This is a genomic window from Bradyrhizobium sp. UFLA05-125, from assembly GCF_059803515.1.
Window position 1 is genome coordinate 1 of sequence record NZ_JBANBJ010000048.1, and the last position, 57,671, is coordinate 57,671.

At 63.8% G+C, this 57,671-nt stretch carries 49 protein-coding genes and 2 pseudogenes; 13 read left to right on the plus strand and 38 right to left on the minus strand.

Features of this window, described 5'->3' with window-relative positions; genetic code table 11:
* Positions 1–405 precede the first annotated feature (405 nt).
* The 8 genes and pseudogenes from SO156_RS31265 to SO156_RS31300 all read right to left on the minus strand — a co-directional run.
* Entirely contained in the window at positions 406–1,485 is a 1,080-nt protein-coding gene (locus SO156_RS31265; protein ID WP_498537454.1) for an isocitrate/isopropylmalate dehydrogenase family protein, read from the minus strand.
* A gap of 131 nt (positions 1,486–1,616) precedes the next feature.
* Positions 1,617–2,684: an alcohol dehydrogenase gene (locus tag SO156_RS31270; protein WP_498537455.1), complete on the minus strand. Its 1,068-nt coding sequence runs from the start codon at positions 2,682–2,684 to the stop codon at positions 1,617–1,619.
* 81 nt (positions 2,685–2,765) lie between these two features.
* Positions 2,766–3,746: an ABC transporter ATP-binding protein gene (locus tag SO156_RS31275; protein WP_458144441.1), complete on the minus strand. Its 981-nt coding sequence runs from the start codon at positions 3,744–3,746 to the stop codon at positions 2,766–2,768.
* Positions 3,743–4,735 carry an ABC transporter ATP-binding protein gene (locus SO156_RS31280; RefSeq protein WP_498537456.1) on the minus strand — a complete coding sequence of 331 codons (993 nt, stop codon included), beginning with the start codon at positions 4,733–4,735 and terminating at the stop codon, positions 3,743–3,745. Before SO156_RS31280 ends, SO156_RS31275 begins: the two co-directional genes overlap by 4 nt.
* A complete protein-coding gene (locus SO156_RS31285) occupies positions 4,732–5,604 on the minus strand; it encodes an ABC transporter permease (RefSeq protein WP_498537457.1) in 873 nt (290 codons plus the stop codon). The genes SO156_RS31280 and SO156_RS31285 overlap by 4 nt, the downstream gene beginning before the upstream one ends.
* Positions 5,591–6,541 (minus strand): ABC transporter permease, encoded by a 951-nt coding sequence (locus tag SO156_RS31290; RefSeq protein WP_458144444.1) that lies wholly within the window; start codon positions 6,539–6,541, stop codon positions 5,591–5,593. Before SO156_RS31290 ends, SO156_RS31285 begins: the two co-directional genes overlap by 14 nt.
* Before the next feature lie 6 nt (positions 6,542–6,547).
* The gene (locus SO156_RS31295; RefSeq protein ID WP_498537458.1) at positions 6,548–8,092 is read right to left on the minus strand and encodes an ABC transporter substrate-binding protein; all 1,545 of its coding nucleotides are present in this window, start codon (positions 8,090–8,092) and stop codon (positions 6,548–6,550) included.
* A gap of 379 nt (positions 8,093–8,471) precedes the next feature.
* Positions 8,472–8,655, minus strand: a pseudogene (locus tag SO156_RS31300) (CoA transferase); the annotation flags it as partial.
* A 183-nt stretch (positions 8,656–8,838) separates the two neighbouring features.
* Here SO156_RS31300 and glgA point away from each other — a divergent pair.
* On the plus strand, positions 8,839–10,254 hold the full coding sequence (gene glgA / locus SO156_RS31305; RefSeq protein WP_458144446.1) for a glycogen synthase GlgA: 1,416 nt from the start codon (positions 8,839–8,841) through the stop codon (positions 10,252–10,254).
* A gap of 24 nt (positions 10,255–10,278) precedes the next feature.
* Here the strand turns inward: glgA and SO156_RS31310 are convergent, their stop codons facing one another.
* On the minus strand, positions 10,279–11,217 hold the full coding sequence (locus SO156_RS31310; protein ID WP_458144447.1) for an oxygenase MpaB family protein: 939 nt from the start codon (positions 11,215–11,217) through the stop codon (positions 10,279–10,281).
* Between the two features lie 65 nt (positions 11,218–11,282).
* Positions 11,283–12,425, minus strand: a complete 1,143-nt coding sequence (locus SO156_RS31315; RefSeq protein WP_498537459.1) for a patatin-like phospholipase family protein — start codon at positions 12,423–12,425, stop codon at positions 11,283–11,285.
* Between the two features lie 202 nt (positions 12,426–12,627).
* Between SO156_RS31315 and SO156_RS31320 the strand changes: the two genes are divergently transcribed.
* The gene (locus tag SO156_RS31320; RefSeq protein ID WP_498537460.1) at positions 12,628–13,515 is read left to right on the plus strand and encodes a LysR family transcriptional regulator; all 888 of its coding nucleotides are present in this window, start codon (positions 12,628–12,630) and stop codon (positions 13,513–13,515) included.
* 149 nt (positions 13,516–13,664) lie between these two features.
* Here SO156_RS31320 and SO156_RS31325 read toward each other — a convergent pair whose 3' ends face one another.
* Positions 13,665–13,850: a hypothetical protein gene (locus tag SO156_RS31325; RefSeq protein ID WP_458144450.1), complete on the minus strand. Its 186-nt coding sequence runs from the start codon at positions 13,848–13,850 to the stop codon at positions 13,665–13,667.
* Between the two features lie 247 nt (positions 13,851–14,097).
* Positions 14,098–14,814, minus strand: a complete 717-nt coding sequence (locus tag SO156_RS31330) for a peroxiredoxin-like family protein (RefSeq protein WP_498537461.1) — start codon at positions 14,812–14,814, stop codon at positions 14,098–14,100.
* A gap of 271 nt (positions 14,815–15,085) precedes the next feature.
* Between SO156_RS31330 and SO156_RS31335 the strand changes: the two genes are divergently transcribed.
* Both SO156_RS31335 and SO156_RS31340 read left to right on the plus strand, forming a co-directional pair.
* The gene (locus SO156_RS31335) at positions 15,086–15,562 is read left to right on the plus strand and encodes a cupin domain-containing protein (protein ID WP_498537462.1); all 477 of its coding nucleotides are present in this window, start codon (positions 15,086–15,088) and stop codon (positions 15,560–15,562) included.
* Positions 15,563–15,716: 154 nt separating this feature from the next.
* The gene (locus SO156_RS31340; RefSeq protein WP_498537463.1) at positions 15,717–16,925 is read left to right on the plus strand and encodes an MFS transporter; all 1,209 of its coding nucleotides are present in this window, start codon (positions 15,717–15,719) and stop codon (positions 16,923–16,925) included.
* On the opposite strand, the gene ccoS is transcribed toward SO156_RS31340, so the two are convergent.
* From ccoS to SO156_RS31390, 10 genes are all read right to left on the minus strand, one after another.
* Positions 16,922–17,104: a cbb3-type cytochrome oxidase assembly protein CcoS gene (gene ccoS / locus SO156_RS31345; protein WP_498537464.1), complete on the minus strand. Its 183-nt coding sequence runs from the start codon at positions 17,102–17,104 to the stop codon at positions 16,922–16,924. The genes SO156_RS31340 and ccoS overlap by 4 nt on opposite strands.
* Complete coding sequence (locus SO156_RS31350; RefSeq protein ID WP_498537465.1) at positions 17,092–19,296, minus strand: cation-translocating P-type ATPase; 2,205 nt, start codon at positions 19,294–19,296, stop codon at positions 17,092–17,094. Before SO156_RS31350 ends, ccoS begins: the two co-directional genes overlap by 13 nt.
* Before the next feature lie 11 nt (positions 19,297–19,307).
* Complete coding sequence (locus SO156_RS31355; RefSeq protein WP_458144456.1) at positions 19,308–19,802, minus strand: FixH family protein; 495 nt, start codon at positions 19,800–19,802, stop codon at positions 19,308–19,310.
* 21 nt (positions 19,803–19,823) lie between these two features.
* The gene (gene ccoG / locus SO156_RS31360) at positions 19,824–21,290 is read right to left on the minus strand and encodes a cytochrome c oxidase accessory protein CcoG (RefSeq protein ID WP_498537466.1); all 1,467 of its coding nucleotides are present in this window, start codon (positions 21,288–21,290) and stop codon (positions 19,824–19,826) included.
* Positions 21,291–21,403: 113 nt separating this feature from the next.
* Positions 21,404–22,276 (minus strand): cytochrome-c oxidase, cbb3-type subunit III, encoded by an 873-nt coding sequence (ccoP, locus tag SO156_RS31365; RefSeq protein WP_498537467.1) that lies wholly within the window; start codon positions 22,274–22,276, stop codon positions 21,404–21,406.
* A gap of 6 nt (positions 22,277–22,282) precedes the next feature.
* Positions 22,283–22,447 carry a cbb3-type cytochrome oxidase subunit 3 gene (locus SO156_RS31370; protein ID WP_283036562.1) on the minus strand — a complete coding sequence of 55 codons (165 nt, stop codon included), beginning with the start codon at positions 22,445–22,447 and terminating at the stop codon, positions 22,283–22,285.
* Between the two features lie 13 nt (positions 22,448–22,460).
* Complete coding sequence (gene ccoO, locus SO156_RS31375; RefSeq protein WP_458144459.1) at positions 22,461–23,195, minus strand: cytochrome-c oxidase, cbb3-type subunit II; 735 nt, start codon at positions 23,193–23,195, stop codon at positions 22,461–22,463.
* Positions 23,196–23,206: 11 nt separating this feature from the next.
* Entirely contained in the window at positions 23,207–24,856 is a 1,650-nt protein-coding gene (ccoN, locus tag SO156_RS31380) for a cytochrome-c oxidase, cbb3-type subunit I (RefSeq protein WP_458144460.1), read from the minus strand.
* Between the two features lie 214 nt (positions 24,857–25,070).
* Positions 25,071–25,496: a CBS domain-containing protein gene (locus SO156_RS31385; protein WP_498537468.1), complete on the minus strand. Its 426-nt coding sequence runs from the start codon at positions 25,494–25,496 to the stop codon at positions 25,071–25,073.
* Positions 25,497–25,531: 35 nt separating this feature from the next.
* Positions 25,532–26,365 carry a universal stress protein gene (locus tag SO156_RS31390; protein ID WP_498537469.1) on the minus strand — a complete coding sequence of 278 codons (834 nt, stop codon included), beginning with the start codon at positions 26,363–26,365 and terminating at the stop codon, positions 25,532–25,534.
* A gap of 217 nt (positions 26,366–26,582) precedes the next feature.
* On the opposite strand from SO156_RS31390, the gene fixL reads away from it, so the two are divergent.
* From fixL to SO156_RS31410, 4 genes are all read left to right on the plus strand, one after another.
* The gene (fixL, locus tag SO156_RS31395) at positions 26,583–28,097 is read left to right on the plus strand and encodes a sensor protein FixL (protein ID WP_498537470.1); all 1,515 of its coding nucleotides are present in this window, start codon (positions 26,583–26,585) and stop codon (positions 28,095–28,097) included.
* 3 nt (positions 28,098–28,100) lie between these two features.
* Entirely contained in the window at positions 28,101–28,718 is a 618-nt protein-coding gene (fixJ, locus tag SO156_RS31400) for a response regulator FixJ (protein ID WP_458144464.1), read from the plus strand.
* A gap of 59 nt (positions 28,719–28,777) precedes the next feature.
* Positions 28,778–29,200, plus strand: coding sequence for a response regulator (locus tag SO156_RS31405; RefSeq protein WP_458144465.1), 423 nt, complete (start codon positions 28,778–28,780; stop codon positions 29,198–29,200).
* Between the two features lie 114 nt (positions 29,201–29,314).
* Positions 29,315–30,004: a helix-turn-helix domain-containing protein gene (locus SO156_RS31410; protein ID WP_498537487.1), complete on the plus strand. Its 690-nt coding sequence runs from the start codon at positions 29,315–29,317 to the stop codon at positions 30,002–30,004.
* A gap of 68 nt (positions 30,005–30,072) precedes the next feature.
* Here SO156_RS31410 and SO156_RS31415 read toward each other — a convergent pair whose 3' ends face one another.
* The 4 genes from SO156_RS31415 to SO156_RS31430 all read right to left on the minus strand — a co-directional run bounded on the left by SO156_RS31415 (position 30,073) and on the right by SO156_RS31430 (position 35,959).
* Positions 30,073–31,362 (minus strand): MFS transporter, encoded by a 1,290-nt coding sequence (locus SO156_RS31415; RefSeq protein WP_458144466.1) that lies wholly within the window; start codon positions 31,360–31,362, stop codon positions 30,073–30,075.
* Positions 31,363–31,385: 23 nt separating this feature from the next.
* Positions 31,386–31,898 carry a PRC-barrel domain-containing protein gene (locus SO156_RS31420; RefSeq protein ID WP_498537471.1) on the minus strand — a complete coding sequence of 171 codons (513 nt, stop codon included), beginning with the start codon at positions 31,896–31,898 and terminating at the stop codon, positions 31,386–31,388.
* Between the two features lie 23 nt (positions 31,899–31,921).
* Positions 31,922–34,126, minus strand: coding sequence for an amylo-alpha-1,6-glucosidase (locus SO156_RS31425; protein ID WP_458144468.1), 2,205 nt, complete (start codon positions 34,124–34,126; stop codon positions 31,922–31,924).
* A gap of 69 nt (positions 34,127–34,195) precedes the next feature.
* Entirely contained in the window at positions 34,196–35,959 is a 1,764-nt protein-coding gene (locus tag SO156_RS31430; protein ID WP_458144469.1) for an ABC transporter ATP-binding protein, read from the minus strand.
* A gap of 306 nt (positions 35,960–36,265) precedes the next feature.
* On the opposite strand from SO156_RS31430, the gene SO156_RS31435 reads away from it, so the two are divergent.
* Positions 36,266–37,336, plus strand: coding sequence for a glycosyltransferase family 4 protein (locus SO156_RS31435; protein ID WP_498537472.1), 1,071 nt, complete (start codon positions 36,266–36,268; stop codon positions 37,334–37,336).
* A 114-nt stretch (positions 37,337–37,450) separates the two neighbouring features.
* On the opposite strand, the gene SO156_RS31440 is transcribed toward SO156_RS31435, so the two are convergent.
* The 5 genes and pseudogenes from SO156_RS31440 to SO156_RS31460 all read right to left on the minus strand — a co-directional run bounded on the left by SO156_RS31440 (position 37,451) and on the right by SO156_RS31460 (position 43,594).
* Positions 37,451–39,382: an alkyl/aryl-sulfatase gene (locus SO156_RS31440; protein ID WP_498537473.1), complete on the minus strand. Its 1,932-nt coding sequence runs from the start codon at positions 39,380–39,382 to the stop codon at positions 37,451–37,453.
* A gap of 110 nt (positions 39,383–39,492) precedes the next feature.
* Positions 39,493–40,776 (minus strand): TRAP transporter large permease, encoded by a 1,284-nt coding sequence (locus SO156_RS31445; protein WP_458144476.1) that lies wholly within the window; start codon positions 40,774–40,776, stop codon positions 39,493–39,495.
* A 237-nt stretch (positions 40,777–41,013) separates the two neighbouring features.
* Positions 41,014–41,367, minus strand: a pseudogene (locus SO156_RS31450) (TRAP transporter small permease); the annotation flags it as partial.
* Positions 41,368–41,624: 257 nt separating this feature from the next.
* Positions 41,625–42,626: a DctP family TRAP transporter solute-binding subunit gene (locus SO156_RS31455; RefSeq protein WP_498537474.1), complete on the minus strand. Its 1,002-nt coding sequence runs from the start codon at positions 42,624–42,626 to the stop codon at positions 41,625–41,627.
* A gap of 197 nt (positions 42,627–42,823) precedes the next feature.
* On the minus strand, positions 42,824–43,594 hold the full coding sequence (locus tag SO156_RS31460) for a methyltransferase domain-containing protein (protein ID WP_498537475.1): 771 nt from the start codon (positions 43,592–43,594) through the stop codon (positions 42,824–42,826).
* 139 nt (positions 43,595–43,733) lie between these two features.
* On the opposite strand from SO156_RS31460, the gene SO156_RS31465 reads away from it, so the two are divergent.
* On the plus strand, positions 43,734–44,477 hold the full coding sequence (locus tag SO156_RS31465; protein ID WP_458151668.1) for an SDR family NAD(P)-dependent oxidoreductase: 744 nt from the start codon (positions 43,734–43,736) through the stop codon (positions 44,475–44,477).
* Positions 44,478–44,688: 211 nt separating this feature from the next.
* Here the strand turns inward: SO156_RS31465 and SO156_RS31470 are convergent, their stop codons facing one another.
* The 3 genes from SO156_RS31470 to SO156_RS31480 all read right to left on the minus strand — a co-directional run bounded on the left by SO156_RS31470 (position 44,689) and on the right by SO156_RS31480 (position 49,779).
* Positions 44,689–46,653: a sigma-54-dependent Fis family transcriptional regulator gene (locus tag SO156_RS31470; protein WP_498537476.1), complete on the minus strand. Its 1,965-nt coding sequence runs from the start codon at positions 46,651–46,653 to the stop codon at positions 44,689–44,691.
* A gap of 216 nt (positions 46,654–46,869) precedes the next feature.
* Positions 46,870–48,063 carry a methyl acetate hydrolase AcmB gene (gene acmB / locus SO156_RS31475; RefSeq protein ID WP_498537477.1) on the minus strand — a complete coding sequence of 398 codons (1,194 nt, stop codon included), beginning with the start codon at positions 48,061–48,063 and terminating at the stop codon, positions 46,870–46,872.
* An 81-nt stretch (positions 48,064–48,144) separates the two neighbouring features.
* Entirely contained in the window at positions 48,145–49,779 is a 1,635-nt protein-coding gene (locus SO156_RS31480) for a flavin-containing monooxygenase (protein WP_498537478.1), read from the minus strand.
* Positions 49,780–50,244: 465 nt separating this feature from the next.
* Between SO156_RS31480 and dapD the strand changes: the two genes are divergently transcribed.
* Positions 50,245–51,216, plus strand: a complete 972-nt coding sequence (gene dapD, locus SO156_RS31485; protein ID WP_498537479.1) for a 2,3,4,5-tetrahydropyridine-2,6-dicarboxylate N-succinyltransferase — start codon at positions 50,245–50,247, stop codon at positions 51,214–51,216.
* A 23-nt stretch (positions 51,217–51,239) separates the two neighbouring features.
* Here the strand turns inward: dapD and SO156_RS31490 are convergent, their stop codons facing one another.
* From SO156_RS31490 to SO156_RS31500, 3 genes are all read right to left on the minus strand, one after another.
* Positions 51,240–52,025 carry an alpha/beta fold hydrolase gene (locus SO156_RS31490; RefSeq protein ID WP_498537480.1) on the minus strand — a complete coding sequence of 262 codons (786 nt, stop codon included), beginning with the start codon at positions 52,023–52,025 and terminating at the stop codon, positions 51,240–51,242.
* A 225-nt stretch (positions 52,026–52,250) separates the two neighbouring features.
* Positions 52,251–52,499 carry a hypothetical protein gene (locus tag SO156_RS31495; RefSeq protein WP_498537481.1) on the minus strand — a complete coding sequence of 83 codons (249 nt, stop codon included), beginning with the start codon at positions 52,497–52,499 and terminating at the stop codon, positions 52,251–52,253.
* Between the two features lie 159 nt (positions 52,500–52,658).
* Positions 52,659–53,720: an isocitrate/isopropylmalate dehydrogenase family protein gene (locus SO156_RS31500; RefSeq protein ID WP_498537482.1), complete on the minus strand. Its 1,062-nt coding sequence runs from the start codon at positions 53,718–53,720 to the stop codon at positions 52,659–52,661.
* A gap of 169 nt (positions 53,721–53,889) precedes the next feature.
* Between SO156_RS31500 and SO156_RS31505 the strand changes: the two genes are divergently transcribed.
* On the plus strand, positions 53,890–55,278 hold the full coding sequence (locus tag SO156_RS31505; protein ID WP_458143579.1) for an MFS transporter: 1,389 nt from the start codon (positions 53,890–53,892) through the stop codon (positions 55,276–55,278).
* Here SO156_RS31505 and SO156_RS31510 read toward each other — a convergent pair.
* Positions 55,259–56,884 (minus strand): B12-binding domain-containing radical SAM protein, encoded by a 1,626-nt coding sequence (locus SO156_RS31510; protein ID WP_458143580.1) that lies wholly within the window; start codon positions 56,882–56,884, stop codon positions 55,259–55,261. The two genes, SO156_RS31505 and SO156_RS31510, sit on opposite strands and share 20 nt — an antisense overlap.
* 289 nt (positions 56,885–57,173) lie before the next feature.
* On the opposite strand from SO156_RS31510, the gene SO156_RS31515 reads away from it, so the two are divergent.
* Positions 57,174–57,563, plus strand: coding sequence for an SPW repeat protein (locus tag SO156_RS31515; protein ID WP_458143581.1), 390 nt, complete (start codon positions 57,174–57,176; stop codon positions 57,561–57,563).
* Positions 57,564–57,671 lie beyond the last annotated feature (108 nt).

Below are 57,671 nucleotides of genomic sequence, written 5' to 3' on the forward strand. Positions count from 1 at the left end.
GATAACGATATCGTGGAACAATATTATAATCCCACGGAGTCGGCCTGAGCACGGGCGCCGTGACAACAAGCCTCTGCTGTGGCTCACGAACGACCTGGGTCTTTCGCGTCCGGGCGTCAGCGCTGGACGTCCCAAGGTTACACAGCATCAGGGCTGTTCCGAGAGCACACGCGACAGTCATTTTCTTCATGCGTCAGCCTCCTTCCCAGAGAGTGCTAAAGGACTTAAAGCAAAGCCATTGCGTCGCAGTCGGCGAACAAGCGGACGCCACGGAACGCAACTATACATTTTATGGGTACATTGCCTAGAGCGCGATGAGATTGGGCTAAATCGCCATCGCGCTTTAGGTTATTTTTTGAGCATGATCTTTTCGGAAAACCGCTCCGCACTTTTCCGGATCATGCTCTAGAGTGCCGCGAGCACCGCTTTCGCGATGTCCGCGGTGCCGTTGCGGCCGCCGAACTCCATCGGCTTGATACCACCGGCATAGACCTGATCCACGGCGCGCTCAATTTGCTCGCCGGCCTCCGCTGCGCTTTCCACACCGTGCTTGTCGGCAAGCCAGTCGAGCATCATCGCGGCCGAAAGGATCATGCCGGTGGGATTGGCCTTGCCCTGCCCCATGATGTCAGGCGCTGTGCCGTGGCACGGCTGGAACACGGCGTAGCGATCGCCAATGTCGGCCGACGGCGCCATTCCCATGCCGCCGATCAGGCCAGCGGTAAGGTCGGAGAGGATGTCGCCGAACATGTTCTCCATCACCATGACGTCGAAATCCCAGGGTCGCTTCACGAGCATCGCCGAGCAGGCATCGACATAGAGGCGATCCGCCTTCACTGTGGGGTGGTGCTTCGCCGCCTCGTCGAACATGTCGCGGAAGAAGGCAAAGGCCTTGAACACATTCGCCTTGTCGACGCAGGTGAGCGCGCCCGGCTTACCCCGCGACTTGCGCCGCTCGGCCAGACGGAAGGAGAATTCGAACAGACGCTCTGACGTCTTGCGCGTAATGACCAGCGTCTCGCGTGCATCCTCATGCGTGACGATGCCCTTTCCCATCGACGCAAACAGGCCCTCGGTGGACTCGCGGATCACGACGAGATCGATGCCGCGCGCATCGGCACCGACGATCGGGCTCGGCACGCCCGGGATGAGGCGCGCCGGGCGTACGCCGGCATAGAGGTCGAAGTGAAAGCGCAGCTCGACCTGAGGCATGATCTCGGTATTGTCGGGATAGCGCACCGACGGCAGCCCACACGCGCCGAGCAGGATCGCGTCGGCCTCCTCGCACAGCTTGATCGTGGTATCAGGCATCGACTTGCCGGTGGCGAGATAGTTGTTGGCACCCGCCGGCGCCTCGGTGAAGCGGAAGCTCAGGCCCGACTTCTCGCCGACCTTGCGCAGCACCTCCAGCGCCGGCGCCATGACTTCGGGACCGATGCCGTCACCGGCGAGCACGGCAATGTGGAACGCGTTATTTGCAGACATGGGATTCCTCAGCGAAAAGAAGAGAGACTCGTCATTGCGAGGAGCGGAGCGACGAAGCAATCCAGGCTGTCTCCGCGGATGGATTTCTGGATTGCTTCGCTTCGCTCGCAATGACGAAGGATGAGCATTCGCTACGGTGTCAACACCGTGCGTCCAACCACCGAACCCTGCTGCAATTGCACGAGCGCGTCGTTGGCCTTGTTGAGCGGCAGTGGCGTCACGGGGATCGGCGGCACTTGCTTTGATCGAACGAGGTCGAGCAATTCCTGCGTCTCGCGCAAATTGCCGACATAGCTGCCCTGGATCGTCACTGCCTTGATCGGGATCAGCGGCAGCGCCCAGGTGGCGCCGCCACCGAACAGGCCGACGATGACGAGCTTACCGCCCTTGGTCAGGCAGTCGAAGCCGAGCTGCGTGGTCGCGGCGTTGCCGACGAGATCGATCACCGCGCGGATCGGACCGCCCGCCTTCCTGGCAAGCTGTTCCAGCGCATCCGGCGCCTTGGGATCGACGGTGGCGAGCGCGCCGGCCTTTTCGGCCGCCTCGCGCTTCTTCGCATCGATATCGACCATGATCGCGCCCTTGCCGCCCATGGCCTTGAGCAGCGACAGCGCCATCAGGCCGAGGCCGCCGGCACCGAACATCACGATCGGCGTGTCGAAATGCTGCTCGACCTTTTTCAGCGCGCTGTAGGTGGTGACGCCCGAGCACGCGTAGGGCGCGGTGGTCGCGGGATCGAGCCCCCTGAGATTGAGAAGGTAGCGCGGATGCGGCACCAGCATGTGATCGGCATAACCGCCGTCGCAATAGACGCCGAGCGAGCGCGGCGTCAGGCACATGTTCTCGTCGCCGGAATGGCACGTCGCGCATTTTCCACAGCCGATCCAGGGATAGACGAGACCAACATCGCCCTTGTTCAGGCCACCCTGATCGGACGGTTTCACGTCGGGACCAAAGGCCAGGATCTCTCCGACCGTCTCATGTCCCATCGTCAAGGGCAGCGCGATGCCACGGTCCTTCAACGAGAGCGGCTTGCGGCCATGGCCGAGATCATAGCCGCCTTCCCAGATGTGCAGGTCGCTATGGCAGACGCCGGCCGCCTTCACCTTGATCAGCACCTGCGTGCCCGAGGGCTGCGGCGTCGGCTCGTCGAACTCCTTCAGCGGCGCTTTGAAATCGGCGACCTTGAAGCTCTTCATGGCGTCTCTCCCGCTCAATTCTCGTTTTCAAGCGCAACCTTGCCACGTCCGGCGGAGCAAAACAAACGACGCTGTCTTAGGTCACGTCAGCGGATGATGGCAAGCCGCGAGCTGGCCCGGCGCGACCTCGCGCAGCTCAGGCATCTCCGCTGCGCATCGCTGATCCGCGCGCGGACAGCGGGTGCGGAAGCGGCAGCCCGACGGCGGCGCGATCGGCGATGGCGGCTCACCCGTGGCGACACTTTCCGCTGGCCGCACGTCGGGATCGGGGACCGGAATCGCCTCGAGCAGCAGTGCCGTGTAGGGATGCGCGGGCTTTGCGAACAATTGCTCTGATGGTCCGACCTCGCAGAGGCGTCCGAGATACATCACGGCGACCCGGTCGCTGACGGCTTTGACCACCGCCAGATCGTGCGCGATGAACAGCAGCGTGAGGCCGAATCGCGCCTTCATCTCCTCCAGCAGATTGAGGATCTGCGCGCGGATCGAGACGTCGAGCGCCGAGACCGGTTCGTCGCAGACGATGAATTCGGGATTGAGCACCAGCGAGCGCGCAATCGAGATGCGCTGGCACTGGCCGCCGGAGAATTCATGCGGCAGGCGGCCGACCACCAGATCGGGATCGAGGCCGACCGCGCCCAGGACCTCGTGGACGAGCTGCCTGCGCCGCTTCGCATCCTTGATGCCGGCGATGATCAGGGGCTCTGCGACGATGTCGCCAATGCGCCGGCGCGGATTGAGTGAGGCGATCGGATCCTGGAAGATGAGCTGGACGCGGCGCCGCATCCTGCGCAGCGGCTCGCCCTGCATGGCCGTCAGGTCCTCGCCGTCGAACAGCACGCGACCGGACTCGGCGCGGCGCAGTTGCAGCACCGCGCGCCCCAGCGTCGACTTGCCGCAGCCGGACTCGCCGACCAGCCCCAGCGTCTCGCCGCGCGCGACCTCGAGGCTGACGCCGGAGACCGCGTGCACGATCTTGTTGCCGAGGCCATATTCGACGACCAGATTGTCCACTCTCAGCAGCGGCTCGTCGGACTGCGCGCGGGCGGCGATCTGCATCATGCGTCGAGACCTTCGGCCATCTGGAGCGGATGGAAGCAGGCGTAGAGATGTTCGGGCATTTCGGCGCCTGTCAGTTCCGGCTTCGCCTGATGGCAGCGGCCGGCGGCATAGCGGCAGCGCGGCGCGAAGGAGCAGCCTTGCAAGGGCCGGGTCGGATCTGGCGGACGGCCGGAGATCGCCGGCAGCGGTGTGTGCGGCGCGGTGTCGAGCTTCGGGATCGCGGCCAGCAGCGCCTCGGTGTAGGGCATGTGCATCCGCTTGAAGAGCGCAGGCGTCGGTGCGCGTTCGACCACCCTGCCGGCATACATCACCGCAACCTCGTCAGCACGGCCGGCGACCACGCCCAGATCATGGGTGATCAGGATCATCGCCATGTGGCGGCGGTGCTGCTCGCGCGCCAGGAGATCGAGGATCTGCGCCTGGATGGTCACGTCCAGCGCCGTTGTCGGCTCGTCCGCGATCAGGAGTTTTGGCTCGCAGGACAGCGCGATGGCAATCGCGATGCGCTGGCGCATGCCACCGGAGCATTGATGCGGATATTGCGCGAGCCGCTGTTCCGGCGCCGGGATGCCGACGGCCGCAAGCAGCTCGATGCTGCGCCTTCGCGCAGCCGGCGTGTCGAGCTCGAGGTGCTCCTGGATCGTCTCCATCAGTTGCGTGCCGATAGTCAGCACGGGATTGAGCGAGGTCATCGGATCCTGAAACACGACCGCAAGATCGCGCCCGCGCAGCCGCCGCAAGCTCTCCTTATCGAGCCGCACCAGATCCTGGCCGTCGAACATCACGCGTCCGGTGAGCTTCGCCTTCTTCGGCAGGAGCTGAAGGATAGCGCGCGACAGCATGGTCTTGCCGCAGCCGGACTCGCCGACGATGCCGAGCGTGCGGCCCGCCTCCAGCGCAAGATCCACATGATCCACCGCACGCAGATTGCCGCGTGGCGTCGGCAGCTCGACCGCGACGTCCTCGATCGACAATAGCGGCACGCTCACAGCGCCCCCTGACGCGGGTCGGTGAGTGCCCGCAAGGTGTCGCCAACCAGATTGAAGGCCAGCACGGTGAGGAACAGCGCGGTCGCCGGCAGGAAGGCGAGCCGTGGCGCGATGTCGAGGCTCTCGCGCCCCTCCCCGATCATGCTGCCCCAGCTCGCCATCGGCGGCGGCACGCCTAATCCCAGGAACGACAACGCACCCTCGACCACGATGGTCACGGCGACTGCGAGCAGGAAGAACGCGAGCAGCGGCAGGATGACGTTAGGCAACAGCTCCCGCAGCAGGATGCGCGCATGCGTGGCGCCGAGCGCCTCGGCCGCGATCACGAATTCGCGTCGCGCCAGCGTCAGCGTGGACGCACGCGCCACCCGCATGAAGGCGGGGATTCCGAGCACACCCAGGATGAAGGTGAGATTGGGAATCGACTGGCCGAGATAGGCAGTCACTGCGAGCGCGAAGACCAGCGGCGGAAAGGCGAGCAGGACGTCCATGCTGCCGACCACCAGCGTCTCGAAGCGGCCGCGGAAGTAACCGGCAAGCAGGCCGAGCGCGCCGCCGACGCTCAGGCCGATCATCGGCGCAAACAACCCGACCGTCAGCGAGACGCGCGCGCCGAAGACCAGACGCGCAAGCTCATCACGGCCCAGGCCATCGGTGCCGAACCAGTGCTCGGCCGAGAACGCGGCTCTGCGCTCCAGCATGTCCATATCGGTCGGGCTCTGCAGCGGCAGCAGCGGGGCCAGGATCGCAAGCGCAAAGACCAGGGCAAGCCAGGCGATCGCCAGCCAGAACAACAGGCCGAGCCGCCGCCGGCGCCGCTTGGGCTCCGACCCCGCCTCCTCCCGAAGCGAGAGCTCAAGCGTGGCCATGGCGGATCCTGGGATCGAGGACGGCATAGAGCATGTCGACGATGAAGTTTACGATGACGAAGCCGGATGCGACGAGCAGCACCACACCCTGGAGTATGATGAGGTCCCGAGTGTAGATCGCGCCGACCAACAGCCGGCCGAGGCCCGGCAGCGCAAAGATCGATTCCACGATCAGCGTGCCGCCGATCAGCCGCCCGATATTGATGCCGGTCACGGTCACCAGCGTCAGCGACGAGGGCTTTAGCGCATGCACGAAAAGGATGCGCGACGGCGTCAGGCCCTTGGCCTTGGCTAGCGCGATGTAGTCCTCCTGCAAGGTGGCGATCATGTCCGAGCGCAGCACGCGCATGATGCCCGGCCATTCCGCGAGCGCCAGCGTCAGCGCCGGCAGGACGAAGAAGCGCAGATTGGCGACCGGATCCTCAGTGAACGGCACGTAACCGGTCGCCGGCAGCCAGTGCAGCTCCACCGCGAACAGGTAGATCAGGAGGATCGCCGACAGGAACGACGGCAACGACAGCATCGCGAATGCGCCGCCGGTCATGAAGCGATCGAACGGGCCGCCGGCGCGCGCCGCGCAGACAATGGCAAGCGGTACACCGATCAACAGTCCCAGAAATTCGGCGAGCAGCATCAACTCGATCGAGACCGGCACCCGTTCGGCGACCGCCTGGAGCACCGTCTGCCCGGTGCGGAAGGAGCGGCCAAGATCGCCCTGGAGCACGTGGCCGAGCCAGCTCAGGTATCGCCACCATAGCGGCTGATCGAGCCCCATGTCGTGGCGAAGTGCTGCGACCTTCTCCGGCGTCGCCTGGTCACCAAGGATGACGTAGGCGAGATCGCCGGGCAGAAGCGACGCGATCAGGAAGGTGAGCAGCGAGACGGCAGCCAGCACCGGCAGGATATGAATGAGCCGCCGAATGACGAAGGCGAGCATCTGCGCTCAGTCCAGCCAGGTGTCGGAAACGTCGACCACGCCATTATAGATTTTCGGAAAGCCTTTCAGCTTTGCGCTCGAGAGCGCGTAGTAGGTGTTCTGGAAGGTCCAGAACCAGATCGCCTCCTTGTTGATCAGGCGGCTGATCGCGCAATAGTCCTCGATGCGCTTGTCGGTATCGGCGGTGACACGCGCATGGTCGAGCAGCCGGTCGAGCTCCGGATCGGCAAAGCTGGCGAGCGCGAGCGGGCTGCCGCTGCGGAAGTTCGCGTACATCTGCGGATCGGGATCGGCGAGATCGACGATGCGCCAGGGTGTCACCTGGAACTGACGCATGAAGGCGCGCGGCGGGATCGTGGCCTGGTCGACCTGCTCGATCTCCATGTTGGCGCCGATCCGCTTCCAGAACTGCTGGAGCACCTGGCCGATCACGCGGCCGCGCGGCGTCGCCGTGACCAGCACCTTGAAGTCGACGGGCTTGCCGTAGTCCTTGAGCAGCGCCTTGGCCTTTTCGACGTCGAACGGCAGCGCACCGTCGTCCTTGCACTTGACCCAGGAGCCGTCGCCATAGGGGTTGGTCGCGGGCCGGCTCAGGCCATTGCTGATCGCCTGCGACATCTTCGGCCGGTCGATCGCCATCACCAGCGCCTGCCGCACGCGGACATCGTCGAAGGGAGCGACCTTGGTGTTGAAGGCGTAGACCTGCGCGCCCGAGCCCTTGTAGGTGTGCACGGTCAACTTGGGGTCCTTCTGCGCCTTCATGATGTTGTCGGCGTCGTTCTCGTCATCCCAGATGATGTCGGCTTCGCCCGATTGCAGCGAGGCGAACCGCGACTGCGCATCCGGCAGCGGCTTCAGGATGATGCGATCGAGATAGGGATGGCCCTTGTTCCAATAGTCGGGGTTCTTCTCCAGCACCATGCGGTCGCCCGCGGTCCATGATTTCAGGATGTAGGGACCGGTGCCGACCGGATTGCGGTTGTAGTCGTCGCCCTTGGCCTTCCAGGCGGTCGGCGAATGCACGACGTTGTTCTGGCTCTGGATGGTGATCGTCGCCGGCAGATTCACCGAAGGATCGGTCAGATTGTAGACGATGGTGTATTCGTCGGGCGCCAGCACCTCCTTGACGTTGGTGATGTAGAAGGCGCAGCGGCACTTGTTGGCGGGATCCTTCTGCCGGTCGAAGTTTTCCTTGAAGGCCTGCGCATTGAACGGCGTGCCGTCGTGGAATTTCACGCCTTGGCGCAGTTTGAAGGTCCAGCTCTTGTAGTCGTCGGAATGGGTCCAGGACACTGCCAGCTTGGGCGCGGCCTCGCCCTTGTCGTCGAGCGTGGTCAGCGTGTCGAAGATCGCCGCCGCAGCCGTGAAGGTCGAGCTGTCGTAGACACCGACCTTGAGCGGGTCGAAGCCGGGAATGTCGAGCTCCTGGCCGACCGTGATGCTGCCGCCGGATTTTTGCGCGTGCGCTGGCCGCAGCAGCGGAACAATGGCGAATGCCGTGACAAGAAAAATCGGCGCGAGCCTGCGCACCGCGGCAACTGCGTTCGTCATTGTTCCCTCCCGAGGACTGCGTCCGATGTTTCGGATCGCTCGTGACGTCAGGCGAGATTGGCGAGAATCGCTGCGCTCGGCAAGAGGAACGCGCGCAGGATGCCACGACGCAGATCTCACTTGACCGAAGCGCACGAGCGCGGCCTTCGCTCAGGTTTTGCCTGACGGAATTAACTCTTCGCGCGAGAGACCCCCTCGAGCCAAGCGTCCGTGTGCTCGCCCAGCGCAGCCATCGTCATGCCAGGCGTCGTGTCGGCCTGCGACATGCGGTTGGAACGAGCCACCCTCGTCGTTCATGTCCGACAGCGCCTGACGATGCGCGAGTTGCGGATCGCGCAACGCCTCGGCGACGGTGCGATAGGCCGACGCTGGCACGCCCTCGTACCGGCGGGCGCGTCCGCATCGTCTCCCCGCCCTCGGTCTCGATCTTGATGACCTCGGCGCCCATGTCGACGAGCATCCGCGCGCAACGGGGACCGGCATTGGTGGTCGAAAAATCCAGCACCCCGCAGGCCGGCAAAAGCCTTTGTCGTCGTCCCCTCACGCTTGTCTGCTACTTGCATCCCCGGAGTGCTCTGAGGAACCCCGCGCGTTCTTGCTTGTTGAAGCGCCGACCCTAGATGGCGGCGGCCGATAGGAAAGTCTTTACCCGAACGGCAGCTTCCAGGGACGGGCTTGGAATTCCCGAGGGCAACTGGACCCGATCTTGCATAGCAGCAAACGGGCTCGGAAGAGGGCGGCTGTTCTTGAGGGTCTTATTCGTCACGACAGAGATGGACGATTTTGTCCGCGTCGGCGGACTCGGCGCCGTTTCTGCTGCCCTCCCGCGAGCGCTCCGCCCCTTCGCCGATATTCGGATCATGCTGCCCGGCTATCGCGACATCATCGAACAACTCACGCATATTCAGATCGTTGGCCGCTGTCCGGCGCTCGCGGAGATGCCGGCCTGCACACTCGGCAGGGCCGCGACGCGCGACGGCCTGCCGGTCTATGTGCTGCTCTGCTCGCAGCTCTACGACCGCCCCGGCAATCCCTATGGCGACGAAAGTGGGCGCGACTGGCCTGACAACGACATCCGTTTTGCGCGCTTGGCGTCGGCAGCCGCTGAGCTCGCGACGGGCAACCTGGACAAGAATTGGGCAGCAGACCTGATCCATGCCAATGATTGGCAGGCCTCGCTCGTGCCGGCCTACCTCGCCTGGCGCGGCTCGAAGCTACCGTCGATCCTGACCATCCACAACCTCGCCTATCAGGGCCTCTTCCCCAAAGACGCGCTGCGGCGGATCGGCGCACCCGAGAGCTCCTTCCACATCGACGGTGTCGAGTTCTACGATCAATTGTCCTTCCTGAAGGCCGGCCTCGTCTACGCCTCGCACCTGACCACCGTCAGCGCGACCTATGCGCGCGAGATCACCACGCCGGAATTCGGCTGCGGCCTCGAGGGCCTGTTGCGCGCCCGCGCCGAGGCAGCCGAGCTCACCGGCATCCTGAACGGGATCGACGAGAGCTGGGACCCCCGCTATTGCGCGCAGCTCGCCCAGCAATTCGGCGCCGGCGACTGGGCTGGCAAGCGGGCCAACGCGGACTATGTGCGCAAGCAGTTCGGGCTCGCGGTGTCGCGCGGACCGATGTTCGGCATCGTCGCCCGGCTGGTGCATCAAAAGGGCATCGACCTCGTGCTGTCGGCGGCCGACGAGATCATCGATGCCGGCGGGCAGATCGTCGTCACCGGCTCCGGCGAGCCGGCGCTCGAGCAGGCGCTGATCAACGCCCATCGCAGGCGGCCAGATGCGATCGGCGTCGCCATCGGCTTCAACGACGCGCAGGCGCGGCGCATCTTCGCCGGCAGCGATTTCACCCTGATGCCGTCGCGCTTCGAGCCCTGCGGGCTCAGCCAGATGTATGCCCAGCGCTTCGGCTCGCTGCCGATCGGCCACCAGACCGGCGGCCTTGCGGAAACCATCACCGACGGCGAGACTGGCTTCCTGTTCGCGCAGCCATCCTATGAATCCTTCCTCGGCGGCGTTCGCCGGGCCTTCACGACCTTCATGGCCCAGGAGCGCCTCGACTCCATGCGCCGCACCGCCATGTCGCGGTCGTTCAGCTGGAATATTTCCGCCGCCTGTTACAGCGCGCTGTATCGCAAGATCGCGTCGGCGTGAGGCGGCTTCGCCTGTCACGACGGGTCATCCGATCGAAGATCGTCCGATCCAGGCCCTGTTGAGACATCGCGTCATCCAGCCGGGCTGAGGCATGCCGCGCAGTCGTGCTCGCGCTTCCTGATACGGACCGACATAGCGCAGGCGGGCGGGCAGCCGGGGGTAGATGCGTCGTATCCACTTGAGCGCGCGGTCCGCCGCCCTGTCGTCGGCTTCGTCACAAGCCAACCCAAAACCCGCGCCCAGTCGCTCGGGCAGCATCCGGGCCGTCAGCGCCTGGTACCATTTGGGCGGCCGCAACCACTGTCGTCCGACGCCCCCGAGAATTTGTCCGGCCACCTCGCGCGCCGCGGTGCCAACGGTCAAAACCTCCGAGTGGGTCATGGCTTCAGTGTAGGCGAGAAAGGATTGCCAATCCGCCGGCAGGTCACCCGGGGTCAGTCCGAACATCGCTGCGAAAAGCCGGCATTCGGCCCAGTATCGCTCGCGCTCGTCGGCCGAGAACGGCGGCAAGACGAGATCGTGCGCCATGACCGCGCTCTCGACGAGCGTGGCGTGAACCCAACGCAGCGCCGCGACTTCATTGGCGCAGTAGTGCGAATTCGCTTCAAACGACCCGATGGCATCCGGCAAGCGGCCGACGATCGCGGCGTGGCGCCGATGCAGCTTGCGGGAAGCCGTCAGCGCCTGATCGAGCGAGCCGAATACCATCGTAAACATGACGTCGAAGGTTCGATGGAAGCGACCGATCGGGTCAGCGAGCGTTTTGGAGTGCTCGGCGATGGCGGCAGCGACCCACGGGTGCGCCAGTTGAAGCAGCAGCGCACGGCCGGCGCCGAGAAAAATCACGGCCTCCCGGTCAATTCGCCAGGTCAGTGAGGCCGGCCCAAAAATGCCCGCCGTCGATCCAGCCGCCTTGCTCCTGATATGATCGAGCGAAGACTCCAGGTCCTTCTCGGAAATCACTTTGCAACATCCGCTTGGGGCCAATTGCGAAGATCACGCGGATGAGCCGAAGAGACTCCGCCGCGCTACTCCGCCGCGACAGGCAGGATATCAGGATTATCGTGCAACACCACGCCCGAGAGCGGATCGAACTCGCCGATCCACGGCGCGCGCGCCAGCACCGATCGCGTATGGAGATAACCTGCGTCCCAGCGCCGCATGATGCCGGACGGGCTGAAGTCGATGTCCTTGGTGTGGGTCTCGCGGTCGAGCTGCGGCGCGAGCAGCCGCACCACATGCATCCGCGTCGGACAGCCATAGCTCGTCAGCGCGCGCACCGTAGGATCGCTGCGCTCGCTCTCAGGCAACCGCGCGGCGAGCTGGTTGATGACGTGGCGCAACCGGTGCGCCTGCTGCTGCCGCGCGATGTGGCTTGCGATCCGGCTGGAATATTGCACGTCCTTGTGACGGTTCAGCACCTCCGCCATCGTGGTCGGCTCGCCACCGACCGGATTCCACAGATGCACGGCGAAGATCAGCGAGTCCTTGCGCGGATTGTCGTCGAATACGGCTTCCGTCGGCGTATTCGAGAGGATGCCGCCATCCCAATAGAGCTCGCCATCGATGCGCACGGCCGGAAAGGCCGGCGGCAGCGCGCCCGAGGCCATGACGTGCCTCACCGTCAGGTCGCCGTCGCGGCTGTCGAAATAGCGCATCCGGCTGGTGCGGACGTGTGCGGCGCCGACCGTGAGACGCGGCGTGCAGCGGTTGATCAGGCTAAAATCGACGAGCTCGGAAAGCGTTTTCTCCAGCGGCGCGGTCGAGTAGAAGCCGGCATGATCGGCGCCCAGCGGAAAGGAGTCGCCGGCATGCGCCAGCGGATTGGGTCGGAAGAAGCCGGGTATGCCGTTGGTGATAGTCGACCAATAGGCGAGCTTCTCGTTGAAGCCGGGAAATGCGGTGCGCAGATTCCAGACCGGATTTTGCTCCATCCGCATCCAGAACTCCTTCAGCCGCGACAACCGATGTTGCGGCGCATTACCAGCAATGAGGCTGGCGTTGATTGCACCGATCGAGGTGCCGATGATCCAGTCCGGCTCGATGCCGGCCTCGTGCAGCGCCTGGTAGACGCCGGCCTGGTAGGAGCCAAGCGCGCCGCCGCCCTGGAGTACGAGCACGACCTGACCCGGCAGGTCTCTCGACTTGATGTGCTGCGTCATATCTTGCATGTGTCCGTCTCCCATCGCGCGGCACCGCTCGAATATTCGCAAGCTCAGCGCGATTGTTACGCCATGCTCTTTTGACCAATTGCCGAACACAACGGAAATGCCGGTTGGCTTCCGAAACCATACGTGCGCGCTATCGTGGGCGGGATGTCATTCCCCACCCTGATCGGCTAGATTCGCCTCGATCTTGCCGGGGAGCCGATCCATGGAGATGCACCAGGTCCGCTATTTTCTCGCGGTGGCCCAGCTTTTGAATTTCACGCGCGCGGCCGAGGAGTGCAACGTGACGCAGCCATCGCTGACCCGCGCGATCAAGCAGCTCGAAGCCGAGCTCGGCGGTGACCTGTTTCGGCGCGAACGGCCGGCGGCACAATTGACCGAGCTCGGCCAGCGCATGCATCCGCTGCTCAAGCAGTGCTACGAGGCCGCGGCCGGCGCGCGCTCGCTCGCCTCATCCTTCAGGAGCGGCGAGATCGGCGCGCTACGCATCGCGCTGACGCATTCGATCGATCTCGCCCTGCTCATCCCGCATCTCAACCAGATCAAGCGGCAGTTCAATCGGCTCGAATTCCGCTTCCTGCGCGGCTCGAGCCGCGAGGTCGGCGAGTTCCTCAAGAAGGGCGAGGCCGAGCTCGGCATCGCCGCCGAGATCGACGAAGCCTGGGGGCGGCTCGACGTCTGGCCGCTGTTCACCGAGAATTTCGAGCTCGTCATCGGCAAGGGCCATCCGCTCGCCGAGCTCAGCACGATCGAATTCGACGATCTGCGCTCCGAGCAGCTGCTCAGCCGAAGCTACTGCGAGCACGCAACGCGTATCTCGGCAAGCCTGCGCGAGCACGGCATCGACGTCGATCACAGCCACGAGGTTTCGAGCGAGCGCGACCTGATCGAGCTGGTCGAGGCCGATATCGGCGTCGCCATGGTGCCGCACACCTCGCCGCTGCCGGAGAGCCTCAGGCGCACGTCGGTAGCAGGGCTTGATGCCCGCCGCACCGTCAACCTCTACGGCGTCGCCGGCCGCCAGCGCACCGCCGTCGCCTCCGCCGTCATGCGCATGCTGCGCGGCGCGGACTGGCGGGAGATTGCGGGGTAGAGAATGAATCTCGCGCTCTTACGCTCTTGGCTCGCTGCGCAGCGGCGAGACGGGTAAGTTCTCTCTCCGCGCGTGATCATCTTGCATCTGAACTCGCTCACGCAGCGGGCCGCAAGTTTTTTGCGGCCCTGTGCTTTCCCACCAGTCGGTTACGCAGGCGCCTGCTGCTCGCCCTCGGCCGGTGGCGGCTCGGCTACGGGCTCGCCCGGGGCCTCGAGCGGTTCCGAAGAGACGGCGGTCTTCTGCTCGGGCGTAGCCTCGACGGCCGGGCTGGGCGTCGGCTCTGCGGTTGGCTCCGCGCTCGGGGTGGCCTGATCAGGTTCGTCTGGTGCCATGGGTATTTACCTCCCTTGGTAGGTGAGCTTTGTTGGACAGTGTTGTGGATTTGGACTTCTCGATTAGTGACGCGCCACCCAACGGGTGGCGCCGGAGTGGTCGCGTGCCCACGGGAGCAGGCAAGTCCTCGCGTATCAGTTGAAGCACAATGCGACCCTGCCCGCATTATCGTACGTTTAGCCGCGCTGCGATTTTCGGGGCTCAACGTGAATGCGCCTGTCCCACGTGCATCGAACTCGTCGAAATCTACTTCTCCCTGCTCGCGCTTTCCAACGCCTCAAGCAGATCGTCGATCTCCATGCGCTTGCGGAAGTCGGGATCGACGAAGCGCGCCTTGACGATGCCGTCGCGACCGACGACGAAGACCGCGGGGATCGGCAGGATCCAGCCGTCGTTGCCGTGGAACTTGGCCATGTCCTGATAGGAAAGGAGCCGCTGAATCTCGACCCCGAGCCAGATCGCCAGGTTGAGCGAGAGCGCGTAGCCATTGTCGAGGTCGGTGAGCACCGGGAACGGCGCGCCGGACTCGGCCTTGAACTTCTCCGAATATTCCTGCGTCTCCGGCATGATTGCGACGATCTGGGCGCCCATCGTCTTGATACGATCATGCGCCTCGGTCACCGCGCGCACATTCAGCCGGCAGTAGGGACACCAATGGCCGCGGAAGAACATGACGGCCGCTGGGCCACGCGCCAGCAGCGAAGGCAGCGCGATCAGCTCGCCGTTCTCGTCGGGCAGCATGAACGGCGGCATTGCGTCGCCCGGGCGCGGTGCGTTTTCGCCGCCGCCGTTTTCGGCGAGCCGCGCGACCAGGCGATCGACCGCCGTGCCATAGGCCGGAAAGATCTCGCGACCGGCATCGGCATAGGCCCGTAGCTGCTCGTTGAGCGTGCCATCCATGTCGCGGCAACGCTGGAAGGCGAGCCTGAGCTGTTCGGCATCGGCTGGTGAGAGGGACATCATTTTCCGCTCCGGCGTCATGGGTCGAATACTAGGTTCGTCGCGGCGCCGCCCGCAAGGGCCGGTCACGCGAACGCGGGTCAGTGCACATCGAACGCCGGACCGCGCGAAGGCGGAAATGCCGATGCCCAATCGGTTCGATAGCCGCCGCCTATCGATAGCGCGGGGCTATCGCGTCGAGAGCGAGATGGCATTTCATCGGAGACCTCCCTTCGACCAGGCTGACCCCACAGCCGGCCATCAACGAGGCCGCGGCCAACAGAGGAGAAGTTCCATGTTCAAGCATCCAATCCTGTCGCGCGCAGTGTGGGCGGGCCTTGCTCTCATCGGCGCTGTCGCGGCACAACCGGCGTTCGCCGGCGAATGTCCGGCCGACAAGATCAAGCCGAATGCACGCCAGATGGTCGACTACAAGCCGGTCGGCGTCACCGACGTCACGCTTGGCTCCATCGACCTCGAAAAGCAGCCCGCCAACATCAGGGAGCGCGAGCTGCGCTTCCGAAAGTTGACGATCGAGCCCGGCGGCATCGTGCCGTGGCACAGCCATGACGACCGCCCCGCCCTGATCTTCGTGCAGCAGGGCGAGATCGTCGAATACGCCTCCAACTGTATCGATCCGATCGTGCACAAGGCAGGCGATCTCCGCCCGGAGGTCTACGGCACCTCGCATTGGTGGAAGAACCTCGGCAAGGAGACCGTCATTCTCTACGTCGGCGACGTCCGCAAGGATCCGCGCGACCACAATATGTAAAGCAGCCTTGTTGCAGCCATCGCCTCGTCATTCCGGGGGCGGCTCGAAGAGCCGAACCCGGAATCTCGAGAATCCCCGAAGCGCAATTGCGCTCGGAGGTCCGGTCCTTACGCACCATCCCGGAATGACACCGACCGTTTTAGGGCATCGCATCATGACCGCTCTGTCCGCACGCATGAAGCCGCTTGCAATGGAGATGAGCCGGCATTCGCCGGGCACGCTCCTCCGCTCCATCATCATCGGTCTGACCGCTTTCCTCACCGTGGTCGACCTGTTTGCCACCCAGGCGATCCTTCCTTCATTGACACGGCATTACGGCGTGACACCGGCAGCCATGGGTTTTGCCGTCAATGCGAGTACCTTCGGCATGGCAATCGCCAGCCTCGTTGTCGGCTTCTTCAGCCCGCACATCGATCGACGGCTTGGCATTCTGCTGAGCCTGACCTTGCTCGCCTTCCCCACCAGTCTGCTCGCGTGGGCGCCCAACCTCGCGATCTTCACCGGCTTGCGCGTCATCCAGGGCCTCTGCATGGCCTCCGCATTCGCGCTGACGCTCGCCTATCTCGGCGAGCAGTGCAGCGCGATGGATGCGGGCGGTGCGTTCGCCGCGTACATCACGGTCAATGTCGCCAGCAATCTGATCGGCCGACTTATCGCGGCCGCAATTGCCGACAGTCTCGGTCTGGCCTGGAACTTCTACTTCTTTGCTGCACTTAATCTCGCGGGCGCCGTGCTCGTCTATTTCACCATCCAGCGCGCCCGGCCGATGCAAACGATGACGCCGGCGGCGTCTCCATTCGACGCGATGTCGGCACATTGGCGCAGTCCGCGGCTGCGCGCCGCCTTCGGTCTCGGCTTCTGCATCCTGTTCGCCTTCATCGGCACCTTCACCTTCGTCAACTTCGTGCTGGTGCTGCCCCCGCTATCGCTCGGAATGATGGAACTCGGCCTCGTCTACCTGGTCTTCCTGCCCTCGGTCTTCACCACCCTTCTCGCCGGACGCGCCGTAGCACGCATCGGAACGCGACCGACGATCTGGGCGGCGCTCGGCGTTGCCGCGCTCGGTCTGCCCCTGACACTGACTGCAAATCTGGTCAACGTGCTCGCCGGCATGGTGCTGGTTGGCGTCGGCACCTTCTTCGCGCAGGCCGCCGCGACCGGCTACGTCGGACAGGCGGCCACCGAGAACCGCGGCGTCGCCAGTGGAACGTATCTGGCCTGCTATTTCAGTGGCGGTCTCATCGGCACCGCGCTGCTTGGTCGGCTGTTCGATGCCTATGGGTGGATGGCCTGCGTCACCGGCGTCGGAACGGCCCTGGCTGCTGCGGCACTGCTGACGTTTGCGCTCCGAAGCGACGCCTAGCGCTTCACCTGCGCCAAATCAGGCCGCGGCTCCTGCGGCGGATCGTCATCGGCGATGGCGCGCCAGGCCGCCCCGTCGAGATCGTCATACTGCCCGCTCTTCAGCGACCACAGGAAGGCGACGAGGCCGGCAAGCCCGAGCCCCAGCGCCAGAGGAACGAGGATGATCAGGACTTCCATGATATGTTCCCCCGCGAGGCGCTGCGCGCGCGCAGCGCGTTCAGCATGACCAGGATCGACGATCCGCTCATTGCGGCCGCCGCGATCAACGGCGTCACGACGCCGCTGATGGCAATCGGCACCGCCAGGATGTTGTAGCCGATCGCAAGCCAGAGATTTTGCCGCATCAGGTGCAACGCCTTGCGGGCATCATCGACGGCCGTCACGACCGGCGTCAGCGGCTTGCCGAGGAAAACGAGGTCCGCGGTCGCCTGGCTGAGATGCGCGGCCGAGATCGGCGACATCGAGACGTGGGCCGCAGCAAGCGATGGCGCATCGTTCATGCCGTCGCCGACCATCAGCACGCGTGTGCCGCGCCGCTTCAGCTCCTCGATCCGCGCGATCTTGTCGGCCGGTGTGACACCAGCCCGCCACTCGGGAATGCCAAGCGCATCTGCCGCTGCCCTTACCGCTGGCTCGCGGTCGCCGGAGAGGATCTCGATGCCGACATTGCGCGCCTTCAGCGCCGAGATCACCGTGACCGCATCCGGGCGCAGGGCCTGCCGCACCGTGAAGATGAACTTCTCCGCCCCCCTGTTGAAGGCGACGATGGACGCTTCCGGGTCGAGATCGGCGCTGCTCTTCATGAGTTCTTCGGCACCGCAGAAGGACGGCCGGCCAAGGCGGATCTCGATGCCGTCGACGCTCGCGCGCACGCCCTGCCCGGCCTCCTCGACCGCGCCTACGATCGGAGATTTTGCACCGGCAGCCTGCGCCACCGCGGTCGCGACGGGATGATGGCTCGACAGCGCGAGCTGCCCGGCAAGCGCCAGGATATCGGCAGGGATCGCCGCCGCATTGACCACGTCGAGATCCGGCAGCGTCAGCGTGCCGGTCTTGTCGAAGATAATGTGATCGGCCTCCGCCAACCGCTCGATCGCGTCACCGGCGTTGAGCAGCACGCCGGATTTGAACATCGCGCCCGAGGCCACCGTCTGCACCGTCGGGATCGCAAGTCCGAGCGCGCAAGGACAGGTGATGATCAGCACGGCGACGCCGGTGACGATCGCATCATGCCAGCCTGCCCCAGCCAACACCCAGCCGAGGATGGTGAGGAGCGCGGTGGCATGCACCACCGGCGCGTAGAGACGCGAAGCCCGATCGGCGAGCCGCCGATAGCGCGAGCGCGCTTGAAGCGCGTTGTCGAGCAGGCGGGTGATCTCCGCAAGCAACGTCGCCTCCGACGCCGCCGAGACGCGAACCCGCAACGTGCCGGAGATGTTCATCGAGCCGGCGTAGACCGGCGTGCCCTTGTCAGCCGTGACATAGAGCGTCTCGCCGGTGATCAGACTCTGATCGATCTCCGAGCGGCCCTCGATCACGGTGCCGTCGACGGCGCAGCGTTCGCCGGGCCGCAGCAGCACGATGTCGCCCGGATCGATTGCGGCGACCGGCACCTGCGAGATCTCGTCGGGGCCGACGAACTTTGCCACGGTCTCGGCCTTCAGCGCCGCCAGATTTCCGGCGACCGCACGCGTCCGCCGTCGCATGTTCTGGTCGAGGACGCGCCCGACCAGGAGGAACGTCAGCAGCATGATCGCGGCATCGAAATAGGCGTGCTCGGCGTGGTGGATGGTCTCGACCACGGACATGCCGAGCGCGAGGGTCACCCCGATCGAGATCGGAACGTCCATGTTGGTGGTCTTCGCCGACAGCGCGCGCCAGGCCGAGCGGAAGAACGGCTGGCCGGCATAGGCCGCGGCCGGGAGCGCAATCAGCGCCGACAGCCAGTGGAAGAAATCGCGCTGCTCGGGCAGCATGTCGCTGACATTGCCGGACCACACCGGGATCGACAGCATCATCACGTTCATGGTGGCGAAGGCTGCAACGCCGAGGCAGCGCAGCAGGAAGCGCGACTCGGCGACCTCGATCGCCTCCGCGCTTGCCGTCTCGTAAGGATAGGCCTTGTAGCCGAGCTCCTCGAGCCGATCGATGAAGCGCGCGGGATCGAGCGTGCCCTCCTTCCATTCCAGCGCGACGCGGCGGTCGGTGAGATTTACCCGCGCCAGCGTCACGTCGGGAATGGCGGAGAGACCGCGCTCGATCTTCGCCATGCAGCCGGCGCAGTGCACGCCCTCGACGGCGAGATCCATGTGCCGGAGCCCGTCACCCGCGGCACGAACATAATGGGAGAAGTCGCGCGAGACCTGCATGAGGACTTCCTTCAGTTCAGGATCACGCGATTGCGCGACATGAACATGCGCTCACCGCGCGCATCGCCCTCGAGTACGAGATCCCACTGCCCCGGTGCGACGGCTTTCGCGTTGCCGCCATAGACTCCGATGCCGATCTCGGCGAGCTCGACGGAAAGATCGGCGCGCTTGTCGATCGGCCGCTCCAGTCGCCCTGAGAATTTCAGGCCGGTGACCGGGCGGCCGGTGGCGTCACGGGCCTCGATCCGCACCGTCGCGCCGCCATCGGCGCTGCGCTCGATCTTCGCGTCGACCTCCCACTTCCGCTCCGCCTGCCCCCGCGCAGCCGCGATCTCCTTCTCGTAGGTGAGACCGGCGGCATAGGGACTGTCGACGTCGGTACCGGGAAGCGTCGCGATCGCAAGCTTCATCATGGTGACGTTGACGCCGATCACGACGCCGAAAAACGCAACCAGAATGATGAGGACCGTGGTGCCGGTCAGAGGCTTCGGTGCGGCGGATGCCATGGCGAACTCCAAACGATGCTCTCAGGGCGCGACGAAATTGTCGGTGGCGGTGGCGACCTCGCCGAGCCCGATATCGGTGACGTGGAAATGGACCGGGATCGATTTCTCCGGATTGCTCTCGGCCGGCGCCGTCACCAGCAGCCGCAATTCCGCGGTCTGGTCACGACCGATCACGACCATCGGCCGGTCCGGCGTGACGGAATCGACGCCGACGACATGGACCTTGGCATTCACGGGCCCGTCGACGTCGAACGCGATGACGCGGTCGAAGCCGCGCTTGTTGAGCAGCCGGACCGTGTAGGCATTGCGGATCGAGCCGTCGCTCAGCTTGACGGCAATCGGGTTGCGGTCGTGCAGCACGTTGACGTCGAGCAGGCTGCGGGTCAGCAGCGCATAGAGCATGATGCCACCGATGATCACGATGATCGCGCTGTAGACGATGGTGCGAGGCCGCACGATGCGATAGATCGGTGACTTGCCTTGCTGGCGGCGCTGGATGTTGATGTCGTTGTCATAGGCGATCAGACGGGTTGGCCGACCGATCTTGGTCATCACGGTATCGCAGGCATCGATGCACAGGCCGCACTGGATGCATTCCATCTGCGGCCCATTGCGGATGTCGATGCCGGTCGGACAGACCGCGACGCACTGATAGCAGTCGACGCAGTCGCCGACCTGCTCGCCGAGCGCGCGCAGCTCGGCGGCCTTCTTGACCGACGTGCGCTTCTCGCCGCGATCGTAGCGGTAGGTGACGTTGAGCGCCCATTCGTCGGTGAGCGCGGCCTGGATGCGCGGCCACGGGCACATGTAAGTGCAGACCTGCTCGCGCATGTAGCCGGCGAGCAGATAGGTCGTCGCGGTGAGAATGCAGATCCAGACATAGGCGATCATCGGCGCCTGGAAGGTGACGAGCTCCTTCACCAGTGTCGGCGCATCATTGAAGTAGAGCACCCAGGCGCCGCCAGTCCACCAGGCGATCAGGAGCCAGATCGAATGCTTGAGCACGATCTCGGAGATGCGCTCGAGCTTCATCGGGTCGGACGCGGCGTCCTTTTTCATGCGCTCGCGCCGATCGCCCTCGATCAGGCGCTCGACGGCGTAGAACAGGTCGGTCCAGACCGTCTGCGGACAGAGATATCCGCACCAGATCCGACCGCCGATCGAGTTCATCAGGAACAGCGCCACCGCAGCTACGATCAACAGGCCGGTGAAGTAATAGACCTCCTGCGGCCACAGCTCGATGAAGAAGAAATAGAAGCGGCTGTTGGGCAGATCGATCAGCACCGCCTGGCTGGGGGCGCCAAGGCCGCGGTTCCAACGCACGAACGGCAGGAAATAGTAGACGCCGAGGCAGAATGCCATCAGCCCCCATTTGGTCCGGCGGAACGTGCCCGAGACGCTTTGGGGGTAGACTTTCTTGCGGGACGCGTAGAGCGGCCCGTAGTCGTCTTCCTGTGTGAGCTCGTTCGGGTTCGCGGCCGTGTTCATCGCTCGATCCGTTTGCGGGTACGATTGAAGCTAGATCGAATTCCGACCGTACAGTTGATCCAGCTCAACGGGGGCGGGTTTCCCCGCCCCTCGATTGCCTAAGCAGCCTTCGCTTACTTGCCGCCGCCGAGCGAGTGAACGTAGACCACCATCGCCTTGAGGGTGGCGGGATCAAGCCGTCCCTCCCACGCCGGCATGACACCGGCGCGGCCCTGGCTGATGGTCTCGATCAGGGTCGCCTCGTCCGAGCCATACAGCCAGATCTTGTCGGTCAGGTTGGGCGCGCCCATCTCCTGGTTGCCCTTGCCACCGTCGCCATGGCAGGCGACGCAATTCTCAGTGAAGATCTTTTCGCCCTTGGCAGCGTCATAGCCCTGCCGGGTCGGCAGGCCCGAGAGCGAGCGCACGTAGTTGGCGACCGTGACGATCTCGTCGGGCTTCAGCACGCCGTCCTTGCCGAAAGCGAGCATCTGGCCCTCATGGGTCTTGGCGTGACCGGACCGCGCGCCAAACTGGATGGTCTGCATGATCTGTTCGAGCGTGCCGCCCCATAGCCAGTCGTCGTCATTTAGGTTCGGGAAGCCCTTGGCGCCGGCGGCGCCGCTGCCGTGGCACGGCGCGCAATTGTCGCCGAACACGACCCTGCCCTTGGCACGTGCGAGCGCCAGCAGCGCCGGATCCTTCTCGATGTCGGCGAGCGGAGCCGCCGCCAGCGCCGCCATCTTCTCGCCGCGGGCGGCCTCGAGGTTGGCGAGCTCCACTGCGAGGCTGGCGCGCGTCGAATAGCCCAGCAGACCGGTGGTATTGCTCGAGATCAATGGCCAGGCCGGATAGACGATCCAGTAGCCGATCGCCCAGACGATGGTGAGATAGAACGTCACCAGCCACCAGCGCGGCAGCGGCGTGTTCAGCTCCTTGATGCCATCCCATTCGTGTCCGGTCGTGGTCTTGCCGGAGACACTGTCGAGTTCACCGTGATCGGTCATGATCCCTTACTCCTCGCGCAACGGCAATCGCGCCGCTTCGTCGAAAGCGGCCTTGTTGCGCGGCCAGAATGCATAGGCGACGATCGCGAGGAAAATCGCGACGAAGGCCGGGGTCCAGATCGTCGTCACGAGATCGGACGCAAGGTTGTGGACTGTCAGAATTGCTTTCATCGTTGATGCCTTCTCAGCGGAGATTGGCTTTCTCGTTGTAGAGCTTGAAGTCGACGAGCGTGCCGAGCATCTGGAGGTAGGCGATCAGCGCGTCCATCTCGCTCGGGGCGCCCGGCTTGCCGTCGAAATTGCGCACCGCCGCCTTGGCGTAGCGCTTGGTGAAGGCATCGCTGCCGGCATTGTCCGGATCGGCCTGCGCCTTCAGGTCATTGGCCGCATTGGCGATCTGGTCATCGCTGTAGGGGACGCCGACGGCCTTGAGCGTCCGCATGTGATCGGCAATCGTGGTGGGATCGACTTCATTCTCGGCCAGGAAGGGATAGCCCGGCATCACCGACTGCGGCACGATGGCGCGCGGGTTGGTCAAATGGGTCACGTGCCAGTCGTCCGAATATTTGGCGCCGACGCGGGCAAGATCGGGACCGGTACGCTTGGAGCCCCACTGGAACGGGTGGTCGTACATGCTCTCGGCGGCGAGCGAGAAGTGACCGTAGCGCTCGACCTCATCGCGCAGCGGACGGATCATCTGCGAGTGGCAGAGATAGCAGCCCTCGCGGACGTAGATGTTGCGGCCGGCGAGCTCAAGCGGCGTATAAGGCCGCACGCCGTCGACCACCTCGATCGTGCTCTTGAGGTAGAACAGCGGCGCGATCTCGACGAGACCACCGATCGAGATCACCAGCAGGATGCCGACGACCAGGACGATCGAGTTCTTTTCGAAGATTTGGTGGCGTGACCAGAACGACATTGCTGAGCTCCTCATTCCGCCGGCTGAAGAGCGACGGGCAACTGCACTTCCGCCTCGCCGACGCGCACGGTCATCCAGAGGTTGTAGGCCATGATCAGCGAGCCGATCAGGAACAACCCTCCGCCGGCCGCACGGATGACGTAGAAGGGATGCATCGCTTCCACGGTTTCGATGAAGGAATATTCGAGAAAGCCGAGCGAGGTGTAGGCGCGCCACATCAGGCCCTGGAGGATGCCAGACACCCACATCGCCGAGATGTAGAGGACGATGCCGAGCGTCGCGATCCAGAAGTGCCAGTTGACGAGCTTGAGGCTGTAGAGGCCCTTACGGTTCCAGGCCCATGGTACGAGGCAATACAGCGCGCCGAAGGAGACGAAGCCGACCCAGCCGAGCGCACCGGAATGCACGTGGCCGATGGTCCAGTCGGTGTAGTGGCTGAGCGAGTTGACGACCTTGATCGACATCATCGGACCTTCGAAGGTCGACATGCCGTAGAACGCGACGGAGACCACCAGCATGCGCAGCACGGGATCGGTGCGCAGCTTGTCCCAGGCGCCCGACAGCGTCATCAGGCCGTTGATCATGCCGCCCCAGGAGGGCATCCACAGCATCACCGAGAAGGTCATGCCGAGCGTCTGCGTCCAGTCCGGCAGCGCCGTGTAGTGCAGGTGGTGCGGGCCGGCCCAGATGTAGAGGAAGATCAGCGACCAGAAGTGGATGATGGAGAGCCGGTAGGAATAGATCGGCCGCTCCGCGCGCTTGGGGATGAAGTAGTACATGATGGCGAGGAAGCCAGCGGTCAGGAAGAAGCCGACCGCGTTGTGGCCGTACCACCACTGAAACATCGCGTCCTGAACGCCGGCCCAGGCGACGTAGGACTTGGATCCGAATACCGACACCGGCAGCGCGGGATTGTTGCCGAGATGCAGGACGGCGATCGTGACGATGAAGGCGAGATAGAACCAGTTCGCGACGAAGATGTGTGGTTCCCGGCGCTTGATCACCGTGACGAGGAAGACGAGCAGATAGGTCACCCAGACGATGGTCAGCCAGAGGTCCGCATACCATTCCGGCTCGGCATATTCCTTGGACTGGGTGACGCCGAGCAGATAGCCGGTGCCGGCCACGAGGATGAAGAAGTTGTAGCCGACCACGACGAACCAGGGCGCGAGATCGCCGGCAAGCCGGACACGGCACGACTTCTGCACGACGTAGAAGGAGGATGCGATCAGCACATTGCCGCCGAACGCGAAGATCACTGCCGAGGTATGCAGCGGACGCAGGCGGCCAAAACTCGTCCATGGCAGATCGAAGTTGAGCGTGGGCCAGGCGAGCTGCGAGGCGATGATCAAGCCGACCAGGAAGCCGGCGATGCCCCAGAACATCGACATGAAGGCGGAGAACTTGATCGGCCCCATATTGTAGTTCGGCCGGCCATTGATCTCCGCGGGCGGCAGCGCCGCAGGGCGCTCGAAGTAGCGGTTGAGAATGACGAAGACAGCCGCGACGCTCGCCGCAGCGCTCAGCGAAGCATGGAAGGCGAAGGGCGAATCGATCGCCTTGGCTGCCGCGACCACGCAAAGGAAGGCCGTGACTGCGAACACTGCCGCCAGGCCGCTTTCACCGATGGTCATGGATTTGGAAATGGAGGGCTGGCTCATGCGGATTCTCTCTGAAAGAACACGGAGCCAGAAACCATATTCATGCTCGCGAGGAATTGATTGAAATCAAGAAAAGCGGATTTCCGGCACCCCCGATCGACAGGACATCGGGAAGCAATATCAGTCGCTTACGTGCGTTTTTCGCGCGCACGACTGGCGCAGCTCGGGCAATTTCGCGGAGCCCGGATGTCGCAAAAATGATCCAGCCTGATCGCTAGTCGCGCGCGGTGGCCTTGAGCGCGGTGATGACGTCCTCCCGCGCGATGATGCCGACGAGCTTTTGCGTTCCGTCGAGCACGATGATGCTCCGAATCCGATGCTCGACCATGAGCTGGAGCACGCGGGTCAACCGCGTGTCGGGGTGAACGTAGATGAATTCCGGCGTCATGACGTCGCCGACCTTGCGATTCATCAGGTCGAGATAGCGCGGCACCATCTGGCTCGGCGTGAAAGCGAAGCATTTCAGGATATCGAACTTGGTGACGATGCCGACGACCTGCCCGTCCTCCTCGACCGGATAGCCGTTGAAGTCGTCGCGCTCGAACATCTCGCTGAGCTCGAGCATGTTGAGATCGCGCACCACGGTCTTGACGTTGCGCGTCATGTAGCCGTCGGTGGTCTGTTCAAGGAATCTGTACACGGCGCGTCCTCTGATTGTCTTTCAGTCAACCGATGTCAGTGCGATAGCAGCACGCAACGGGCTGACTGGGTGAGCAGATATTGCGTGACGCCGCCGAGGACCAATTCGCGGAACCGCGAATGGCCGTAGGCGCCGGCAACGATCAGGCCGGCTCCGACGTCGGCAGCCAACTTACCCAAATGGTCAGCTGCGGTTTCGTTCCGGCCCGTTTCCGACACCCGTGCGGTCGCCGTGACGCCATGGCGGACGAGCCACGAAACGACGTCGGTGACGGAGGCGAGCACCGCCGGACGGTCGTCATCCGGCTCCGGAATCGCGACGATCGTGATCTCCTTCGCCTTGCGCAGCAGCGGCAGTGAATCGACGACCGCACGCCGCGCCTCCGGCGTATCCTTCCAGGCCACCAGCACGCTGCGCAGATCAAGCCAGTTGGCGCTGTCAGGCACGACCAGCAGCGGACGGCCAGCCTGCATCACCAGATCCTTGGGGCTCGCAAGCGAGAAGGCGTCCGAGAAGGCCGGGCTTTGCCCGCCGCTGACGATGATGTCGGCGCAGCGCGCCTGCTGCAGCGCGTAATGAGCCGGGAAATCGATCGCGCCGCGCCACTCGACGTGCCCTCCGCGATTCCTGGTTGCGGCACGGAATTGTCCCTCCAGCTCGGCAAGGCGCCGCCGGACCGAGGCCTCGCCCTGGTCGATCAGGCGCTGCGCCTCGGCACCGTCGGTGAAATAGAGGGGCGGCGCGAACTGCGCCGCAGCAACTCCGACGATCGCCGCCTCGAAGCGCTCCGCAAGCTCGCCCGCGATCTCAAGCCTCGCCTCATTGGGCTGACCAAGCGCCATGCCGACCATGACGGTCGCGTATGTCATTCCAAATCTCCCGAACCTGCAGATCCCGGCCATGCTAGGCGTATTGCGGTGGGCGCGGGATGAGATAGATCAAGCCAGCAAACGGTTCGGGTTACCGCTGGACTGGTCACCTCGCCGCGAGGTGCCGATCGCCGAACTTGTCTCCGGGGCGGCCATGCGCGAAATTGCGGTCGCGGAACCGCGACCCGGCCCCCACAACGCAAAGGATGGAAGCAAATTGAGCCCGACCCGCGTAACTCATCCGGCAGATGACGGTCGGGGTGAACATTTCCGGGTCCGGATCGAGGGATTCGGCGTCGGTACCTGGGACCTCGACCTCAAGACACAGGAATTCGAGTGGTCGGATGCGGCTGGAGCCATGTTCGGCGTCGCCCGCAACCAGCCGATCACCTACGAGCTCTTCCTGTCGCGCCTCGAGCCGAGAGACCGCGAGCGTGTCGAAGCCGCCATCAGGCGCGTCGCCGAGCGCGGCGGCGGGTTCGACGTGTCGTTCCGAATCGCCGATTCCGGCAGAGGACAATGGATCAGGGCCCGCGCCGGCCTGATCCGGGACGAAGCCGGTAGCGCGCGCCATCTCAGCGGGATCTTCCTCGACATCGACGAGGAGAAGCAGGTCGAAGAGGCGCTACGCACACGCGAGACCCATCTCCGCTCGATTCTGCACACGATCCCCGATGCCATGATCGTCATCGACGGCCATGGCATCATCCAGCTGTTCAGCACGGCCGCCGAGCGCCTGTTCGGCTATTTGGAGCATGAGGCGATCGGCCAGAACGTCAGCATCCTGATGCCCGACCCCGACCGCTCCCGCCACGACAGCTATATCGCCCGCTACCGTACCACGCGCGATCCCCACATCATCGGCATCGGCCGCATCGTCACCGGCAAGCGGCGCGACGGCACGACGTTTCCGATGCACCTGTCGATCGGCGAGATGCAATCCGGCGGCGAGCCTTATTTCACCGGCTTCGTCCGCGACATGACCGAACACCAGCACACCCAGGCACGGCTCCAGGAGTTGCAGTCCGAGCTCGTCCATGTTTCGCGCCTGAGCGCGATGGGTGAGATGGCCTCGGCGCTCGCGCACGAGCTCAACCAGCCGCTGGCGGCCATCAGCAACTATATGAAGGGCTCGCGCCGGCTGCTGGCGGGCAGCAGCGACCCGAACATCGAAAAGATCGAGAGCGCGATGGACCGCGCCGCCGAGCAGGCGTTGCGCGCCGGCCAGATCATCCGCCGCCTGCGCGACTTCGTCTCGCGCGGCGAATCCGAGAAGCGGGTCGAGAGCCTCTCCAAGCTGATCGAGGAAGCCGGCGCTCTTGGCCTTGCCGGCGCCCGCGAGCAGAACGTCCAGCTCCGCTTCAACCTCAATCCGGAGGCCGATCTCGTGCTGGCCGACCGCGTCCAGATCCAGCAGGTGCTGGTCAACCTGTTCCGCAATGCGCTGGAAGCCATGGCGCAATCGCCGCGGCGCGAGCTCGTCGTCGCCAACACCGAGATCGCCGACGACATGATCGAGGTCGAGGTCTGCGATACCGGATCCGGCTTCCACGACGACGTGAAACCGAACCTGTTCCAGACCTTCTTCACGACCAAGGAGACCGGCATGGGCGTGGGACTTTCCATCAGCCGCTCGATCATCGAGGCTCACGGCGGCCGCATGTGGGCCGAGAGCAACGCATCGGGCGGCGCGACATTTCGCTTCACCTTGCCGGCAGCCGACGAGAACTGATCAATGACCACCAAAGGACATGTCTACGTCATCGACGACGACGAGGCGATGCGGGATTCGTTGAACTTCCTGCTGGATTCGTTCGGCTTCAGTGTCCGATTGTTCGAGACGGCGCAGACCTTCCTCGATGCGCTGCCGGGCCTCTCCTTCGGCTGCGTGGTCTCCGACGTGCGCATGCCAGGGCTTGACGGGATCGAGCTCTTGAAGCGCATGAAGGCCGTGCAAAGCCCATTCCCGATCCTGATCATGACCGGTCATGGCGACGTTCCGCTGGCGGTCGAAGCCATGAAGCTTGGCGCCGTCGATTTCCTCGAAAAGCCGTTCGATGACGATCGCCTGATCGCGATGATTGAAGCGGCGATCCAGCGCGCCGAGCCTGCTGCCAAAAGTGAGGCGATCACGCAGGACATCGCCGCGCGTGTGGCCTCGCTCAGCCCACGTGAGCGCCAGGTCATGGAGGGGTTGATCGCTGGCCTCTCCAACAAGCTGATTGCCCGCGAATACGACATCAGCCCGCGCACCATCGAAGTGTATCGGGCGAACGTCATGACCAAGATGCAGGCGGGCAGCCTGTCGGAGCTGGTGCGGCTGGCGATGCGCGCCGGCATGCTCAAGGATTGAGGAGGCTTCGACTTGAGGCATGTCAAGTCGGTCCCCCCGCCGCGTGTTAGCAGAGTCGCATGACTGAGATCAGCTTGCACCATGGGCGGGATCCGATGTCGTCCCCACTCAAGCCCACCGTCTACGTGGTCGACGACGACGACGCCGTCCTGGGATCACTGCGATTCCTGCTGGAAACGGACGGCTTCGTCGTGCGGACCTTCAGGAATGCCACGGCATTGCTGAATGCCCCGCACTCCCCTGGCGCGGACTGCTACGTGATCGACTACAAGATGCCCGATATCAACGGCGTCGAGCTCGCCAGGCGCCTGCGCAAGTCGGAGGGCGACACGCCCGTGATTCTGATCACGGGCTATCCGGACGAGAATATTTCGACCCGGGCCGCCGCGGTCGGGATCAAGGACGTGATCTTGAAGCCGCTTCTCGACGAAAGTCTCATCAAGCGCATCCGTGGCGCCATCCAGCGCAAGCCCAAGGGCTGACCAGGGCCGACCTACGGGGATCTACGTAGGTACACCTCCTTAAGATATCGCTCGAAATTTTCAAGCACCGCACCCCGCGGTAACCATGTGCCATCTGAAATGGAGATGGCCAAGATGCTCACCCAGTCACTCACCACCCAGGTTCACGGCAGCAAGATCGCCCCCGCCGCTCATCACGTCTCCGATCAGTTCGGCGCGATCACCGGCCATGTCGGCCTTGTCGCCACCGAGTTCTCCTACCGCAAGGACGAGGAGATCTACGGCGAGGACGAGCCTGCTGAATACGTCTACCAGGTGGTCTCCGGCGCGGTGCGCAGCTACAAGCTCCTTTCCGACGGCCGCCGCCAGATCGGCGCCTTCCATCTCCCCGGCGACGTGTTCGGCCTCGAATCCGGCGCCACGCACCGCCTCGCTGCCGAAGCCATCATCGACACCACCGTGCGCCTCGTGAAACGCTTCAGCCTCGAGAAGGCCGCCGGCACCGACGTGCAGGTCGCCCGCAAGCTCTGGGCAATGACCGCGGGAGAGCTGCGCCACGCCGAGGACCACATGCTGCTGCTCGGCCGCAAGACCGCCATGGAGCGCGTTGCGACCTTCCTGCTCGAAATGGACCGCCGGCTCGCGGTCGCCGGCATGATGGCGCTGCCGATGTGCCGCCGCGACATCGGCGACTATCTCGGCCTCACGCTGGAGACCGTGTCGCGCGCGCTGTCGCAGCTCCATTCCCAGGGCATCCTGGGCTTCTCCGGCGCCCGGCAAATCGTGCTGCGCAACCGCCAGCGTCTGCACAATCTCGACGCCTGATTTTCTTCCTCCGTGCCATCTTCCCAACTGGCCGGCCGAATCCGTTTCGGCCGGCCATTTTCTCGTTCTCAACGCGCGCTGCGCCGCGTCTCCGGCATCACCAGGAAAATCAGGACGAGCCCGACCGCTGCGACGCAGGCGAGGCCGACAAAGGCAGTGCTGCTGCCGAACCTGTCGCTGATGAAGCCGCCAAGCACGGTGCTCAGCGACGCACCGATGCCGGTCGCGGTTCCCACGACTCCCTGTGCAAGATTGAAATGGCCGCTGCCGAAGGCGACGTCGGCGACGATGAGCGGAATCATCACCGCGAACACCGCGGCCGTGATGCCGTCGAACACCTGCACCAGCACCAGGAGATATGGATCGCGGACGGTTGCGAACAAAAGGCCGCGAATTGCAAGCGCGCCAAATCCGATCAGCAGCAGCGGGCGCCGGCCCCAAGCCTGCGCCTTGCGCCCGACCGTCGGCGACATCAGCGCAACGATCGCCTGCGGCACGATGATGCAGCCGGCGATCAGGACGGTCGCCCACTGGCTCGACCGCGTCGTCACCACGCTCGCCATCAGCGGCAGCATCGCCGCGTTCGCAAGCTGCAGCAGCAGCACACTACAGGCGAAGATCAACAGGGGCCGCTGCCTCAGCAGATGCCACACATTCGTATCCGCGCCTTCGGCGGCTTCGCGCGGCATCGCGCCGTGCGCGCGCGCCACGTCGACCTCCTCCTCGCGGATCCGCGACAAGGCGATCAGGGTCGGGATCGCGAGCAGGAAAGTGACCAGGAACACCGAGCGGCTCGACAGCAGATAACCGGCGGTGCCCATCACCGCGGCGGCGACACCATTGCCAAGCGAGGCGAAGCGCGCATTGCGGCCGAGCCGTTCGCCGATCGCAAACGGCCCGACGAGGCCGAGGCTGATCGCGGCGATCGCGGGCCCCAGCACACAGCTCGCCGCCGCATGCAGGGTCGCTGCCGTCACCACGACCGGGAAGATCGGCATCGCCGCATAAGCAAGCGCGCAGCAGCCGATAGTCGCGATGGCGAGCCCTGCAACCAGCCGCTCGGATTTCGCGGCGTCGATGATCGCGCCACCCGGCATCTGGCCGATCAGGCCGACGATGCCGCCGATCGACAGCACGAGGCCGATCTCGACCTGCGTCCATTTCTGCGTCGTCAGATACACCGCGATGAACGGGCCGAAGCCGGTCTGCACGTCCGCCAGGAAGAAGATGAACCAGTCCAGCGCACGCAGGCTTTGCTTCGACGGAGCCGGTTGCGCGAGCGCAGGGACAGCGTTGCGGCTCTCAGGTGGGCCGCGTCGATCGTCGCTCGGATGGCTCGGCTTCCTGGACAAGCGCACCGGCAGTCTGCCCTCCCCTTTCCCTACGGAATGAACTGCAGCGGTTGCAGGGTGCCGGAGGCGCCCAGCACGACGATTGGTGTGTCCTCCTTGTATTCCGGCGCAGCCGCGACCTGCGCCTTGGTTAGCTCCAGGCTGATGCTGTCCTTCTTGTTGGCGATCTGGCCGAAGTGCAGCGCGTTCCAATCAACCACGATCTTGCGGCTGCCAACGCCGAGGAAGCCGCCGAAATCGATCACCGCCGCCCGCACCTTGCCGGTGCGATCGACGACGACGTCAACGATACGTCCCATGTCCTCATCGGCGGCGCTGCGCACATCTCGCCCGAGCACGCCATGCGCGTCGCTGGCCCCGATGATGGTGACCGACGGCGGCGGCGCCGCGTCCTTCGGCACCACGGGCACGGCCGGCGATGGCGATGGCGACGCGTTCGGCTCGGCTTGAGCCGCAGGCGGCTCCTCTGTCGCGTACGACACCGCTGGTGCAATGCCTCCGACGATTATTGCGACCAGCATCAACCGCATCATGGCGCGCATGCGACGTCCTCCGGCTGATTGCGCTAATGCGCCAGCACGATCGATACCTGGATCTGGCCGCGCGTTCGCAGCACTTCGAGCGCGACATCGCCGCCGTGGCGGCGGATCCGCAAATCGACGCTCGACGAGCCCAGTTGCAGGTCGCGCAGCACCACCTCGTTCAGAAACGCAGGCAGATGCGGATTGCGCAGGCGGATCTCGCTGCGCGCAACGTCGAACTCAATGCCGAGCGCCGCTTCCAGTAGCGTGAATGGCGTCGCGCTGGCCCAGGCTTGCGGCGCGCAGGCGACCGGATAGAGCGTCGGACCCCTGCGCTTCTCGCGCCGGAAGCCGCAGAACAATTCCGGCAGCCGCCTGAGGTCCATATAGGTCGCGGCCTCGAAAAGGCCCTTGAAGACGTGCGCCACCGAATGTTTCAGGCCGTAGCGCGCGAGCCCGAGCGCGATCAGCGCATTGTCGTGCGGCCAGACCGAGCCGTCATGATAGGACATCGGGTTGTAGCGCACTTCGCCGAGCGCCACGGTGCGGATGCCCCAGCCGGAGAAGAAATGCGGCCGCATCAGGTCGGCCGCGACCTTGCGCGCGCGGTCCTCCCTGATCATGCCGCTGAACAGGAGCTGGCCGGCATTCGACGTCCGTACCTTGCAGGGCCGCTTGGCGCCGTCGAGCGCGAGCGCATAGGTGCCGAGCTCCTCGCACCAGAACGCGTCCTCGAAGCGCGCGGCGAGCGCCTTTGCCTCAGCCTCGAGCTTCCGCACTATGTCGGGCTTGCCGAGCCGCAGGGCGCAGCGCGCGGCGAGCTGCTTGGCGGCAAAGACATAGCCCTGCACTTCGGCCAGCGCGATATAACCTTCCGCAAGCGTGCCGTCGGCATGGAAGATCGCATCATAGGAGTCTTTCCAGCCCTGGTTGGCGAGGCCCTGCTCGGAGGCGCGCTGATATTCGACAAAGCCGTCCTGGTCGGGATCGCCGGGTCCGTCGATCCAGGCCAGCGCGGCCTCGATCGCGGGCCACAATTCCAGCAGAGTCGCGACATCGCCCGTGCGCTCGAAATAGTGGCCGGCGAGCAGCACGAACAGCGCAGTCGAATCGACGCTGCCGTAATATTGCGCGAACGGCACCTCGCGCAGCGCCGCCATCTCACCACCGCGCATCTCGTGCAGGATCTTGCCGGGACCGGCGTCGGCGAGCGGATCAGTGGCCTTCGCCTGGAAGTGCGCGAGCCGCCGCAGTACGCCTCTGGCGACCCGCGGATCGATCCACAGCAATTGCAAGGCCGTAATCAGACCATCGCGGCCGAACGTCGTCGAGTACCAGGGAATGCCGGCATAGGGATAGCGGCCCTGCGGCGTATCCGTCATCAGCATGTTGAGGTCGGCCATCGCCTGGCACAGCACCTCGTTGAAGATGTTGTTGGAGGTCTCGATGCTGGTCGTCCCCGCCGTACAGGAACGCATCTCTCGGCGATGCGCCAGCATGGCCGGAAAGAAACGCACTGGTTTGAGCGTTTGCGGCCGGTTACAGGACACGGCCACGAACAGCGACTTCGTGTGGTGCGGCTCGAGCTCGAGCTGCCAGGTGGCGGCATTGACCGAAAGACGGGTTGGTCTCGGATCGAAATGCAGCCCGGTCGTGCGCTGCGCGTCATCGAGCCCGCGATATTCGAGCAGGACGTCGGTCGGGCCGAGCAACTTGCTCGCGCCGGTCCCCCGCCGCGGCCGCTTCTCGCCACGCACCTCGAACAGATCGGCGAAGTCGCTGTCGAACAGCAGTGTCAGATCGAAGCTCGCCGGCCGGTCGCCATGGTTCTGCAGGCCGATACGCTGATACGCCGTGCCACGCCACAGGAACACCGTGCGCACGATATGCAGCAGGTCCTTCTGGAGGACGATGCGGCCGTTGCGGTAGATATCGGGGTTGGTGAGATCGACGGTCAGGGCTGAGTTGTCGTCACGCAGGTTCGAGCCGAGCAGCAACGGCTGAAGATCGTCGAGCACGAGCTCGAGCCGCGCGAGATAGCGCGTGTCGCAATTGAACAAGCCGTCCGGACCACCGGCGGAGGCGCCGATATCGCCATGGCTGTCGAGCACGATGAAGGTGTCGTCGTGCTTGAGCGAACGCCGCGGCCTCGCCGCAGGTCCCGTCATGGGAATGTAGAACGGCTGCTCCTCAACCACTTCCACGGTTCGCGAGGCCGCGACGAACTGGGTGACGACTTCGGCTGACATGCGCTATTCCCCTGCGCCGTTATCCAAAACGCAAATCGACCTGAACGCGACGATCTGGACGCGACTGGCTTACGCGGCGAACTTCGAGAGCCGGCTCATTTCCTTGGTGACCAGCTCGCGGTACGGCCCGTGGTTCTGCATCAGTCGGTCGGGCGATCCGTCCTCGATGATCTTGCCAGCCTGCAGCACGACCACCCGGTCGAAATTGCGCAACGTTGCCAACCGGTGCGCGATCGCAATTACGGTGCGGCCGCGCATCAGGCGCGACAGCGCCTCGCGGATCGCCTCCTCCGCCTCGCTGTCGAGCGCTGCGGTCGCCTCGTCAAGCAGCAGGATCGGCGCGTCCTTCAGGAAGGCCCGCGCGATCGCGATGCGCTGACGCTGGCCACCGGAGAGTTTCACGCCGCGGTCCCCGACCATTGTATCGAGTCCCTCGGGCATGCTCTCGACGAAATCGCAGCGCGCTGCGATCGCCGCGCGCAACACCTCGTCATCGGTCGCATTGGGTCGGCCGTAGCGGATGTTCTCGCGAACCGAGCGATGAAACAACGAAATGTCCTGCGGCACCACCGAGATCGCCTCGCGCAGGCTCTGCTGCGTCACCCGCGCGATATCCTGGCCATCGACGGTAATGCTGCCCTCATCGACATCATAGAACCGCTGCAACAGCGTGAACAGCGTCGACTTACCGCCGCCGGAGTGCCCGACCAAGCCGACGCGTTGGCCGGGCTGTAGCCGCAGGCTGAAGCGCTCGAAGATCTTCGAAGCTCCGGGGTAGCCGAACGTCACGTTGTTGAAGGCAATTGCGGCGCCGCGCTTGACCAGCGGCTCGGCTTCCGGGTGGTCGCGCAATTCATGGGGCACCAGGAGCGTGGCGATCGCCTCCGTCAGCCGCGCGACATGCTGTGTGACGTCGACCAGCGCGACCGCGAGATCGCGTGTGGCGTTGAGGATTGAGAGCCCGAGGGTGCAGACCAGCACGACCTCACCGGTCGTGGCCTCACCCTTCTGCCAGAGCGTGATGGCCCAGGCGAGCAGTGCAAGGGTCAGGACGACGGTGACCGCGGCGTGTGTCAGGCGCAGCTTTTCCAGGTAACGAAGACTGCGGCCGCGCGCCGTGAGTTCCCGGTTCACCGTGGCGTCGAAGCGCTGATGTTCGTGGGTGATGCCGCAAAACGCCCGGACCAGCGGCATGTTGCTGATGACGTCGATCATCTCGCCGTCGACGACGGCGGCCTTGTCGGCGAAATCGTCATGTAGCGGCTTGCCAGCCGCGGCGAGGTGGAACATCGCGATGACCATGCCGCCGGCGATCACGATCAGACCCGCGGCCATATAGAAACTCACGGTTCCAATCAGCAGGATTGCCGCAACTGTGGCAATGCATGGCGGCAGGACATTCCAAACGAACATGTTCTCTACCGTGAACACGGCATTGGAGGTGGCGGTGATACGACTCGTGAGCATACCCGGCATGCGATCGGAGAAGTAGCTCGGCGCATGACCGGTCAGATGACGGAAGATGTCGCGGCGCAGATCGCCGGTCACGCCAACAAAGGTGAAGCTCGCTGTCCAACTTGCGATACGCCACAGGAAGTTGTCGGCTGTGATGAGCGACATGAGGAAAACGAATGACAGCCATACGCCTCCGCCATGGGAAGCACCGGCAGATAGGCTGTCGACCAGCGATTTGACGCCATATTGCGTTCCCACGGAGCAGGCAACGGCCGCGACCACGGCGGTCAGGATCACCAGATGCGATGTCAGCCGCCGGCGAAGATAGCGTAAAACAAAGGCAAACGGCCGCCTCGCGTAACCCGATAGTTGATCCATATGGCTGCCACCCCGTCATAACAATTGTCAGTCGTGCCTCGCACGGCACTGGCTGAGTGAACATCGACCGGTTCGTTCCGGTTCCCTTGCAATGCGATCACGACATGACGATGCGGACGATCTGAGAAGCAGTCGTGACATCATCAAGACCAGATTGCGGACGACTCACGCCGCATTGCAGACGTGTCGAATAAGTAACCTTTGAAGGGTGGAACTTCGCAGATGCGGGAACGTTCCCATGGCTGGCATGCCGGTGCCGAGTGAGCTGGGGTTTCAACTTCATGATCGCGAAAAGGAGATGGTGAGATGCGCATCGCGCAGGTAGCTCCGTTGACGGAGGCTGTTCCACCCAAGCTTTATGGCGGCACCGAACGGGTGGTGCATTGGTTGACGGAGGAACTGGTGGCGCTCGGACACGATGTGACCCTCTTCGCCAGCGGCGACTCGCATACCTCGGGCAAGCTCGACGCGACGTGGCCCAAAGCGCTGCGCCTGGACGGCGCAGTGCGCGATCCCAACGCGCTGCACATGGTGATGCTGGAGCGCGTGCGGCAGAAATGCGACGACGAGGAATTCGACTTCCTCCACTTTCACCTCGATTACTATCCGTGGTCGCTTTTCTATCGTCAGCCGACGCCATTCCTGACGACGCTGCATGGCCGGCTCGACCTGCCCGAGCATCAGCCGGTGTTTGATACGTTCTCTAAAATCCCGGTCATCTCGATCTCGAACGCGCAGCGGAGGCCGGTGCCCCAAGCCAATTGGGTGCGCACCATCCACCATGGCCTGCCGGAGAATCTGCTGACGCCAGTGCCTGCGAAGCAGGATTATCTCGCAGTGCTCGGCCGCATCGCGCCGGAAAAGGGCGTCGATCGGGCCATCAGCATCGCGACGCGCTGCGGCATCCCGCTGAAGATCGCGGCCAAGGTCGATCGCGCCGACCAGGATTACTACGATGAGCTGATCCGGCCGCTGATCGAGAACAATCCACTGGTCGAATTCATCGGCGAGATCAGCGACAATGAAAAATCGGAATTTTTGAGCGGCGCACTTGGTCTTCTGCTGCCGATCGACTGGCCCGAGCCGTTCGGACTGGTGATGATCGAAGCCATGGCCTGCGGCGCGCCGGTGATCGCCTTCAATCGCGGCTCGGCGCCGGAGATCATCGACGAGGGCCTGACCGGGTTCGTCGTCGAGGACGAGATCAGCGCAGTCGCGGCCGTCGGCCGTCTGCCGCAGCTGAGCCGCGCCGCAATCCGCAAGCAATTCGAGGCACGCTTCACTGCAAGACGCATGGCACTCGACTATCTCGCCGCCTACCGCGGCCTGATGGAAGCGACTGCGCCGAAGATCAAGCTGGTGAGCAGCGCGGAGTAACCATCATCACTCTCGCCGTCATGGCCGGGCTCGTCCCGGCCATCCACGCGCCACCACGCATGAGGACAGACGTGGATGCCCGGGACAAGCCCGGACATGACGACTGAGACAATCCTACGTCACCACCGTGCGCTTCGGCTCGACAATCTCGAACATGCGCGGGAAATCGTCCATCAGGGCCATCAACTCGGCGAGGCGCAGCGCGTTGCCCGACAGCTTGATCTTGCCGGCAGCGACCGCCTCTGGGAACGTCGTGAGCTTCGCGATCACCTCGTCGAGCGTGGTGCGGGCGAGCGTGAAGCTGGCGTCGGCTTTTTCCGCCTGCGCGCTTTCGGTATAGGTGAGCGCCGAATTCTCGAGATTGAGGACGAAGGTCTCACCGGTGTCGGAAAAGCTCCAGTTCAGCACGATGTGCTTGCCCTCGGCTTTCGGGCCGTTGAGACGGATGCCGAGCACGTCCCAGAGCTGCGAGGTGCGAAGTGCGGCAAGCGTCTCGCGCGGCATCGGTGGGCGCGGCGGCGTCTTCGGCATGCCCTGGCGCAGCTCCTGGGCGCCGAACAGATAGGCGTTGCGCCAAGTCGCGCTTTCCGCGGCATAGCCGAGCTGCTCCAGCGTGTCGGCGAGCAGGCGACGTGCCGCCACGTGATCCGGCTCGGCGAAGACGAGATGGCTCAGCGCCTGCGCGACGAAGCGGAATTCACCCTTGTCAAAATCCTTGCGCGCCCGCGCGAGGATCGCGTCCGCGCCGCCCATATACTCGACGTACTTCTTGCCGGATTCGACAGGCGGCAGCGGATCGAGATTGACGGGGTTCGCGTCGTACCAACCGAGATATTTCTGGTAGATCGCCTTCACATTGTGGCGGATGTGGCCGTAGTAACCGCGACCGTGCCAGGCGCCTTCCAGACTATGCGGCAACCTGATCGTCTCGGCGATCTCCACTGCGGTCAAACCGTGATTCATCAGGCGGATCGTCTGGTCATGCGCGAACTTGTAGAGGTCGCGCTGCTGGCGGATCATGGTGTCGATGCGCTCGCGCCCCCACACCGGCCAGTGATGCTGGCCGCACATCGCCTCCGCCTTGCCGCCCCACAGAGACAGCGCCTCGTTCAGGTATTTCGACCACGCCAGCGCATCGCGTACGTCGGCGCCGCGGAACGGCAGCAGATTGTGGAAATTATGCGTGCAGTTCTCGGCGAGGTTCAGGAGCTCGTAGCGTGGAATGAAGAAGTGCATCTCCGCCGGCGCCTCGCTGTTCGGCGCCATCTGGAATTCGAATTCGACGCCGTCGATCACCCGCGTGTCACCGGTCGCCATGATCAGGTCGGTTGGACGCACCAGCGCCACTGAGCCCGCCGCCATCGACTTGCCGAGGCCGCAATCGACCTGACCGCGCGGCCCCTTCGCCAGGAACGGCCCGAACTGATATTGCGCCCGGCGCAGCATCGCCGGTCCCGCGATGATGTTCTCGGAGACCGCATGCTCCATGAACAGGTTCGGCGCGATGATCGGCACTCGCCCGGTGGCGAGCGCGTCCTCCTCCAGCACGCCGCGTGCGCCGCCCCAGTGATCAGTATGGGTGTGGGTGAAGATAACGGCCGCAACAGGCCGCATCCCGCGGTGCTTAAAGTAGAGATCGAGCGCCGCGCGCGCCCCCTCGATCGAGGTCAGGGTGTCAACGACGATGACGCCGCTGTCGCCCTCGATCAGTGTCATGTTGGCGATGTCGAGCCCGCGCACCTGATAGACGCCGGGCACGACCTCGAACAGGCCGTGCTGCATGTTGAGGCGCGACTGGCGCCACAGGCTGGGATTGACCGTCGGCGGTGCCTGCTCGGCGGAGAGAAAGCCGTAAGACTCGAGGCTCCAGACCACGCGCCCCTGCGGATGATCGATCCTGGCATTCTCGATCGTGCCGAGAAAGCCGCGTCCAGCGTCTTCGAAATCCCGTGTGTCGGAAAACGGCAGCGCGCTCAGCATCGCCTCGTGCTGCGCGATGACGAACGACGTTGAATCTTTCGGCTCGCTGCTGGCGATATCGGTCATCGGGCCGGCTCCCTTCCTGATTTGGTTGGGCGCCATCTAAGCGCATTGGCGCGCCGGTTCCAACAGCCGGCGACCGGCAACGCCGGTCGCTAGGTCTGCGACGCCCGGTCCTAGTGCATTCCGAGCAAGCGCGGCAGAAACAGCGTCAGCTCGGGCCAGTAGGTCACGACGACCAGGAAGGCGAGCATCGTGAGCAGCCACGGCATGACGGCCACCGCGAGCTCGGTGATGCGCATTCGCGCGATCATCGAGGCCACATAGAGATTTAACCCGACAGGCGGGTGGCAGAGGCCAACCTCCATATTGACGTCGATGACGATGCCGAAATGCACGAGATCGATGCCGAGCTTCTTCGCCGCCGGAGCCAGGATCGGCGCCATGATCAGGATGATCGAGTTCGGCTCCATGAAATTGCCGGCGAGCAGCAACAGCACGTTGACGACCAGGAGGAAGCCGACCCAGCCGAGATTCTGCGCCGCGATCCAGTCGGCGAGCGTTGCCGGCAGGTTCTCGTTGGAGAGCACGAAGGAGAACAGCACCGCATTGGTGACGATGTAGAGCAGCATCGCACTGGTGTTGGCGGCGCGGAGCAGCACGCGCGGCACGTCCTTCATACCGATCGCCCTGTAGACGAAGACCGAGATGAAGAAGGAATAGACCGCCGCCATCGCAGCTGCCTCGGTCGCGGTGAACAGGCCGCTATAGATGCCGCCGATGATGATGACGACCAGCATCAATCCCCAGATGCTCTCGCGGAACGTGCGCGCCGTCTCGCCCCAGCTCGCTTTGGGCAGGCGCGGATAGTCGCGCTTCTTGGCGAGCCACCAGGTGACGATGCACAGCATCGTGGTCAGCAGCATGCCGGGCAAGAGGCCGGCAACGAACAGCGCGCCGATCGAGGTGTTGGTCGAGACCGCGTAGACGATCTTCGGGATCGAGGGCAGCATCAGGATGCCGAGCGAGCCGGCAACCGTAATGATGCCGGCGCCGAAGCGCATGGGATAGCCGTGGCGGACCATCTCGGGCAGCACGATGGCGCCGATCGCAGCCACCGTGGCGACGCTCGAGCCGCACACCAGCGCGAACATCGCGCAGGCGACGATGCCGGCAAGACCGAGGCCGCCGTGCCAGTGGCCGATCAGCGAGGTCGCGAAATTGATCATGCGCCGCGCCACGCCGCCATGCGTGAGGAAATTTCCCGCCAGGATGAAAAACGGGATCGCCATGATCTCAAAGCTCTCGATGCCCGTGAAGAGCTTCATCGAGACCGCCTCGATCGGCACGGCCGTCAACGTGAACAGGAACGTCATCACGGTCAGGCCGAGCGCGATCGAGACCGGGATGCCCGTCAGCATCAGCGCGATCAGCAGCGCAAACACGGTCGCGGCGCGCATCCAGTGCGGCAGCACGATGACGCCGGACTTTTCGGCAAGGCACAGCGCGAAGATCAGGATCGGCGCCAGAATCAGGATCACGCCGAGCGGCGAGATTTTTCGTGCAGCTGCCTTGGTCGCGGCACCCGCCGGCTGGGGATGCAGCGCGGGCGAAGCGTCCGCCTGCACGCCCTCGACGTGGGTCTCGTCGTGATGCGGCAGCTCGCCGGTCCAGAAATAGAACCAGGCGACCTGGAGGAAGCGGAAGCACATCAGGCCGGAGCCGAGCGGGATCGCCAGATAGACGATCCACATCGGCGCTTCCAGATCGTTCGACTGCTGCCCGGTGTGGAACATTTCGCCGACGAAGGAGGCGCCGAAGGCCGCGATCATGCCGGTGAAGATCGCGCCGCAGAGCAGCGCGAACAGGATCACGTGCTTGCGGGACTGTTCGGGGAGACGGTTGACGAGCAGGTCGACGCCGACATGGATGCCGGTGCGCACGCCGTAGGCCGCGCCGAACTTCGCCATCCAGATGAACATGTAGATGCAGAGTTCCTGCGCCCAGGACAGGTCGAGCTCGGACAGGAAGGTGAACAGGCCCTGCGCCATGGCGGCGAGCCAGGTGAGCCCGTGCGAGGCGGCCCATCTGGAGAGAGCGATCGACTCGCCAGCGCCATAGCGATGCAGCACCGCGATGAAGATCAGGCCGGTTGCAGCCGCAATGAGCGTCGCGATCAGCCACTCTTCGAGATGATTGAGCGCACGGTTGAGCACGCGAAGCAAATCAAGTCCCCCCTATCAGACCGAAACGGCCGGGAGTGCGTTCACTCCCGACCGTTCTTGTTGTTGTTCTACGCCAGGCTGCGTCAGTTCATCTTGACGTCGAGTTCCTTGGCGACGAGATCGAGCACCTCCTGCCCGACCCGGCCCTTGGCCCATTTATACGTCGGCTGCATCGCCTCCTGCCACGCCTTGCGGTCGGCATCGGAGAGATAATGCAGCGTGGTCTTGCCCGACTTCTTGATCTCCGCGAGCGCGTCCTCGTTCTCCTGGCGCGCGATCGAGTTGGTGTAGTCGGTCGCCTCCACCATCGCCTTCTCGAGCTGGGTGCGGATATCCGGCGGCAGGCCGGCCCAGAATTTCGAGTTGACGATCACGGCGTATTGCAGATGCGCGTGATAGGACACGGTGATGTCCTTCTGCACCTCGTAGAACTTCTGCGTCAGATAGTTCGAGGCCGTATTCTCGCAGCCATCGACGACGCCGGTCTGCAACGCCTGATAGACTTCGGAGAACGCCATGATCTGCGGGATCGAGCCGACGAGGCGGAAATACTGGTCGGCGATTTTCGAGCCGGAGATACGGAACTTCAGCCCCTGGAAATCCGCGGGCTTCATCAGCGGACGGTTGGAGGACACCATGTGGAAGCCGTTGTCCCAATAGGCGAGCCCGGTGATGCCCTTGGCCTCGAGCTTCTGGAACAGCCACTTGCCGACTGTGCCCTTCATGGCGGCGGCGTAGGTCTCGTCGTCCTTGAACAGCCAGGGAAGATCGAGCGCCTCGAACTCCTTCACCCCGAGCGGCGCGAATTTCGCGGTCGAGGGCGCGAGCATCTGCACGGAACCGAGCTGGAGCGCCTCGATCTCCTCCTTGTCCTTGTAGAGTGAGGAGTTCGGATAGACCTCGATCTTGACCTTTCCGTCGGTGTATTTCTCGGCGAGCTCCTTGAACTTGAGCGCACCCTTGCCCTTGGGCGTATCGTTGGCGACGACGTGGCTGAACTTGATGACGATCGGGCTCTGGGCCTGCACCGCGGCAGGCGCCAATACAAGCGCGGCCGCAGCGGCCGCAAGCAGCAGTTTGCGCATTAAGTACCTCCCAACAACCTCTAAAGCCGGTTCTTTTTTGTTTTCCGACTTCAGTAGTGGCAGCAAACCACCAGGCGAACAACTAGACCTAAGCCCAATCTGCCGCAGCCAAATCGCCTTGACGGCTCTTGTATACGCAAGTTTGCGCCCGCTCCAGCCCTGGCGGGCGAGCGCTTATGTCGCATCCGTGAGGGAAGTTAACCCTTGCGCTGGGCGACGATGAACAGCCGGCGGAACGGAAACAACGTCTGCCCTGCCGCATTCTTCGGGTAAGCCTTTGCGACGCGCATCCCATAGGCGGCCTCGAAGGCGGCCTTCTCCTCGCCCTGCAAGACGTCGAGATAGCGCGTCAGCCAAGTGCCCTTGGTCCACTCCTTCACGGGATTGTCGCCTTCCAGGACCTGGAGATATTCGGTCTCCCAGATGTCGATGTTCTGCGACAGGGGCGCAAGAAGGTCGTGATAGAACACAGGCCCCTCGACCGGCGGCGGTGTGACGAGATGCTCGACCTTGGCCCGCCACGGTCCGTCCAGCGCGGTCTCGCCAATCAGGACGTGTGAGGGTGCGGTAAAATTGCGCGGCATCTGCACCGCAAGCATGCCGCCGGGCGTGACCTTTTCCATCACCGAGGGAAACAGTGCCGCATGATTGGGCAGCCAGTGCAGTGCGGCATTGGAATAGATCAGGTCATATTGCCTGGCCGGGCGCCAATGGCCGAGATCCTCATGCGACCATTCCACCTCCGGCGCAGCCTTGCGGCCTGCGGCAACCATCTCGGCCGAACCCTCGACGCCGGTGACGGCAGCATTCGGCCAGCGTTCCTTGATGAGCTTTGTGACGTTGCCCGCGCCGGCACCGAGATCGGCAATATCGGAGACGGCAAAATCCGGGATGCGCATCAAGAGATCGACCGCGGGCCGGAGCCTGTGGCCGGAGAATTTCAGATATTGCTGCGGATCCCACACCATGTTCGCGAACCTGTTTTTCGTGTTTCCTTCGCCTTGGCTCTTCGTTACCACTGCTCGTCCCGGTCGGGCAAATCGCCCCGGGACAGGGGTTGGAAACGAATCCTAAGCACAACAAAAGCAAACAAGAGAGCGTGTGACCATGGACCTCGGGCTCAAGTCGAAAACCGCAGTCGTCACCGGAGCGAGCATCGGCATCGGCCGCGCTATCGCCAAGGGCTTGGCAAATGAAGGCGTGCGCGTGGTGGCGGTGGCGCGGCGCAAGGATCTGCTCGACCAGCTCGTGCAGGAGACAGGCGCCGGACTGATTACGCCATTCGAGCAGGACGTCATGGCGAACGACGCCTCCGAGCGGCTGGCCGCCTTTGCGCTGAAGGAGCTCGGCCAGGTCGACATCCTCGTCAACAATGCCGGCGGCAGCCGTCCGCTGCCGGTCGATGCGCCCGACAGCAAATGGGACGAGGCGATCGAACTGAACTTCAACAGCTACCGCCGCATCGCGCATGCGCTCTTGCCGCAGATGATGGAGCGCAATTGGGGCCGCATCATCAACATCACCGGCAAGTCCGAGCCGGAGGGGCTCAACGCCGCTTTCGCCGCCAAGGCCGCCGTGCACGCCTGGGCCAAGGGCCTGTCGCGCGAGATCGGCAAGCACGGCATCACCGTCAACTGCATCCCGCCCGGCCGCATCATGAGCGAGCAGATCCGCCGCAACTATGCGCCCGATTATCGCGAACGCTTTGCCGAGGAAGAGATCCCGGTCGGCTATTGGGGCGAGCCAGAGGACCTTGCGGCCCTCGCCGTGTTTCTGGCGTCACCCGTGGCGCGCTACATCACGGGCACGGTGATCCCGGTGGACGGCGGCCTGCGGCGGTATCAGTTCTGATCGCTGAGCGCGCACCTGCCGCTGCGGAAACGGTGAGCTCTCCCGCAAAAATCGAAAAACAACCCCATGCAAAGTAGAAGCGGCGTGGCCGGAGACTTGTTGCCCCCTCTGCGCCACATTTGACACGTCGGGCAAACCGGCAATCTGCGATCATTGCACTATCTTGGAGTGAGCAGCGGTCGCAGTCGCTTTCGCGGATGTTGCGACGGTGTCAACGCGGAAGGTTCGCGGAGCCCGGGTCGAAGCGGATGTTGTAACGATGCAGCTTCGCATAGACGGTGCTTTTGGCGAGACCGAGTGCGGACGCGGTCGCCGTCACGTTGCCGCTACACGACCGCAGCGTACGCGATATCAAGTCACGTTCGGCTGACTCGGCCAGCGACAGACCCGGCTCGCGCGCATCTTCCGTCCGTCGGATGGCGTCAGGCAGATCCGACGGCTCGATCGGATCCCCGCTACTGGTCAGCATCAGACTCTCGATCAGGTTGCGCAGTTCGCGGACGTTGCCGGGCCAGTCGTAGCGACGCAGGCACGCGAGCACCTCCGGCGCAAACCGGCGATCGGCAAGGCCGTAGCGCGATTTTGCCTGCGCGACGAAATGTTCGACCAGCAGCGGAATGTCACCGCAGCGCTCCCGCAGCGGCGGTATGACGACGGGCACGACGGCCAGCCGGTAGTACAGATCCTTGCGGAAACGCTGTGCGTCCACCTCGGCTTGCAGATCGCGGTTGGTCGCGGCGACGAGGCGAAAGTCCACCTTGCGCGCCACTGTGTCGCCGACCCTGCTGATCTCGCCATTCTCCAGAGCCCGCAGCAACATGGGCTGGAGATCGAGCGGCAATTCGCCGATTTCGTCGAGGAAAAGGGTGCCGCGGGACGCGGCCTCGATCTTTCCAGTCATCCCGCCGCGCCGCGCGCCAGTGAACGCACCGTCGACATAGCCGAAGAGTTCGCTCGCCAGCAGCTCGCGCGAGATGGAGCCACAGTTCACGACAACCAGTGGGCCGCTTCGGCGTGGGGACGCAGAATGAATGGCTTGAGCGAAAACCTCCTTGCCGACACCGGTCTCACCAAGCAGCAGGACAGGAGCCGCGGTCGTGCCGACACGACGGCATTTTTCGACGACGGCGTGCATTTTTGAGTCCGTAAAGATGATGTTGGTGAAGGCCCTGGCATCACCTTGGGCGGGCGGCAAAACGGTCCTGCTCGAAACCGCCGGCTTCGGCGCCACCATGACAGTTCCCAGATGTTCGCCCTGATACGCCACCGGTCTCAACCATTCCTCCCTGATCCAGGCTGGGCGCGTATTGCTCCAGGACCGATCGTCGCGGCGCCCAAGGAGCGGAAAATTCGACTGGCTGTGCGGCGCGCCGAGGTCGCGCAAGATCTGCCCCATTTCGCCGTTCGCCTTGAAGGGTCGTCCCGCACTATCGAACAGCACGGCGTGATGGCGGTCCGAAGGAGGCAGCATCCAGAAGCATTGGTCGAGAAGCCGGTAACGGGCGTCCAGCTCCATCTGGAGCAACTGGGCCTCGATGCGCGCAGCCGCCGAGATCGCCAATGCGAGTGCTTGTCGTCCGTAGGAATCGGATAGCCCCGAAATATCGATGGCTCCGATCACGGCGCCATCGATGGGATCGCGGATGACGGAGGCCGAGCAGGTCCAGCGCTGGATCCCTGAGCAGAAATGTTCGGTGGCATGCACCTGAATGGCCTGACCGGTTTCCAGCGCCGTGCCGATTGCGTTGGTGCCGCAGGTCGCTTCGCTCCAATTGCTGCCGGGCAACAGGTGAGTCTTCTCCACCGCATTGCGCAAGGCGATCCTGGTGTCGCCCTCCAGACGCAACACGATGCCATCGACATCGGTCAGCACCATCACCGTGCCGGTTTCGAGCATGTAGTCGCGCGCCAGTGCCATCGTCGACGCGCCGGCATGGACCAGGCGGGTGCGATTGTCGAGCAGGCGCCGCAGCCGCTCCTCATTCATCGGCAGTGGAGCCTGGCTGCGTCGGTAATCCACGGCCGACTTCTGGCTCCGCCGCCAGGAATCGTTGATCGCGGGCCGAACCACCTGCCCGCCAGCGCCGGTCCCGGACAGGAAATGCTCCCAGCTCGTCAGGACGTCGCGCTCAATACCTGGATTCGCAAAAGCTTCCTCTGGCGTCTGCCCCAACACGCTTCCTCCTTTGACGCGCTGAGTGGTCCAAGAGTCTTCTTGTCTTGGTGAGTCTTGTTGTTTTGTCGGACCCGGGATTTTGTCGGCTGATTTTGAAACCATTCCGTGCCAACGCGCAACTGATATGGGGATCGCGGCGCAACTTTGGCGCGCCTCCGACCGCACTGCAAAAGTGAAGCCGGAGGCGCACCGATTATTGTGGATTCCGGATCATGCTCAGGCTGCCTTGCGCCGGTGCAGGGTGTCATAGAAGGCCGTCTCGAAGCGCATATATCCGGTGAACGACGCCGGGTCGCCAAACGGCAGGATCTGGGTCGCCCAATAGCCGCCGAAGCCATTCTGCCGGTCGATCCAGTAGAACAGGTTCGCAAGCCCGGCCCAGCCGAGCGCGCCTGCCGGGCGGCCCGTCGGGGCCTCCTCGTCATTGACCATGAAGGTGAACGACCAGGATTTCGACTGGCCCGGGAAGAACTCGGCATCGTTGGAGAGCGACTTGATCACCCCCGGTAGCGCCGTGACCTTGAGATCGCCGAGATGGTTCTTTTCCGCCATCGTCACGGTCTCCGCCTTGAGCACCCGGCCGTGCGGGCCGTTCCCGTCGTTCAACCACATCCGGATGAAGCGCATGTAGTCGCCGACCGTGCTGTAGAGGCCGTGCCCGCCCATATGGACCTCAGGGCTCGCCGGCAATTCGAAGTCCATCGACGTGAGCGAGCCGTCAGCGTTACGAGCGTGCACACCGGCGAGCTTGCCGCGCACGGCATCGTTGATCTCGAACGTCGTGTTCGCCATTCCGAGCGGCTTGAAGATGCGTTCGGCGAAGACCTCGCCGAGCCGCTTGCCGGTAACGCCCTCGACCACCTGCCCGACCCAATCGATGTTCGTTCCGTATTCCCATTTCGAGCCGGGATCGAACAGAAGCGGCGTCATCAGCGAGGCCTTCGACGAGGTGATCACGCTCGGCTGCCCGTGGTCGGTCGCCAGGCGCAGATAGTTCTCATTGAAGAAGTCGTAACCGAAGCCGCCGACATGCAGCAGCAGCATGCGCGTGGTGACCTCGCGCTTGGGTGCGCGGAGCATGGGCTGGCCCTTGGCGTCGAAGCCGTCGATCACCTGCAGTTTGCCGATGTCAGGCGCATATTTCTTGGCGGGGGCATCGAGGTCGAGCTGGCCCTCTTCGATCAATTGAAGAGCCGCGGTGCCGGTGATCGCCTTGGTGGTCGAGAAGATGGCGAAACTCGAGTCCGTCGTCATCGCTTCCGGCTTGTCGGTGCGACGTTTGCCGGCGGCGCCTTCGTAGATATTGCCGTTGCGATCCGTCACCATGGCGACGACGCCCGGGACACCCGGCCCGCTCGTGACCGTCTCATTGAGGATTGCGTCGGCGTCTACTGCGAATTCCTTGCACATGTATTCCTCCAGTTTGTGTTTTATAAGATGCGAGAAAGGAGGGCCGCGCTCGCGGGGAGCGCTCGCGCGACCTTGCGTCGATCACTGCTTGGCAAAGCCGGGATAGGCCGAGGAGGCAACTTCATCGCACTTCTGGCGATAAGTCCCGACGCCGCCGATATAGGAGAGCAGACGGCGCGGCTTGCCCTCGACATTCGAGCCCATGTACCAGGAGTGCGTCTTGGTCACGAGGGTGGTGTTCGCGATCTCATCGTGATGCGCGACCCAGGCGTCCTGCGTCTCCTTCGTCGGCTCGATGACGCTCAAATGGTTCATTTTGAGATAGGCGATGCAATCGCTGATCCACTCGACCTGCTGCTGAAGACACGTCGTCATGTTGCAGAGCGCCGTCGAGGGTGCCAGCGGCGCGCCGGTCGTGAACATGTTGGGATAGCCGTGGACCTGAAGCCCCATCGTGGTCCTGATGTCGCGGCTCCACTCGTCCTTGAGCGAGCGGCCGTCGCGGCCACGGATGTCGATGCGCGTCAATGCGCCGGAGCCGGCGTCGAAGCCGGTCGCGAGGATGATCACATCCAGCTCATACGACGTTCCATCGGTGAGCTCGATACCCTCTGGCGTGATCCGCTTGATCGGGTTGTTCTTGACGCTGACGAGCTCGACATTCGCCTGGTGAAAAGCCTCCAGATAGTTGGTCTCGAGCGGGACCCGATGCGTGCCGAAGCCGTAATCGGTCGGGATCAGTGTCTCGCAGAGCTTGGGGTCCTTCAGGCGCGCGCGCATCTTCTTGCGGACGAACTCTGAGATCTCCTCGCTGACGTCCTCCTCGAAGAACATCTCGACAAATGAGGCGAGCCACAGCCGCAGCGAGCCTTCATCCCAGATCTTCTCCAGAACGGCGTGACGCTGGTCCGCCGTGAGATCCTTCCAAGCGCCGTTGGTGAAGTCGTATTCGAAGCCGGTGAAGGAGTGCGGGAGGACCTTGCGGAATTCCTCGAACCGCGACTTGTAGGCCTCGACCTCCTTCGGCCCGTATTTCGGGTTCTTCATCGGAATGATGTATTGCGGCGTGCGCACGAACGCCTTCAGGCTGCCGACCTCGCCGGCGATGGTCTGGATCACCTGAATGCCGGTAGCGCCATTGCCGACCACGGCGACGCGCTTGCCGGCGAGATCGAGCTTCTGCTTCGGATAGCGGCTGGTGTGGACGAGGACCCCCTTGAACGTCTCCTGACCGGGAAAAACCGACGTCAGCGGCGCGGACAGCATGCCGCAGCAGGTGATCAGGAACTGCGCGTCGATGACATCGCCCTTGTCGGTTGTGATCGTCCATCGCTGCGTCGCCTCGTTGAAGGCCGCGCTCGTGATCGTCGTCGAGAACCGGATGTCCTTGCGCAGATCGAGCTTGTCGGCGACGTAATTGAGCCACCTTTCGATCTCGGGCTGACCGGGGAAACGCTCGCTCCAGCTCCAGCCTTTGTACAGCTCCTCCGAAAAGAGATACTGGTAGATATAGGCTTCGGAGTCGAAACGTGCTCCCGGATAGCGATTCCAGTACCAGGTGCCACCGACGCCGGTGGCCGTATCGACGGCCTTGACCTTCAGGCCCTGCTCGTCGCGCAGCTTGTAGAGCTGGTAGAGGCCGGCAACTCCCGTGCCGATCACCACGGCGTCCAGGCTTTCGTGCCTGCCCGCGCCATTGCTCTTGGACTCACTCATGCATTCCTCCCAATGTCAGACTTGTTCTGCTCCCCGCGGCAAAGCGCGGGAGACGCAAAGGGGGAAACGCAGATTGCGTGCCAATCCGGATTTCTAGATTTAAGCGCCTGCAGTCATTGAAGTGTTGGTCGCGGAAGCCAATTGCTGGTCCGTTCGAAATTCAAACGGAATGTATGCGGCCAGACCGAATTTCGATCGCAGGCCCAAGAACCGGAACGCTAAGAAAGTGGCCCGCTACATCACAGGCACGGCGATCCCGGTAGATGGCAGCTTGCTGCCGTACCCTAGGGCGCGGGTTCTTAGGAGCGGCAGCGTCAGCTCGTTCTCATGGAGCGGTTGAGGGCCAAGAACAGCCTCTCCCGCTGGGTCCTTTTGATCAAAGCGGCCGTGTTTGAGAGTAAGTTGCTATTTCTACGAGAACTCGCGTATGCACTACCTGTAGGATCGTAGTGTGGAGAAATTCAAATGGCGATGGAGCTAAGGGGCGCACAAGGCGAGGGATTTGCGACGATTGCCGCTGATGGACGCGTGTTAGATTCCTGGTTTCTTCGGCTACGCCTGGTTGAGGAGGTCGACAAGTCGGCAACGGTACGGCTGACGAGCGACGAGATCAACAGATCGTTGGGTGAGTCGGCAGACGGATATGCGCGACACGACGACATCCGCAATGTCGACATCGTTTCCATTCATACAAAAGTTGACTCCCTTGCATCTGCGCCGACTGATGTGCACGACGCATATCTTCGACTCCATCTACTGAGCCACCGGCTCGTCCAGCCTAATTGCCTGAACCTTGACGGAATTTTCAGTCTGTTACCTAACGTTGCCTGGACGACGCTCGGTCCCTGTGAATGCTCTCGTGTACCGGAGGCGCGAATCCTCGCGCGAAAGCGTGCTCTCGCGTTTGAGGTGACAGGCCTGGATAAGTTTCCGCGCATGACTGATTATGTGACGCCTGCGGACGTGAGAATTGCAGATGCGGATCGCGTAAGGCTCGGAGCCTATTTGGCTCCGGGCACAACCGTCATGCATGAAGGCTTTTGCAATTTTAATGCGGGTACGCTCGGTCCCTGCATGGTCGAAGGCCGGATAACCGCCGGTGTGGTTGTGGGTAGCGGCAGCGACGTTGGTGGCGGAGCGTCGATCATGGGCACTCTGTCCGGAGGAGGGAAAGAGAGGATTACAGTTGGTGAGCGCTGCCTGATCGGAGCCAACGCCGGTATCGGCATTTCATTGGGTGACGATTGTATCGTCGAAGCGGGCTGTTATGTCACGGCAGGCGCGCGCATCCTTTTGGAAGATGGCCGGGTACTGAAAGCCAAGGAACTCTCGGGCCAGAAGGGCCTGCTTTTTCGTCGTAATTCCCAGAGCGGCGCTCTTGAGGCAACCAGACGTACACCAAATTGGGACGGCCTCAACTCGCAACTTCACAGCTAGGCAGTTCAATCGAATGCGAGCGCTTATTGCCGCGGCCTGCGCACGTAGAGCGAGAGAAACCGGTCGATCATCGGATTGATCTGTTCCGGCACTTCCAGCGACAAGAAATGCCCGGAGCCGACGGCCTTGGCCGTAACCAGTTGCGGGCATAATGCCGCAAAGCGATCCAGATCTGCGAGCCGATGAGCCGCTTCGATATACAGCACTGGGACCCGGCAGGCCTGGGCGCACGCGCCCGCCCGATGCAGATCCCAGGGGAATAGACTTGTAAACGTCGAGACCATCACGTGCTGCGGTGTCGCGAGAAAGGTCTGTTCAACACGGGCGCGGCAAGCGTCCGTCGGCAGACAGGACTCCGCCACTATTTTTCGCACCTCGTCCGCAAAGCTCGGCCCCCTCAGGCCTTCCAAATAACCGGTGAACACTGCTCCTGCTGAGCCAGGAAAGAACACCCCGGAGTCGAGCAGCACCAGGCCTGCAGGAAAGTCCGGATAGCGCGCGGCGATTTCCAGTGCCATGTTGCCACCCATGCTTTGACCTACGATGACCGGCTTCGTGATCTGCTGCTGGGTGCATAGCCAGACGAGATCCTCGGCGAAGCCTTCGATCGAATAGGCCTGTTGCGGCTTGTCGCTCTCACCATGGCCCCGTAGTTCGGCATTCAAAGCCCGGCCGTGACGAGTGAAATACTCCATCTGAGGGGCAAAATGCGTGCGATCCCCGCCAAGCCCATGCACGAACAGGAACTCAGGCGTTCCGACCCCGGCGATGTCGAAAGACAGTTGGATGCCGTCACGCGCGATCTTCATGGGCTATCTCCATTCTTGCCGACACCCATCGGCGATTGATGCGGTGCCTCGATTCCGTACCGTGCAAGCTGGCGGTGCTCGGTAGCAGTTCTATCACACGCGAGAACAGCTATGTCGCCCAAGAGGGCGCGCTTCTACGTCCGGTCTACCCCGATCACAGCAGCCATTTCGAAGCCCGACCCAACTTCGATATCGAGCCACCAACGCATGCCTATTGCCGATCGATTACTTCCCGACCCAGCGCCAGCGCGGCGGTTCGCCTTTCCACCAGCAGACGCCGACAAGCGCAAGGCCCAGAACAACGACATAGACGACGAATATGACTGGCGACTGGCGAGTTGGAAGCACCACGGCGCCTCCGATCAGCAGGACGATGAAGACGGCGAAGACGGTCCAGCCTTGCCAGGTGATGGGAAAGCCCCAGCCCCATCCGTAACGCTTAGTCGGGAACCAATAACGGACTTCATCCTGCATGGGCCCGCTCCAAATCGAAATTCGGTCTGACCGCGATATAGGCGCAGGTCCAAAGTTTTGGAGGGGTACCGGGAGACGCCCGCGCGCTCGGCGCGCTGCCTCGCCCCGCTCTTGCGGGGGTGCGACCAGCTTCGCTCGCGCTGGAGGCGAAGGGGTGGCTCACTCTGACTGCAAAATTTCCGCGATGGCGGCGCCGGTCGCGATCGTGCCGAGTTGGCCGCCGACGTCGCGCGTGGCCCGCCCCCGCGCGATCGCCTTCGCCACCGCGTCCTCGATCGCGTGGCCCGCCTCTTCATAGCGTGCGGCCCCCGTCTTGTCCCCGTGCCAGGCCAGCAGCAGCGCGGTCGACAGGATCAGCGACACCGGATTGGCGACGTCCTGCCCGGCGATGTCGGGCGCCGAGCCGTGCGCGGCCTGCGCCATGGCGTGGCGGGCGCCGACATTGAGGGAGCCGCCGAGGCCGAGGCTGCCGGACAATTCCGCGGTGAGATCGGACAGGATATCGCCAAACATATTGGTAGCGACGATGACGTCGAAGCGCTCCGGGCTGCGCACGACATGCGCCATCATGGCATCAACCAGGATGTCGTCGACCTCAAGCCCACGATAGCCCCTCGCCGCCTCGCGGCAGATGTCCAGAAACATGCCGTCGCCGATCTTGAGCACATTGGCCTTGTGCACGATGGTGAGATGCCTGCGCCGCTTCATCGCCAGCCGGCAGGCCGCATGCGCAATGCGCTCGCAGCACAAGCGCGTGATCCGGCGTAGTGAGATCACGACATCAGGCGTGACCAGCAGCTCGCCATTGCCTTCTTCCATGTTGCGGTCGGCATAAAAACCCTCGGTGTTCTCGCGCACCACGACGAGATCGAAATCGCCGAGTCGGCCGGGCCGTCCAGCATAGGTACGCGCCGGGCGGATGTTGGCGTAGAGGTCGAGGTTCTTGCGGAAATAGCGCGACGGATTGATCTCGCCACGCGCCTCGTCCTTGAAATCGAAGGTCGCGGTCGGGCCGAGGATCAGGCCGTCTGCGGCGCGCACAGTGTCGAGGAGCTCGCCCCGCACCGTCGTGCCGAATTGCTTCAGGCTGGCGTGACCGACGGCATGCTCCTCGAGCCGCACATTGAGCTCGAAGCGTTCGGATGCGACGCGCAGCACGCCCGTGGTCGCGGCCGTGATCTCCGGCCCGATGCCATCACCTGGCAGCACCACAATTTGCATGGGTCATACCTCTCAAGCCGGCTCGGTCCGATCATACGCCATCGCGCGCGATCACCGCCCGATCTTCGTGCATACCCGCATGCAAGCATATGCCTGTGGCAGGCGGCGCGGCTGTAGTACATCCCGAAAAGCAACACTCAACCCACGCTTTGCGGAGACGGCGCAGGCAATGACAATGACGTTACCTGCGCTCGCGAAAGAGCCCGAACGCCCCCTCGCCGACGGCCTGCCCACGATGCGCCGGCGCTGGGCGATCGCCGCGATTTTCACCGCACTCGCGATGGCCTCGCTCGATACCGCGATCGCCAATATCGCGCTGCCTGCGATTGCGGCCGATCTCCATGTCAGCCCCGAGCAGGTGGTCTGGGTGGTCAACGTCTACCAGATCGCGCTGGTCGCCACGCTGTTGCCGCTGGGAGCACTCGGCGAGATCGTTGGGCATCAGCGCATCTATCTTGGCGGCCTTCTTCTGTTCACGATCGCCTCGCTGCTATGTGCGGTGGCCTGGTCGCTGCCGAGCCTGCTCGTGGCGCGCACGCTGCAGGGCCTCGGCGCGAGCGGCATCATGAGCGTCAACACGGCCCTGGTGCGCTTCGTCTATCCCGGGCGGATGCAGGGCCGCGGCTTCGGCCACAACGCGCTGGTGGTCGCGACCGCCTTCACCTTGGGGCCGTCGATTGCGTCCGCGATCCTCGCCCTCGGGCCGTGGCCCTGGCTGTTCGCGGTGAACATTCCTTTTGGCCTCGTCGCCATGGGCATCGGCTTTGCGATGCTGCCGAAGACGCCGCGCGCCGATCACGGCTTTGATTTCACCGGTGCCGTGCTGGCCGCGATCTGCCTCGGCCTGTTCATCACCGGCATCGGCAGCGCGGCTCATAATCTCTCCCCGCGCCTCGTCGCGGTCGAGCTGGTCGCAGCACTCGTGATCGGCTTCATCCTGACGCGCAGGCATGCAGATCATCCCGCACCGATGCTGCCGATCGACCTGTTCAGCCGCCCCATGTTCGCGCTGTCGGCGGCGACCGCGGTCTGCTCGTTCGCGGTGCAGGGCCTCGCCTTCGTCTCGCTGCCGTTCTATTTCGAGGACGTGCTCGGACGCTCCCAGGTCGAGACCGGCTTCTTCATGACGCCGTGGCCGCTGGTCGTCGGCATCATGGCGCCGATCGCGGGACGCCTCTCAGACCGCCACGCGGTCGGACTGCTTGGCGGCATCGGGCTCGTGCTGCTCGGCATCGGCATGGCGCTTTTGGCGACGCTCCCGGCCAATCCGTACATCCCCGACATCATCTGGCGCATGGTGATCTGCGGCATGGGTTTTGGGTTCTTCCAGGCGCCGAACATGAAGGCGGTGATGGGAAGCGCACCGCCACATCGCAGCGGCAGCGCAAGCGGCATCGTCGCCACCGCGCGGCTGACCGGACAGACGACCGGCGCAGCGCTCGCCGCGCTCTGCTTTGCCCTCGCGGGACATGACGGCGCCACCGTCGCACTGGCGCTCGGCGCCGGTTTCGCCGCGCTCGGCAGCGTGATGAGCTTCCTCAGGCTGGCGGTGAAGTAGAAAGTGACGCGGACGCGACTGCCGCCGGGATCGGCATCTTCTCGTTCAAAGAAGCCAGACGCTCATCAATGGCGTCGATGACCCGGCGCGAGAACGGTCCGAGATGCGCGTAGGCCGCGATCATCGCGACCGCGATGCGGGCCGAGGATGTGTCGCGCTTGGCGCAGCTGAGAAAGGTTTTCCAGAGCGGACCGTGCGCTTCGGGAATGCTCGACGTCACGCGATGCACGGTTTCCAGCGCACGCACCTTGTTGCGAATGTCGCCCTCGGGAAGCTCCGGACGCTGCCGTGAGCGGTCGAGCATCGTCATCAACCGGTCGACACGGCTCGCATAGGCGGCCGGGTCGTAGATCCTCTCCAGGATTTGCCTGTAGTCCATCAGGATGTCGCGCAGCGGACGCACCGGATCGAAATTGATTCCGGCGGTGCACTGGTCGCCGCCGTTCATGGTCGCCGCCGAATCGTGGTTCGGACGCAACCGGCCTTCGCGGGCGAGACGTCGCGTCAGCTGCGTATTGGGCAGGGCAAAGAGCAGGCCGACCATGCAGACCGGAATCGCCGCCTCCTCGATGAAGTCGATCATGGCATCGGCCATCGAGACCTTCTCGCTGTCGAAGCCCACGATGAAGCCGGCGGTGACGAGCATTCCGGCGCTGTAGATCCTGTGAATGCTCTCGGCGATGTTGCGCCGCGTGTTCTGCTTCTTGCGCATTGCGACCAGCGTCGCCGGATCCGGACTTTCGATGCCGACGAAGATACCGAAGAAGTTAGCAGCCGCCATCAGGTTGAGGAGCTCCGGATCGTCGGCGAGGTTGACCGAGGCTTCAGTCGAGAATTCGAAGGGATAGTCGTGCGCGCGCTGCCATGCGGCGAGCTCGGGCAGGAACAGCTTGAGCGACTTCTTGTTGCCGATGAAATTATCGTCGACAAAATCGAGATGGCCGCGGTAGCCCATCCGGTACAGCGTCTCGAGCTCGGTGAACATCTGCGGCGTCGTCTTGGTACGCGGCACGCGTCCGTAGAGCTCGATGATGTCGCAGAACTCGCAGGTGAAGGGGCAGCCGCGGGAATACTGCACACCGAGATAGAGATAGTCCTCGAATTTCAGGAGGTCGAAACGCGGCACCGGCGTCCTGGTGACGTCGGCCTGGAATTTCGGCGCCGTGAAGACGCCTGAGCGGGCACCGCCCTGCCAGGCCGCGACGAACTCGTCGATGATGCTCTCGGCCTCGCCCAGCACCTGAAAGTCGGCTCGCGCATAGAGATGGGGGCTCGATGTCGGATCGGGGCCACCGACAACCACCGGCTTGGCCTTGGCGCGGCAAAGCTCGATCAGCCGCAGCGCATCGGTCTGTTGTGGCAGCATCCCGCCGGTGAAGACGACATCCGCCCAGTCAAGGTCGTCATCGCCAAGCGGCGTCGTGTTGCAGTCGATGAGGCGTATCGTCCAGCTCTCGGGCAACATCGCCGCGACGGTGATCAGCCCCAAGGGCGCCGCGGGGCGCCGGACGCCCATCAATTTGCAGGACTCGCCAAAACTCCAGAACGACTCCGCCGTGAACAGCGGATAGAGCATGAGCACGTTGCAAGGCCGCGGCACGTTCATGGAACCCCCCAAAGGCTTCGTACCGAGTGTATCAAAGCGCGCCCGTCTTGCATCCCTACAAGCGGGACGAGCGGTCACTTTCTGTTCCAGTGAGAGTCAAACGCCGGAATTGTCGTCAGCTGGGCGTCGTGACAGGCCGCTTTGCCGACGTTCGAAGCGACGGCTCACCGGTACCTGTCCTCGCGGAACTCACCCGCGACCAAAGTCTATTGCTGCAGTGCCTGTTCATTGGGAACCGGGCGACGGCCCAAGCTTTTGTTCGGATGTCCTCACGCGCAGGAGGTGCGTCATGAGCAAGTGGCAAGAGCGCGAAACGGTCCCCGATATCTACAACCTGTTTCTCGCCGCCGTGTTGTTCTTATCGCCGTGGCTGTTCAGGCTGACGAACGAGCAGGGCAAGGTCGATCTCTGGATCACCGGCATCATCATCGGCCTGGTCTCGCTGGCGGCCGTCATCACCTATCGGGATTGGGAGGAATGGCTCAACGTCCTGATGGGAGCCTGGCTCATCGTTTCGCCCTGGCTGTTGGGATTCCCGCATACGCGGGCCATGCACATCAGCATCGGTATAGGCGTGGTCGTCGTGCTTCTGGCCTTCCTCGATCTCTTCCTTCACTACGAGAAGAGGCACCCGGAGGAATTTGCTTCGCCGGGCGGACAGGAAGGACCTCACCCCTAGAGTGCGACGCAGCAGCGCGACGCGGACCTGGATGCCGGGGACGTCATGAGCTGCACGCGCCTTTCCACTGCGCATGCCGCATGGCAGCTTGCTCGGCTGCAACACCGC

What these genes read in the sequence shown, in the direction of transcription:
- SO156_RS31265 (WP_498537454.1), bottom strand. Translation starts at nt 1,485, where the DNA reads ATGTCTGCAAATAACGCGTTCCACATTGCCGTGCTCGCCGGTGACGGC.
- SO156_RS31270 (WP_498537455.1), bottom strand. Translation starts at nt 2,684, where the DNA reads ATGAAGAGCTTCAAGGTCGCCGATTTCAAAGCGCCGCTGAAGGAGTTC.
- SO156_RS31275 (WP_458144441.1), bottom strand. Translation starts at nt 3,746, where the DNA reads ATGATGCAGATCGCCGCCCGCGCGCAGTCCGACGAGCCGCTGCTGAGA.
- SO156_RS31285 (WP_498537457.1), bottom strand. Translation starts at nt 5,604, where the DNA reads ATGGCCACGCTTGAGCTCTCGCTTCGGGAGGAGGCGGGGTCGGAGCCC.
- SO156_RS31290 (WP_458144444.1), bottom strand. Translation starts at nt 6,541, where the DNA reads ATGCTCGCCTTCGTCATTCGGCGGCTCATTCATATCCTGCCGGTGCTG.
- SO156_RS31295 (WP_498537458.1), bottom strand. Translation starts at nt 8,092, where the DNA reads ATGACGAACGCAGTTGCCGCGGTGCGCAGGCTCGCGCCGATTTTTCTT.
- SO156_RS31315 (WP_498537459.1), bottom strand. Translation starts at nt 12,425, where the DNA reads ATGCAAGATATGACGCAGCACATCAAGTCGAGAGACCTGCCGGGTCAG.
- SO156_RS31320 (WP_498537460.1), top strand. Translation starts at nt 12,628, where the DNA reads ATGGAGATGCACCAGGTCCGCTATTTTCTCGCGGTGGCCCAGCTTTTG.
- SO156_RS31325 (WP_458144450.1), bottom strand. Translation starts at nt 13,850, where the DNA reads ATGGCACCAGACGAACCTGATCAGGCCACCCCGAGCGCGGAGCCAACC.
- SO156_RS31330 (WP_498537461.1), bottom strand. Translation starts at nt 14,814, where the DNA reads ATGATGTCCCTCTCACCAGCCGATGCCGAACAGCTCAGGCTCGCCTTC.
- SO156_RS31335 (WP_498537462.1), top strand. Translation starts at nt 15,086, where the DNA reads ATGTTCAAGCATCCAATCCTGTCGCGCGCAGTGTGGGCGGGCCTTGCT.
- SO156_RS31340 (WP_498537463.1), top strand. Translation starts at nt 15,717, where the DNA reads ATGACCGCTCTGTCCGCACGCATGAAGCCGCTTGCAATGGAGATGAGC.
- ccoS (WP_498537464.1), bottom strand. Translation starts at nt 17,104, where the DNA reads ATGGAAGTCCTGATCATCCTCGTTCCTCTGGCGCTGGGGCTCGGGCTT.
- SO156_RS31350 (WP_498537465.1), bottom strand. Translation starts at nt 19,296, where the DNA reads ATGCAGGTCTCGCGCGACTTCTCCCATTATGTTCGTGCCGCGGGTGAC.
- SO156_RS31355 (WP_458144456.1), bottom strand. Translation starts at nt 19,802, where the DNA reads ATGGCATCCGCCGCACCGAAGCCTCTGACCGGCACCACGGTCCTCATC.
- ccoG (WP_498537466.1), bottom strand. Translation starts at nt 21,290, where the DNA reads ATGAACACGGCCGCGAACCCGAACGAGCTCACACAGGAAGACGACTAC.
- ccoP (WP_498537467.1), bottom strand. Translation starts at nt 22,276, where the DNA reads ATGACCGATCACGGTGAACTCGACAGTGTCTCCGGCAAGACCACGACC.
- SO156_RS31370 (WP_283036562.1), bottom strand. Translation starts at nt 22,447, where the DNA reads ATGAAAGCAATTCTGACAGTCCACAACCTTGCGTCCGATCTCGTGACG.
- ccoO (WP_458144459.1), bottom strand. Translation starts at nt 23,195, where the DNA reads ATGTCGTTCTGGTCACGCCACCAAATCTTCGAAAAGAACTCGATCGTC.
- ccoN (WP_458144460.1), bottom strand. Translation starts at nt 24,856, where the DNA reads ATGAGCCAGCCCTCCATTTCCAAATCCATGACCATCGGTGAAAGCGGC.
- SO156_RS31390 (WP_498537469.1), bottom strand. Translation starts at nt 26,365, where the DNA reads ATGACATACGCGACCGTCATGGTCGGCATGGCGCTTGGTCAGCCCAAT.
- fixJ (WP_458144464.1), top strand. Translation starts at nt 28,101, where the DNA reads ATGACCACCAAAGGACATGTCTACGTCATCGACGACGACGAGGCGATG.
- SO156_RS31405 (WP_458144465.1), top strand. Translation starts at nt 28,778, where the DNA reads ATGACTGAGATCAGCTTGCACCATGGGCGGGATCCGATGTCGTCCCCA.
- SO156_RS31410 (WP_498537487.1), top strand. Translation starts at nt 29,315, where the DNA reads ATGCTCACCCAGTCACTCACCACCCAGGTTCACGGCAGCAAGATCGCC.
- SO156_RS31420 (WP_498537471.1), bottom strand. Translation starts at nt 31,898, where the DNA reads ATGCGCGCCATGATGCGGTTGATGCTGGTCGCAATAATCGTCGGAGGC.
- SO156_RS31425 (WP_458144468.1), bottom strand. Translation starts at nt 34,126, where the DNA reads ATGTCAGCCGAAGTCGTCACCCAGTTCGTCGCGGCCTCGCGAACCGTG.
- SO156_RS31430 (WP_458144469.1), bottom strand. Translation starts at nt 35,959, where the DNA reads ATGGATCAACTATCGGGTTACGCGAGGCGGCCGTTTGCCTTTGTTTTA.
- SO156_RS31435 (WP_498537472.1), top strand. Translation starts at nt 36,266, where the DNA reads ATGCGCATCGCGCAGGTAGCTCCGTTGACGGAGGCTGTTCCACCCAAG.
- SO156_RS31440 (WP_498537473.1), bottom strand. Translation starts at nt 39,382, where the DNA reads ATGACCGATATCGCCAGCAGCGAGCCGAAAGATTCAACGTCGTTCGTC.
- SO156_RS31445 (WP_458144476.1), bottom strand. Translation starts at nt 40,776, where the DNA reads ATGCGCGCCGCGACCGTGTTTGCGCTGCTGATCGCGCTGATGCTGACG.
- SO156_RS31455 (WP_498537474.1), bottom strand. Translation starts at nt 42,626, where the DNA reads ATGCGCAAACTGCTGCTTGCGGCCGCTGCGGCCGCGCTTGTATTGGCG.
- SO156_RS31460 (WP_498537475.1), bottom strand. Translation starts at nt 43,594, where the DNA reads ATGGTGTGGGATCCGCAGCAATATCTGAAATTCTCCGGCCACAGGCTC.
- SO156_RS31465 (WP_458151668.1), top strand. Translation starts at nt 43,734, where the DNA reads ATGGACCTCGGGCTCAAGTCGAAAACCGCAGTCGTCACCGGAGCGAGC.
- acmB (WP_498537477.1), bottom strand. Translation starts at nt 48,063, where the DNA reads ATGTGCAAGGAATTCGCAGTAGACGCCGACGCAATCCTCAATGAGACG.
- SO156_RS31480 (WP_498537478.1), bottom strand. Translation starts at nt 49,779, where the DNA reads ATGAGTGAGTCCAAGAGCAATGGCGCGGGCAGGCACGAAAGCCTGGAC.
- dapD (WP_498537479.1), top strand. Translation starts at nt 50,245, where the DNA reads ATGGCGATGGAGCTAAGGGGCGCACAAGGCGAGGGATTTGCGACGATT.
- SO156_RS31490 (WP_498537480.1), bottom strand. Translation starts at nt 52,025, where the DNA reads ATGAAGATCGCGCGTGACGGCATCCAACTGTCTTTCGACATCGCCGGG.
- SO156_RS31495 (WP_498537481.1), bottom strand. Translation starts at nt 52,499, where the DNA reads ATGCAGGATGAAGTCCGTTATTGGTTCCCGACTAAGCGTTACGGATGG.
- SO156_RS31500 (WP_498537482.1), bottom strand. Translation starts at nt 53,720, where the DNA reads ATGCAAATTGTGGTGCTGCCAGGTGATGGCATCGGGCCGGAGATCACG.
- SO156_RS31505 (WP_458143579.1), top strand. Translation starts at nt 53,890, where the DNA reads ATGACAATGACGTTACCTGCGCTCGCGAAAGAGCCCGAACGCCCCCTC.
- SO156_RS31510 (WP_458143580.1), bottom strand. Translation starts at nt 56,884, where the DNA reads ATGAACGTGCCGCGGCCTTGCAACGTGCTCATGCTCTATCCGCTGTTC.
- SO156_RS31515 (WP_458143581.1), top strand. Translation starts at nt 57,174, where the DNA reads ATGAGCAAGTGGCAAGAGCGCGAAACGGTCCCCGATATCTACAACCTG.